General features: G+C 59.5%; 54 protein-coding genes and 1 tRNA gene (2 of these 55 only partly in view). 18 read left to right on the top strand and 37 right to left on the bottom strand.

Annotated elements, in window-relative coordinates; all coding sequences use genetic code 11:
- Together ROSMUC_RS18255 and ROSMUC_RS18250 are read right to left on the bottom strand one after the other, a co-directional pair.
- Positions 1 to 261: the 5' portion of a GFA family protein gene (locus ROSMUC_RS18255; RefSeq protein ID WP_037276039.1), read on the bottom strand. 162 nt of this gene lie to the left of the window's left edge; only the first 261 of its 423 coding nucleotides appear in the window; its start codon is at positions 259 to 261; its stop codon lies beyond the left edge, outside the window.
- A 138-nt stretch (positions 262 to 399) separates the two neighbouring features.
- Positions 400 to 1,833, bottom strand: a complete 1,434-nt coding sequence (locus tag ROSMUC_RS18250) for an NAD(P)-dependent oxidoreductase (RefSeq protein ID WP_206018477.1) — start codon at positions 1,831 to 1,833, stop codon at positions 400 to 402.
- Positions 1,834 to 2,050: 217 nt separating this feature from the next.
- On the opposite strand from ROSMUC_RS18250, the gene ROSMUC_RS18245 reads away from it, so the two are divergent.
- The gene (locus tag ROSMUC_RS18245) at positions 2,051 to 2,854 is read left to right on the top strand and encodes an undecaprenyl-diphosphate phosphatase (protein ID WP_037276033.1); all 804 of its coding nucleotides are present in this window, start codon (positions 2,051 to 2,053) and stop codon (positions 2,852 to 2,854) included.
- Between the two features lie 3 nt (positions 2,855 to 2,857).
- On the opposite strand, the gene ROSMUC_RS18240 is transcribed toward ROSMUC_RS18245, so the two are convergent.
- Positions 2,858 to 3,841, bottom strand: coding sequence for a complex I NDUFA9 subunit family protein (locus tag ROSMUC_RS18240; protein WP_037276029.1), 984 nt, complete (start codon positions 3,839 to 3,841; stop codon positions 2,858 to 2,860).
- A 146-nt stretch (positions 3,842 to 3,987) separates the two neighbouring features.
- On the opposite strand from ROSMUC_RS18240, the gene ROSMUC_RS18235 reads away from it, so the two are divergent.
- A tRNA-Leu gene (locus ROSMUC_RS18235) sits at positions 3,988 to 4,073 on the top strand.
- Between the two features lie 546 nt (positions 4,074 to 4,619).
- Here the strand turns inward: ROSMUC_RS18235 and ROSMUC_RS21140 are convergent.
- From ROSMUC_RS21140 to ROSMUC_RS18210, 5 genes are all read right to left on the bottom strand, one after another.
- On the bottom strand, positions 4,620 to 4,943 hold the full coding sequence (locus ROSMUC_RS21140) for a hypothetical protein (protein WP_037276025.1): 324 nt from the start codon (positions 4,941 to 4,943) through the stop codon (positions 4,620 to 4,622).
- A gap of 26 nt (positions 4,944 to 4,969) precedes the next feature.
- On the bottom strand, positions 4,970 to 8,275 hold the full coding sequence (locus ROSMUC_RS18225) for a glycosyltransferase (protein ID WP_052115446.1): 3,306 nt from the start codon (positions 8,273 to 8,275) through the stop codon (positions 4,970 to 4,972).
- A 53-nt stretch (positions 8,276 to 8,328) separates the two neighbouring features.
- The gene (locus ROSMUC_RS18220; protein WP_037276022.1) at positions 8,329 to 9,066 is read right to left on the bottom strand and encodes a sulfotransferase domain-containing protein; all 738 of its coding nucleotides are present in this window, start codon (positions 9,064 to 9,066) and stop codon (positions 8,329 to 8,331) included.
- Between the two features lie 421 nt (positions 9,067 to 9,487).
- Positions 9,488 to 10,228, bottom strand: coding sequence for a phosphoadenylyl-sulfate reductase (locus ROSMUC_RS18215; protein WP_037276825.1), 741 nt, complete (start codon positions 10,226 to 10,228; stop codon positions 9,488 to 9,490).
- Positions 10,229 to 10,381: 153 nt separating this feature from the next.
- The gene (locus tag ROSMUC_RS18210; protein WP_037276020.1) at positions 10,382 to 11,539 is read right to left on the bottom strand and encodes an NAD-dependent epimerase/dehydratase family protein; all 1,158 of its coding nucleotides are present in this window, start codon (positions 11,537 to 11,539) and stop codon (positions 10,382 to 10,384) included.
- Between the two features lie 232 nt (positions 11,540 to 11,771).
- Here ROSMUC_RS18210 and ROSMUC_RS18205 point away from each other — a divergent pair, with 232 nt between their 5' ends.
- Complete coding sequence (locus ROSMUC_RS18205; RefSeq protein WP_206018476.1) at positions 11,772 to 12,788, top strand: hypothetical protein; 1,017 nt, start codon at positions 11,772 to 11,774, stop codon at positions 12,786 to 12,788.
- Positions 12,789 to 13,080: 292 nt separating this feature from the next.
- Here the strand turns inward: ROSMUC_RS18205 and polA are convergent, their stop codons facing one another.
- Entirely contained in the window at positions 13,081 to 15,885 is a 2,805-nt protein-coding gene (gene polA / locus ROSMUC_RS18200) for a DNA polymerase I (protein WP_037276015.1), read from the bottom strand.
- 79 nt (positions 15,886 to 15,964) lie between these two features.
- A complete protein-coding gene (locus ROSMUC_RS18195; protein WP_037276823.1) occupies positions 15,965 to 16,144 on the bottom strand; it encodes a zinc-finger domain-containing protein in 180 nt (59 codons plus the stop codon).
- A gap of 74 nt (positions 16,145 to 16,218) precedes the next feature.
- Between ROSMUC_RS18195 and ROSMUC_RS18190 the strand changes: the two genes are divergently transcribed.
- Entirely contained in the window at positions 16,219 to 17,148 is a 930-nt protein-coding gene (locus ROSMUC_RS18190) for an ABC transporter ATP-binding protein (RefSeq protein ID WP_037276012.1), read from the top strand.
- A 213-nt stretch (positions 17,149 to 17,361) separates the two neighbouring features.
- Here the strand turns inward: ROSMUC_RS18190 and ROSMUC_RS18185 are convergent, their stop codons facing one another.
- From ROSMUC_RS18185 to ectA, 4 genes are read right to left on the bottom strand one after another with little or no spacing between them, the layout of a single operon-like run.
- Positions 17,362 to 18,798, bottom strand: coding sequence for an aspartate kinase (locus ROSMUC_RS18185; protein WP_037276009.1), 1,437 nt, complete (start codon positions 18,796 to 18,798; stop codon positions 17,362 to 17,364).
- A 36-nt stretch (positions 18,799 to 18,834) separates the two neighbouring features.
- A complete protein-coding gene (locus ROSMUC_RS18180; RefSeq protein ID WP_037276007.1) occupies positions 18,835 to 19,227 on the bottom strand; it encodes an ectoine synthase in 393 nt (130 codons plus the stop codon).
- A gap of 5 nt (positions 19,228 to 19,232) precedes the next feature.
- Positions 19,233 to 20,525, bottom strand: a complete 1,293-nt coding sequence (ectB, locus tag ROSMUC_RS18175; protein WP_425442844.1) for a diaminobutyrate--2-oxoglutarate transaminase — start codon at positions 20,523 to 20,525, stop codon at positions 19,233 to 19,235.
- Between the two features lie 49 nt (positions 20,526 to 20,574).
- Positions 20,575 to 21,093 carry a diaminobutyrate acetyltransferase gene (ectA, locus tag ROSMUC_RS18170; RefSeq protein ID WP_037276821.1) on the bottom strand — a complete coding sequence of 173 codons (519 nt, stop codon included), beginning with the start codon at positions 21,091 to 21,093 and terminating at the stop codon, positions 20,575 to 20,577.
- Positions 21,094 to 21,338: 245 nt separating this feature from the next.
- Between ectA and ROSMUC_RS18165 the strand changes: the two genes are divergently transcribed.
- Positions 21,339 to 21,815, top strand: coding sequence for a MarR family winged helix-turn-helix transcriptional regulator (locus ROSMUC_RS18165; protein ID WP_037276003.1), 477 nt, complete (start codon positions 21,339 to 21,341; stop codon positions 21,813 to 21,815).
- 60 nt (positions 21,816 to 21,875) lie between these two features.
- On the opposite strand, the gene ROSMUC_RS18160 is transcribed toward ROSMUC_RS18165, so the two are convergent.
- The 4 genes from ROSMUC_RS18160 to ROSMUC_RS18145 all read right to left on the bottom strand — a co-directional run bounded on the left by ROSMUC_RS18160 (position 21,876) and on the right by ROSMUC_RS18145 (position 24,572).
- Complete coding sequence (locus tag ROSMUC_RS18160; protein ID WP_037276000.1) at positions 21,876 to 22,217, bottom strand: DUF2853 family protein; 342 nt, start codon at positions 22,215 to 22,217, stop codon at positions 21,876 to 21,878.
- Between the two features lie 170 nt (positions 22,218 to 22,387).
- On the bottom strand, positions 22,388 to 22,882 hold the full coding sequence (locus ROSMUC_RS18155; RefSeq protein WP_037275996.1) for a DUF922 domain-containing protein: 495 nt from the start codon (positions 22,880 to 22,882) through the stop codon (positions 22,388 to 22,390).
- A gap of 27 nt (positions 22,883 to 22,909) precedes the next feature.
- Positions 22,910 to 24,298 (bottom strand): adenosylhomocysteinase, encoded by a 1,389-nt coding sequence (ahcY, locus tag ROSMUC_RS18150; RefSeq protein WP_037275994.1) that lies wholly within the window; start codon positions 24,296 to 24,298, stop codon positions 22,910 to 22,912.
- Positions 24,299 to 24,368: 70 nt separating this feature from the next.
- Positions 24,369 to 24,572: a hypothetical protein gene (locus ROSMUC_RS18145; protein ID WP_052115445.1), complete on the bottom strand. Its 204-nt coding sequence runs from the start codon at positions 24,570 to 24,572 to the stop codon at positions 24,369 to 24,371.
- 262 nt (positions 24,573 to 24,834) lie between these two features.
- On the opposite strand from ROSMUC_RS18145, the gene ROSMUC_RS18140 reads away from it, so the two are divergent.
- On the top strand, positions 24,835 to 25,755 hold the full coding sequence (locus tag ROSMUC_RS18140; protein ID WP_037275992.1) for an FkbM family methyltransferase: 921 nt from the start codon (positions 24,835 to 24,837) through the stop codon (positions 25,753 to 25,755).
- Between the two features lie 30 nt (positions 25,756 to 25,785).
- Positions 25,786 to 26,379, top strand: a complete 594-nt coding sequence (locus ROSMUC_RS18135) for an HD domain-containing protein (RefSeq protein ID WP_037275989.1) — start codon at positions 25,786 to 25,788, stop codon at positions 26,377 to 26,379.
- On the opposite strand, the gene ROSMUC_RS18130 is transcribed toward ROSMUC_RS18135, so the two are convergent.
- The 5 genes from ROSMUC_RS18130 to cysQ form a co-directional block, all read right to left on the bottom strand.
- Positions 26,376 to 27,407, bottom strand: a complete 1,032-nt coding sequence (locus ROSMUC_RS18130) for a glycosyltransferase family 2 protein (RefSeq protein ID WP_037275986.1) — start codon at positions 27,405 to 27,407, stop codon at positions 26,376 to 26,378. The genes ROSMUC_RS18135 and ROSMUC_RS18130 overlap by 4 nt on opposite strands.
- Before the next feature lie 36 nt (positions 27,408 to 27,443).
- Positions 27,444 to 28,427 carry a UDP-glucose 4-epimerase GalE gene (galE, locus tag ROSMUC_RS18125; protein WP_037275983.1) on the bottom strand — a complete coding sequence of 328 codons (984 nt, stop codon included), beginning with the start codon at positions 28,425 to 28,427 and terminating at the stop codon, positions 27,444 to 27,446.
- A gap of 21 nt (positions 28,428 to 28,448) precedes the next feature.
- A complete protein-coding gene (locus tag ROSMUC_RS18120) occupies positions 28,449 to 29,342 on the bottom strand; it encodes a UTP--glucose-1-phosphate uridylyltransferase (protein WP_037275979.1) in 894 nt (297 codons plus the stop codon).
- Positions 29,343 to 29,456: 114 nt separating this feature from the next.
- Complete coding sequence (locus ROSMUC_RS18115) at positions 29,457 to 30,257, bottom strand: 3-deoxy-manno-octulosonate cytidylyltransferase (protein WP_037275977.1); 801 nt, start codon at positions 30,255 to 30,257, stop codon at positions 29,457 to 29,459.
- 1 nt (position 30,258) lies between these two features.
- On the bottom strand, positions 30,259 to 31,056 hold the full coding sequence (gene cysQ, locus ROSMUC_RS18110; RefSeq protein ID WP_037275975.1) for a 3'(2'),5'-bisphosphate nucleotidase CysQ: 798 nt from the start codon (positions 31,054 to 31,056) through the stop codon (positions 30,259 to 30,261).
- 134 nt (positions 31,057 to 31,190) lie between these two features.
- Between cysQ and ROSMUC_RS18105 the strand changes: the two genes are divergently transcribed.
- The gene (locus ROSMUC_RS18105; protein WP_037275972.1) at positions 31,191 to 32,012 is read left to right on the top strand and encodes an ABC transporter permease; all 822 of its coding nucleotides are present in this window, start codon (positions 31,191 to 31,193) and stop codon (positions 32,010 to 32,012) included.
- 10 nt (positions 32,013 to 32,022) lie between these two features.
- Here the strand turns inward: ROSMUC_RS18105 and ROSMUC_RS18100 are convergent, their stop codons facing one another.
- The 12 genes from ROSMUC_RS18100 to ROSMUC_RS18045 form a co-directional block, all read right to left on the bottom strand.
- On the bottom strand, positions 32,023 to 33,642 hold the full coding sequence (locus ROSMUC_RS18100; protein WP_037275969.1) for a DUF4139 domain-containing protein: 1,620 nt from the start codon (positions 33,640 to 33,642) through the stop codon (positions 32,023 to 32,025).
- A gap of 96 nt (positions 33,643 to 33,738) precedes the next feature.
- On the bottom strand, positions 33,739 to 35,016 hold the full coding sequence (locus ROSMUC_RS18095; RefSeq protein WP_037275967.1) for an amidohydrolase family protein: 1,278 nt from the start codon (positions 35,014 to 35,016) through the stop codon (positions 33,739 to 33,741).
- Entirely contained in the window at positions 35,016 to 35,960 is a 945-nt protein-coding gene (locus ROSMUC_RS18090) for an ABC transporter permease (protein WP_037275964.1), read from the bottom strand. Before ROSMUC_RS18090 ends, ROSMUC_RS18095 begins: the two co-directional genes overlap by 1 nt.
- Before the next feature lie 3 nt (positions 35,961 to 35,963).
- Positions 35,964 to 37,013, bottom strand: coding sequence for an ABC transporter permease (locus ROSMUC_RS18085; RefSeq protein ID WP_037275962.1), 1,050 nt, complete (start codon positions 37,011 to 37,013; stop codon positions 35,964 to 35,966).
- On the bottom strand, positions 37,003 to 38,550 hold the full coding sequence (locus ROSMUC_RS18080) for an ABC transporter ATP-binding protein (protein ID WP_037275959.1): 1,548 nt from the start codon (positions 38,548 to 38,550) through the stop codon (positions 37,003 to 37,005). The genes ROSMUC_RS18085 and ROSMUC_RS18080 overlap by 11 nt, the downstream gene beginning before the upstream one ends.
- Entirely contained in the window at positions 38,551 to 39,579 is a 1,029-nt protein-coding gene (locus ROSMUC_RS18075) for a BMP family protein (protein WP_037275958.1), read from the bottom strand. It lies immediately after the preceding gene.
- 148 nt (positions 39,580 to 39,727) lie between these two features.
- Complete coding sequence (locus ROSMUC_RS18070) at positions 39,728 to 40,561, bottom strand: transglutaminase domain-containing protein (protein ID WP_037275955.1); 834 nt, start codon at positions 40,559 to 40,561, stop codon at positions 39,728 to 39,730.
- Entirely contained in the window at positions 40,558 to 41,613 is a 1,056-nt protein-coding gene (locus tag ROSMUC_RS18065; protein ID WP_037275952.1) for a permease, read from the bottom strand. The genes ROSMUC_RS18070 and ROSMUC_RS18065 overlap by 4 nt, the downstream gene beginning before the upstream one ends.
- Positions 41,614 to 41,653: 40 nt before the next feature.
- Positions 41,654 to 41,971: an ArsR/SmtB family transcription factor gene (locus ROSMUC_RS18060; protein ID WP_037275951.1), complete on the bottom strand. Its 318-nt coding sequence runs from the start codon at positions 41,969 to 41,971 to the stop codon at positions 41,654 to 41,656.
- A 40-nt stretch (positions 41,972 to 42,011) separates the two neighbouring features.
- Entirely contained in the window at positions 42,012 to 42,830 is an 819-nt protein-coding gene (locus ROSMUC_RS18055) for an HTD2 family dehydratase (RefSeq protein WP_037275950.1), read from the bottom strand.
- A 9-nt stretch (positions 42,831 to 42,839) separates the two neighbouring features.
- Positions 42,840 to 44,024, bottom strand: coding sequence for an acyl-CoA dehydrogenase family protein (locus tag ROSMUC_RS18050; RefSeq protein WP_037275947.1), 1,185 nt, complete (start codon positions 44,022 to 44,024; stop codon positions 42,840 to 42,842).
- Between the two features lie 88 nt (positions 44,025 to 44,112).
- Positions 44,113 to 45,048: a LysR family transcriptional regulator gene (locus ROSMUC_RS18045; RefSeq protein WP_037275945.1), complete on the bottom strand. Its 936-nt coding sequence runs from the start codon at positions 45,046 to 45,048 to the stop codon at positions 44,113 to 44,115.
- Between the two features lie 153 nt (positions 45,049 to 45,201).
- Here ROSMUC_RS18045 and ROSMUC_RS18040 point away from each other — a divergent pair, with 153 nt between their 5' ends.
- From ROSMUC_RS18040 to ROSMUC_RS18020, 5 genes are all read left to right on the top strand, one after another.
- On the top strand, positions 45,202 to 46,329 hold the full coding sequence (locus ROSMUC_RS18040) for a CaiB/BaiF CoA transferase family protein (RefSeq protein WP_037275943.1): 1,128 nt from the start codon (positions 45,202 to 45,204) through the stop codon (positions 46,327 to 46,329).
- Positions 46,322 to 47,011: a class I SAM-dependent methyltransferase gene (locus tag ROSMUC_RS18035; protein WP_037275941.1), complete on the top strand. Its 690-nt coding sequence runs from the start codon at positions 46,322 to 46,324 to the stop codon at positions 47,009 to 47,011. Before ROSMUC_RS18040 ends, ROSMUC_RS18035 begins: the two co-directional genes overlap by 8 nt.
- A gap of 73 nt (positions 47,012 to 47,084) precedes the next feature.
- Entirely contained in the window at positions 47,085 to 47,792 is a 708-nt protein-coding gene (locus ROSMUC_RS18030) for an ABC transporter permease (protein WP_102106023.1), read from the top strand.
- Positions 47,793 to 47,805: 13 nt separating this feature from the next.
- Complete coding sequence (locus tag ROSMUC_RS18025) at positions 47,806 to 48,555, top strand: ATP-binding cassette domain-containing protein (protein ID WP_052115471.1); 750 nt, start codon at positions 47,806 to 47,808, stop codon at positions 48,553 to 48,555.
- A 24-nt stretch (positions 48,556 to 48,579) separates the two neighbouring features.
- Complete coding sequence (locus ROSMUC_RS18020; RefSeq protein ID WP_037275939.1) at positions 48,580 to 49,407, top strand: ABC transporter substrate-binding protein; 828 nt, start codon at positions 48,580 to 48,582, stop codon at positions 49,405 to 49,407.
- Between the two features lie 87 nt (positions 49,408 to 49,494).
- On the opposite strand, the gene ROSMUC_RS18015 is transcribed toward ROSMUC_RS18020, so the two are convergent.
- Positions 49,495 to 50,364, bottom strand: coding sequence for a helix-turn-helix transcriptional regulator (locus ROSMUC_RS18015; protein WP_037275936.1), 870 nt, complete (start codon positions 50,362 to 50,364; stop codon positions 49,495 to 49,497).
- A gap of 156 nt (positions 50,365 to 50,520) precedes the next feature.
- Between ROSMUC_RS18015 and ROSMUC_RS18010 the strand changes: the two genes are divergently transcribed.
- Positions 50,521 to 51,435, top strand: a complete 915-nt coding sequence (locus ROSMUC_RS18010) for an MBL fold metallo-hydrolase (RefSeq protein ID WP_037275934.1) — start codon at positions 50,521 to 50,523, stop codon at positions 51,433 to 51,435.
- A 1-nt stretch (position 51,436) separates the two neighbouring features.
- Positions 51,437 to 52,387, top strand: a complete 951-nt coding sequence (locus ROSMUC_RS18005) for an MBL fold metallo-hydrolase (RefSeq protein WP_037275932.1) — start codon at positions 51,437 to 51,439, stop codon at positions 52,385 to 52,387.
- A 48-nt stretch (positions 52,388 to 52,435) separates the two neighbouring features.
- On the opposite strand, the gene doeA is transcribed toward ROSMUC_RS18005, so the two are convergent.
- Positions 52,436 to 53,620 (bottom strand): ectoine hydrolase DoeA, encoded by a 1,185-nt coding sequence (gene doeA / locus ROSMUC_RS18000; protein ID WP_037275930.1) that lies wholly within the window; start codon positions 53,618 to 53,620, stop codon positions 52,436 to 52,438.
- Positions 53,621 to 53,787: 167 nt separating this feature from the next.
- Between doeA and eutB the strand changes: the two genes are divergently transcribed.
- The 3 genes in view from eutB to ROSMUC_RS17985 are tightly spaced (each overlapping or abutting the next) and all read left to right on the top strand, a layout consistent with a single transcriptional unit that may run on beyond the window.
- Complete coding sequence (gene eutB / locus ROSMUC_RS17995) at positions 53,788 to 54,789, top strand: hydroxyectoine utilization dehydratase EutB (protein WP_037275928.1); 1,002 nt, start codon at positions 53,788 to 53,790, stop codon at positions 54,787 to 54,789.
- Positions 54,779 to 55,768 carry a cyclodeaminase gene (locus tag ROSMUC_RS17990; protein ID WP_037275925.1) on the top strand — a complete coding sequence of 330 codons (990 nt, stop codon included), beginning with the start codon at positions 54,779 to 54,781 and terminating at the stop codon, positions 55,766 to 55,768. Before eutB ends, ROSMUC_RS17990 begins: the two co-directional genes overlap by 11 nt.
- Positions 55,765 to 56,070 carry the 5' portion of an Lrp/AsnC family transcriptional regulator gene (locus ROSMUC_RS17985; RefSeq protein ID WP_037275922.1) on the top strand. The gene runs 168 nt beyond the window's last position, so the window shows 306 of its 474 coding nt (coding positions 1-306); its start codon is at positions 55,765 to 55,767; its stop codon lies beyond the right edge, outside the window. Before ROSMUC_RS17990 ends, ROSMUC_RS17985 begins: the two co-directional genes overlap by 4 nt.

Below are 56,070 nucleotides of genomic sequence, written 5' to 3'. Positions count from 1 at the left end.
GTAGGGTCCGTCATCGTCTTTGATCCAAAGTTGCGTTCCACAAGCGCCGCACCAGGCCCGCTCGGCAAAAGACGACGAGCGATAGCGCTCCACCGGTCCCGCCACCTCGACCGCGCCTACCGGCGCCTCCAGAACCCACATCGCCGCGCCGCTCCAGCGGCGGCACATGGAACAGTGACAGGCGCTGACAGTCCCGGCATGCGACAGGGCCGAGAGCGTCACAGCGCCGCACAGGCAATGTCCCGTCATGCTTCCCGTCATCGATCTTAGCCCTTCCTTTCGCGGTGGGTCAGGGACGCTGCCCTGCCTGTCATATCGCGCCGTTCTCGTTGCCGGTCATCGTGCGTCGTGTAATCTTGTACAAAATCCACGTAAGTTATGTACGGTTCGTAAGGTCGCTCACTCTGCCGCGACGGCGGTCGCGCCGTTCAGGTAATTCAGAATCGCCGCCGCCGAATCGCGCCCGTCCCGAATCGCCCAGACCACGAGGGAGGCACCGCGTACGATATCGCCCACGGCAAAGACTCCCTCCATCGCGGTCTGCCCGGTGGTGAATTCCGCCTTGATCGTGCCCCAACGAGTGACTTCCAATTCTTTTTGATTCCAAAGGCTTGGCAGGTCCTCAGGCTCAAATCCAAGCGCCTTGATCACCAGATCGGCAGGCGCATCCTCGACTGCGCCCTCAATCGGCTCCGGGCTCTGCCGCCCGGTGGCATCCGGCGCACCAAGACGCATCTTCTGCACCTTCACTGCCGTTACCGGATCACCGACAAAGCCAACAGGCGCGCTAAGCCATTCAAATTTAACGCCTTCTTCCTCGGCATTGGCCACTTCACGCTGGCTGCCGGGCATGTTCTCGCGGTCACGACGATAGAGGCATGTCACCGATTTGGCCCCTTGCCGAATGGCCGTGCGCACACAATCCATAGCGGTATCGCCGCCGCCAACCACAACAATGCGCTTGCCCGCCGCGTTCAACTCGCCGCTTTCATATTCCGGCACCTGATCGCCAAAGCACACCCGGTTGCTCGCCGTGAGGTAATCAATCGCCCGCACGATCCCCTTGGCGCCGGCCCCCGGTCCTCCCAGATCGCGGCTCTTGTAGACCCCGGTGGCAATCAGCAAGGCGTTGTGTTTCTTGCGAATTTCGTCAAAACTGATGTCCGTTCCCACATCGCAATTGAGCACGAATTTCACGCCACCCTGCTCAAGCTGTTCGACCCGGCGCATGACCACGTCCTTTTCCAGCTTGAAGCCGGGGATGCCATAGGTGAGCAAGCCGCCGCCCCGGTCATAGCGGTCATAAACCGTGACCTGCACCCCTGCCCTCCGCAGCACATCAGCCGCCGCAAGACCACCGGGGCCCGCGCCAATAATCCCAACGGATTCAACACGTTCGACGCTCGGCTTGATGGTTTCAACCCAGCCTTCTTCCCAAGCGGTGTCAGTGATGTATTTCTCGACTGCGCCAATCGTGACCGTGCCATGACCTGATTGCTCGATCACGCAGTTGCCTTCGCAGAGCCGGTCCTGAGGGCAGATACGCCCGCAAATCTCGGGGAAAGTATTGGTCAACTGGCTGATTTCGTAGGCTTCCTTCAGCCGCCCCTCGGCCGTCAGGCGCAGCCAGTCGGGGATGTTGTTGTGCAACGGGCAATGGCTTTGGCAATAGGGCACGCCGCATTGGCTGCACCGTCCGGCCTGTTCCTTGGCCTTGGCATCTGCAAATTCGGCGTAGATTTCATGGAAATCCTGCCGCCGATCCTCCGCGCCACGTTTCTCGGGCATGTCCCGCTCAACGGTCACGAATTTCAGCATGGGTTGCTTGGCCACGGCTTTTCCTCCCGAGTCAACTGGTTGCGCAGGTTTACAGCACTCCATTCTGGATTAAAAGTCATAAACTATGACCTATTATGAATTATTCTCAAACCATCCGTCCGCATTACTCGGTATTTTTTCATAAATTAATACCGTTTCGGACCTACAATCAACTTTGCCTTTTTGTGCCAATGCTTTATACGATTTCAAAAACAGACTCGGGACAGGCAACATGGCGCTCTTTCACATTTTTCTTGTCGCCATCGTGCAGGGAATCACCGAGTTCTTGCCGATTTCCTCGTCTGGTCATCTGATCCTGTTGCCGAATCTTTTGCACATCCCAGATCAAGGCCAGATCATCGACGTGGCGGTGCATGTGGGTACGCTCTTTGCCGTGATCTTCTATTTCTGGTCCGACCTGCGCGGTGCGATCCTTGGCCTGCCTCGCCTCATCACGGGCCGCGCTGACACACCCGGCGCGCGGCTTGCGCTGCTTTTGATCGTTTCGGCGGTTCCAGTGATGCTCGCTGGCCTGTTGCTCAAGCTGTCTGGGTTCAATGACGCGCTGCGGTCCATTGCGGTGATCGGGTGGGCCACGCTTGTCTTTGGCGTGCTGCTCTATTGGGCGGATCAGAAAGGCGAAACTGTCAAAACCAGCGAAGGTTGGACCCTGCGCGATGCCATTCTGCTGGGTCTGTGGCAGGTCATCGCGCTCATTCCCGGCACGTCCCGTTCTGGCATCACCATCACCGGGGCGCGGGTGATGGGCTTTGCGCGCGAAGATGCTGCGCGTATCTCGATGCTCATGTCAGTGCCGACGATCATTGCCAGCGGTGTATTGCTGGGCGCAGAGGCGGCGATGCACGCGGATATGGGCGTGATCCACGACGGCGCGATTGCCGCCGTATTGGCGTTTGTCGCCGCGCTCTTGGCGCTCAGCCTCATGATGCGCCTCCTGCGCAGCGTCAGCTTTACGCCCTATGTGATCTATCGCATGGTGCTTGGCGTGGCCCTGCTGGCCATCGCCTATAGCTAAGGATCAGCGCGCACGAAGGTTCTTGGCCGATTCCTTGATTGCCGCATATTGCCCTGCCGGACGGAACCGCCAGAGGTAATCCGGCAACACCGCCCCAACCGCAACCGGCGTGATGCCAAGCGCGTCAAAGCCTTTGGCCCCTTCTGCCACGACATTATCCCGACGCAGGCTGCGCACCTGATCGCGGGTGATTTGCGGCGGCACAAGGCCAAGGGTAACTGTATGAGCCAGTTCCATCGCCCCCGCCATCAGCGCGGCCACTCCAAAGGGAATATTGATGATCAAGCGCCGCCGCCGGATCACCTGCAGCATCTGCTGCATGAGGTCACGAAAGCTGATCGCCTCCGGCCCGCCAAGCTCGTAAATGCCCGGCGCGGTGCGGCCCATGGCCCCCATGACCGCAGCCTGTGCCACGTCATCCACATAAACCGGCTGAAACCGCGTGTCGGCACCCACCACGGGCAGAATGGGGCCAAAGCGCGTCATCCCGGCAAATCGGTTGAAAAACTGATCTTCGGGGCCAAAGATCACCGAGGGCCGAAGGATCACAGCGTCCGGGAAATGCTTGAGAATACCTGCCTCGCCTGCCGCCTTGGAGCGGGCATAGTGGCTGTCCGACGTGGCATCAGCGCCAATCGCCGACAAATGCACCAGATGCGTCACCCCTTCTTCTGTGGCGATCCGAGCGATCCGTGTGGCGCCCTTGTCCTGCACTGCGTCAAAGCTGTTCTTGCCCTTGCGGTCAAAGGTGCCCACGCAGTTTACCACCGCATCGGCCCCCTGCATTACGGCACGTACAGAGGCATCATCGCGGATGTTGCAGAACACCGGTTCGACCTGACCGACAACGCCATAGGGTTTGACATGCATCGCCTCATTGGGGCGCCGCACCGCTACCCGCACCCGCCAACCGGCCTGCGCCATGCGCCGCGCGATATAGCGGCCAACGAACCCAGATCCGCCGTAGATGGTGACAAGCTTTGACATTCGGGCCTCCGAGGCTATGCGCGTATCCTCACGTTCCTATCGCTCTCGCGCGATTTGGACAAGACGATAAGGCAATTCCAGCCAAGCGACAAAATCGCCGTTGACACCATCCGAGCCGAGCGATAAACGCCTGCCTCACGACACCTGCCCAGGTGGCGGAATGGTAGACGCGCTGGCTTCAGGTGCCAGTGGCCGCAAGGCCGTGGAGGTTCGAGTCCTCTCCTGGGCACCATATAAAACAGATAAGTTATTGTTTTATAACAAAAAAATTGATAAGCAAACTTATCGTATCCCCCCAATTATACACCCCTTGTGCATTGGTCATCTCTGAACATTGGCGCGAAACCCAGTTCGCATTTCTGCTGTGATTTCAGCATGGGGCGCGGCTGATCTTCATCGCCTCATCATCGCGAAACGGGCGCAACATCAGCCCCGGCCCATTCGCCCTAGGCTAAACAATTTCTCGCGCAATACCCGAAGTAGGTTTGTAGGCTTGGTTGTTGCCGGTCGAGGCTATCGAGCGCTCTTTCAAGGTCATCAAATCCGGCCCAAGTTACCGAAACTCACTACATCATGGAGTAGGCCGAACACGACGTGCTGGCCTAGCGCAGGCGCGCGATTCCGGGCGGTGTAGGTCAGACGACAGCGGGGTCTTCCTCGGTTATTTTCGACATAGTCAATGGCTCTCTACGAGGTCGCGCAAAGCGCTTACGATGGTCATGCGATGGCGGCGTACGGTTTCCGCGCCACATTCTTGACCTTGGCCAATGAAAGTGGCCTATGGAACCCCTTTGCTATCGAGCGTGCGCTGGCCCATGTCGATGGTAACAAGATCGGTGACGTCCCAAGTCGTGGTGTAGCTATCGGTGGCCATCGGGTTTTTCGGTAGGGTCGGGTTGCTGAGCCAACCTGAACCGAAGGATAATCGCAGCAATCCACCATCAGACAGACGGTTACCAGGATAAGTGAACTGTTTAATCACGCAGGTCCCGAGTGCACCCGTATGTTCGCGGCGCATCACCTCTGCGTAGCCGGTGACCTCGCCAGTGTTGTGTGTTATGGTTTGCGCGCTGACAGACGCGCCAAGAATGGCAATTTTCATAACCACAGTCCTCTTTAGAATAGTGGTCAGGCCCCTGGGGGCTGTTGTGTGCTCTCCAAAATCTCTTGGTAGAGGCGAAGATGACGGGCAACTGCGGTGGCAGGATCGTTGTGCGTACGTGCCACGAGGTGGCTGCGCAAGCCACGCGCAAGCGCCTCCTGCGAGCGCGGGGCTGCAAGTGCCCAGACCAGACCTTTGGCAAAATCTTCGGCATCTTCGTAGCGCGCGATATATCCGGTGTCTTTATGCTTAATTAGTTCGATGACGTTTCCAACCGGGAAGGCTACTGCGGTGGTGCCTGACATCATGGCTTCGATAAGGGTCTGCGGCGCGTTGTCTTCGCGCGATGGGAAAGCAAACACATCTGCTGCAGCATAGATCAGTGATAGGCGGTGTGGATCATTGACATAGCCCATGCTATGAACTGGCATATCAAGGTCTAGCTGGCTACCCCCAAAAAACACGACTTCTACGTCCGCCATTCTAGGCATTACACGCAGATGCTTCAGGCTCGCGCGCAGGATGTCTCCACCCTTGCGTCGGTTGTCCAGACTATCAGCGCCGAAAACGATCAGCTTTTTATTCAGGGGCAGCCCAAGGGTGCGACGTGCGACTATCTTATTAATGGGCTCAAAGTCATCTGACGGGAAAAGGTTAGGAATGACATGGACTTGCCGATTCCCCAACAACGATGATTGCCGCACACATCCTGCCAGCCACTCAGACGGACAGATTACATCCAGCGACTTTATTTTTGCGAATGCCTGCTGTTTTTTCTTCCAAGCCTTATGTGGTAGATCACTGGGTCCCGTCAAAAGTGGACAGTTGTCGCATTCCTTTTCATAGCCCGTACAGCCTTCTGAATAATGACATCCGCCGGTGATCGAGTTCATGTCGTGTAAAGTCCAGACCACGGGTTTGTCCCGTAGCAACTCGGCAATCCGATCATAGTCGAGCATTCCCACTACCCAGTGAAGATGCACGATATCGGCATTGGCGATCACGGCTCCTAGAGCGGTGGGGTCGACGACGCTGCCAGTTTTCGAAAATAGCTCTCGTGCGGAAAGAGCGGGTTCTTCCTGCCGGTTCAATACACCCATGCGTCGCCAAGAACTGCGAAGGGTTTCTTCCTCGATACCCATGGCATGATGAGCACTTTTGATCGGCACACGCCAGATATAAGGCGCATTCTTGCGGGGAAAGACAGTGTATAGCGTCACCTCATGTCCCCTTGCCCGTAGCGCTTCAACGCTGCGCAAACAAGCCAGACCGGCACCGCCATGGTCGCTGGATGAGAGAACGGCGATACGCAAGGTATCATTAATCTGGGCGGTTTTCTTCTGTCGCGCTGGTATCTTAGCAAAATGGTTCAGACGCTCTTTGAAGTATGAGCTAAGGGCTGAGTTGCGGGTTTTCGAAAGGTCTCCATTTCCCGCAGCCTGAAACGTATAGGCGAGGCGGCGGAAGAAATCGCATTTCTGCGTGGCGTCAAACCGGCTATCCAGGGTTTCGAAAAACCTCATGTTCCAATAGTTGCAAAGCAGATGTTCGCCGAGGGATCTGTGTCCCTTATCCACCAGTTCTGTCCAAGCGCGATACCGCCACTCAATCTCGTCAAGGTATTTACGAAAATTGAACACGTTCATCGCACTATTGGGATTTGCACGATACTTATAAACGACATCTGCGATCACGCTGACTTTTCGCGCTCGGCAGAGGGCCTGAACAAGAAAAATACTGTCCTGCCCCATTTTCAAATCTTCAGGGTAGAACACCCGTTTTGCGAAACTGGTGCGGTAAATATACGACCAGTGCCCTTCAGTCGACTTCAGCAGGTCTGGATGAGCGGCCAAGGAAGTGTTGACGATAGGGCTTTCGGATGGATCAATCCCTTTGCGCACGGCTTTGGATGCTTGCCCAAGCAACAGCTGTTCGTGCATGAAAGCACCCCGCACCATGTCGGCGCCATCTTTGTCTGCCTGCTCAACCAGTGACTTTAGCGCATCGGGCGGAATCACATCGTCTGGATCGATATGAAAGATGTACGTTCCACGGGCCAGAGCGATGCCCCGATTGCGTGTCGACCCTAGGCCCACGTTAATTTCGTTGCGGCGGATTCTGATGCGGTTATCCCGACGCGCATAATCGGCGAGGACTGCAGCCGATCCGTCCGGCGAGGCATCATCAATACAGATGATCTCAATATCCGAAAGGGTCTGGGCAAGTAAGCTATTGAGGCAGTCGCTCAACGTCTCTTGAGCGTTGTAGATCGGCAGAATCACACTGACAGTCGGGATGGGTCTTCTGTCAGTGGCGCGGCGCTCGGCGGCCGAGGCTTGATTATTGACCGAGCGGGGCTTCAGCGTAGGGGAGAAGGCATTGAGATCTATGTCCTGCCAGGCTTTGTGGCCCTGTGCCTCGCGATCCAACGCATAGGCAGTGGCGGCGGCGCGAAATTCCGGGTTGCGATAATTGCGCGAAATTTCGCACAGACGCTCGGGCGAAACCCGCTCGAGATCCGTGAGGTCACGCATCGCCATCACCGACATGCTGGGGTAACGGTCGCGCAGTGCCCGCTCGCGCTCTTCATAAAGTTGGTCGAGGTTGACGCTCGACACGCCTTCCATCGAAAAGTTCAGCAGCGGTTCGGATAAGAGAGAGTGGGAGTATCCCTTCCAGAACAATCCCGCTGTATAAACCCGGTCTGCAATCACCCTATAGGATGTGTCATAGGGGCCAAATTCGTCATACAGCCATGCCGGTACCAGCATTGTTTCATGACGCAGGGGCATACGGAAATCCACCCCGGCATCGAAGGGCGATGGTGCTTGCACCCGGATGAAGTGCCCGTTGCCATCAACGTAGTTGGCCAAGGCCGAAACGAAATCGGAACCACTATCCTGATGGGCTTGAACCAGCTTTTCTACGGTTTCCAGTTCATACCAGTCGTCGGAATTCAGAAACAGGATGTAATCGCCCCGGGCCAGCTCCAGCCCTTTGTTCATAGCGAAATATAGGCCTTTGTCCGGTTCTGAGACGTAGTAGTCGATCAGGTCTTCATGGGCTTTCAGAAGAGCGACCGTGCCATCGGATGATCCTCCGTCGACCACTACATACTCGATGTTGGAATAGGTCTGATTGCGGACTGATTGGAAGGCCTGTTCGATCGTCTTAGCCGAATTCCAGCATACGGTGATGATTGTCACCAGCGGCGTGCCTTCCCGCCCTTCTGGGAATTCGCCTTGAAGGCGCTTTCCTCCCTCAGCCTGACGCTTACCAGTCAGGTCAGGATAGCGGGTGTGGCGGCCGACAAATGCTTTTGATGTTGACATCAAGACCTCTGATAAAATCGTTCAAAATCATAAAGAATCCGACTTCGACCGCTTCAAACGTATCCGAAAAACGCCATCTCATCAGCCATCTTGTCAGAAATCTGGCGAATGGTCTTCTCAGATAGCTTGCGTTTGTGATCGCCCGGAGAAACCTGACGCTTGTGTTTGGAGATGTCCTCTTGGTCGACGGCGAAATCGATTTTGCCAGCGAGTTTATCCCGTAATGCAAGTGTTATCGGCTGCCCTACGAATTTCGCGATTTGTTCAAGCCACTGCTCCGTCCGCTCGACCATATCCTCATATTTCAGAACCAATACATCGTCATGCCGCCGCACGAGTTCCCGAAGAATACGCAAGCGAGTCTTGTACCCGCCCGACTCTTGTAGCGCGTACTGGTTTATGTCGAGCGTCTCGAGTTTTTTGCGGCGCTCCATGAACTGCTTAAGTTTTTCAGGGTCTTTCGGAGGAACATGAGATTTCTTGAACGAAAAATACGCTGAGGTCAGGCAATCACGCGGATCACGTACTTGGACAATGACTTTCAACTTGTCCAGAATAGGCATGTCCGACACATATGGCCCACGTGCAATGCCGTAATAGACACCGGTTTCCTTCATCTGAGTTTGGTAGTTCTTGAAAATTTCAGCCTCAGACAATGTCGATGCCGGCACCTGAAGAGCGATACGATCGAGTTCCATGCCCTTTGCGGCGAGGATATCCATGATTATACTGTCGGCGATCGTGCTGCCAGCCTTGTGCATGGACGTGCTGATGATGCTTTTGTCGGCCATATTTCTTCCTGTCTTCAGGTTGCTCTAGATGTCGGCGTTCACAAGCATTAACCGCTTGATCATACAGCGTATTTATTCACGAATGCTTTCGCAAAATGCTGGAATGTCTCGTGTTGTCAACATTCCGTCGCATGATTTTTGGAATCTAGGTTTGAGTGCTAGGCTAGTCACGTTGCTTAACCAAAGCATTGACTGAGTTCAACTATTCAGCTCCAGAAACGGTTATAGATGCCAGTTTTGTTGCCGACGCGGCCTTCAGTATGAGCTGCGCCCCCGCGAGATGCCACACTCTGACTCAGAGTCCGCGTAACCTTGATCAGAACCACAGCCCTGTGCCGCCCGAAGGCAGATTTTTCCGGCTTCTGGCCTGATCCTCGCAAACTGATCCAGTTCGGTACGCTCTGGTGTCAATCGCTGCGGATTATACCGGTCTCCTGACGATTTTGCCATTCTCGAAATGGATGCCGCATTCGGTCTTGTCGCTGTCAGCCCAACGCCCTGAGCGCGCATCCTCGCCGGGACGCACCGCACGGGTGCAGGGCGCACATCCGATCGACGGATAGCCCTGCGCCTTGAGCGGGTGTTCAGGCAGGGAATGGGCCGCGAAATAGGCGGCCACATCGTCGAGCGTCCAGTCGATCAGTGGATTTACCTTGATCCAGCGGTCTTGTGTTTCGAAGAGCTCCATGTCGGAGCGAGTTACGGCCTGTCCCCGCTTGCGCCCAGTGATCCAGCAATCGAGACCGCGCAGCGCCTTAATCATCGGCAGTGTCTTGCGCACATGGCAGCACAGGTCGGCATTGCGCACGTACAATGTGCCATCGGGGTCCTCGGCTCGCAGGCTGTCGGGACGCGGTAGTACAGTCTGGATGTTGCACAGACCTAGATCGGCAATCAGCCGGTCACGATAGTCAAGCGTCTCAGGAAAATGCTTCCAAGTGTTTAGAAATATCACCGGCACATAGGGATCGATCCGCGCCACCATGTGTAAGAGCACTGCTGCCTCTGCGCCGAATGAGGACACAAGCCCGATCCGGCCTGGGAAGTCCCGGCGGATGACCTCCTTCAGAACCTGTTCGGCTCTCAGCCCCTCATGCCTGGTAGTCAACTCTTGCGCACGCTTGCGCATTTCCAGCCTGGCTGTGGTCTCCAAAGGTACCATTGGTTCTCCCTGCCGATGCGGGGACAGATTCCTCATCTGATCGAAATCGTTGATATTGCCGCAGTGCAGCAGGATCAATCTTAAACTGGGTCCACGGTCTTGGTGGGTGTAGATTGCCCAAAAACTGGGCAATCTGGGTCTTCAGTCTATCGGTTAGCGCCAGAGCGACACACAAGGGATCTTAGTCTTGTCGCACCGATCGGCATACTTCTGCGCAATCTCACGTACCTCGTCCATCACGCCTTCGGAGAGTTTGATTGGCTCCAGACCCATACCGAGAAAGCGGTCATTGGCCACATGCAGATCGTTTTCTGCCGCCTCATTACGGGGATTCTCAAGGTATGCGATCTCGGCACCCATCATGTCGTGAATCATCTGCGCCAGATCGCGCACCCTGTGGGTCTCGGTCATCTGGTTGAGGATGTTCACGCGCTCTCCCTTTTGCGGAGGATTCTCCAGCGCAAGTTCGATGCAGCGGCACGTATCCTGAATGTGTATGAACGCACGGGTCTGTCCACCTGTGCCATGTACTGTCATCGGATATTCCACAGCTGCCTGCATAATGAACCGGTTCAAAACAGTGCCATAATCTCCGTCATAATCGAACCGGTTGATCAGCCGCTCATCCATCCGTGTTTCTGCTGTCTGGGTGCCCCAGACAATTCCCTGGTGCAAATCGGTGATTTTGACCTGGTCATTTTTGTTGTAGAAGTGAAAGAACAGTTGATCCTGCGACTTGGTCATGTGGTAAATAGAGCCGGGGTTGGTCGGATACAGTATTTCCTGCTCAGCCTCGCCCTCGGGCGTGTCGATCTTGACCTTGAGATAACCCTCGGGGATCTTCATGCCGGCGGTGCCGTAGCCATAGACGCCCATAGTGCCCAAGTGCACAAGATGAATATCCAGATCGGATTCCACGATTGCGGCCAACACGTCATTGGTGGCATTGAGATTATTGTTGACGGTGTACCGTTTATGATAACTCGATTTCATCGAGTAGGGTGCCGCGCGCTGTTCAGCGAAATGGATTACCGCATCGGGCTGTTCTTCTTTGAATAGCGTCAGGAGTCGATGATAATTCTCGCCTACTGTGAAGTTATGAAATTTGATTTCCTTGCCGGTCAACTCTTTCCAGACACGAATCCGTTCCCCAATAGGGCGAATCGGGGTGAGGCTTTCGACCTCTAGCTCAACATCAATGTTCCGACGCGATAAATTGTCGACAATTATTACATCATGCCCTCGGTTGGAGAGATACAATGCATTGGGCCAGCCACAAAATCCGTCCCCGCCCAGAATGATCACTTTCATGTCAATTTCCCTTTTTGCAACTGCCGTCTTGGACGGGCATTAGCAAGTCGACGCTAAAAGCAAAAGCGATAAATTAAATGCAACTGCCGTACAGGCTGGCGCTAGATTTTATCTACGCAGACCGAATGGCTGCAAAAGTGATCGCAGTTTTGATACTTGCGGTCGACAAGTCCAAGGCACGAGTCGGAGTTCGAGAGGCAACCATCCGAAACGCTCATTGCGCCAGATAGTCTTGCTGCTTCATAAAAGAAAGCAATACACCGAACTAGGCTTTGACACCCAAACGAAGAGAGTAGGCAACACCATGGACAAAAACTGGACATCGTTCCTCAACAACGAAGACACTTTGTCCAGATATGGCTTTTGCATTTTTGCCAGTACTGGAACACCTGATAAGTTAATCGCTTGTACCGTATCCGAAGCGGCTTCTATTCTGCGGGAAAAGCCTGATTCAAACCTGTCAGTACTTTATCGGCCACCGGTTCAGGCTCTGGGGGCAGAGCTAAGCGCCAGTGCAAGCACGGCTGATGCTTTGACTGGTTGGACTAAGGTCGTAGCAAGTTTGCTGCAACTTCAGCGAAAGTACCGCCGCCGGATGAGTTTTTTCGAAGCGCCCGACGAGGAGAATCCCAACCTTGAGGCGAAAGCGGCATTTGGCGAGGCAGTAAAATCTACAGCCCTGCCCAAGTGTCAGAATTGGTCCGCACGAGCCAAGACCTTTGAACCTCTAGCTGCACTTCTACTGGATTTGGATATTACCACTCGGGAGTTGGCCGAAGAGCTAAAGGCTGCAACCCGTGGCGGGTTTATTGACACGCCTGACAATACTGAAGCTCTAGAAGCTCTAGCGTCGGCATTGAGCGCTCAACTCATATCAGAGCGCCAGGCTCAGGAAACCATAATTCGGCTTGAGGCAGACCTTCAAGAATTGGCGACGCTGTCGGAACGGTGCCCGGAGTCGCAAGGCCAAGTAGAAGAACTTCATACCGAACTAGAGAATGAAAAACATATTGGCTCCAAGTTGCAGGAGCAGGTAGTCGATCTCGAAGCTGCCCTTCTTGCCTTAGACCGTGATCACCAGAATGCTGTGTTGGAAATGCGGGTAATCGAGAGCGCGAAACAAGATCTTGAGACGGAGTATCAGCGCCGCGTAGAAGAACTGACTTATGCACTCCAATCAGTCTACACTTCGACCTCATGGCGTATAACCGCTCCCGCGCGCGCTATCATTAGACTTTTTAGGCGGTAGCGTGCTCCTTTGCGTTTGGTGGAGCGTTTCACGCAAATTCAGGAAAAAATCGGAAAACATTCACCCTTTCCGAGTCTTCACGAAAGCGGAAATGGATCGAAACCGGGCACACCAAGTGGCGGTGAATTTATGGCAAACATTGCGACATACAATGGTCATTGCCCCCGGATCGAACATGACGACGAACACCGCCTTTGGGGCATAGAGCAAGCAGCCTCGCCTGAGCTCCGCTATCCTCTTGCGGATTGCTTCTGTCGGAAAATTACCTGATTCTCGGCATTAAAGCGCAGTTTTAATGCGCCTCGGCCCAATTCTTGCCATGGCCCGCATCCACCACTAGGGGCACATCGAGATGCACCGCCGGGTCCGCGGCCCCTTGCATCACGGCACGCGCGACGTCGATCAAGCGATCTACGCTGTCCTCGGCCACTTCGAAAATCAATTCGTCATGAACCTGCAACAGCATCTTGCAAGGCAGCCCCTCGATCGCTTCGGGCATGCGGATCATGGCGCGGCGGATGATGTCCGCCGCCGTTCCCTGAATCGGCGCATTGATCGCGGCGCGGCGGGCGAAGCCGGCGCGCGGGCCCTTGGCGGCAATCTCGGGCGTGTGGATTTTCCGCCCGAACAGAGTCTGGACATAGCCGTGATCCTTGGCAAAGGCGATGGTGGCGTCCATGTAATCCTTGATGCCCGGAAACCGTTCAAAGTAGCGGTCGATGAATCCCTGCGCCTCGCCTCTGGGAATGCGCAGATTGCGCGCAAGACCAAAGCCGGAGATGCCATAGATCACCCCGAAATTGATCGCCTTGGCCTGACGCCTGATCTCGGGCGTCATCTGGTCGAGCGGCACGTTGAACATTTCTGACGCGGTCATCGCGTGAATGTCATGCCCGTCCCGGAACGCTTGCTTGAGTGTCTCTATTCCTGCGATATGCGCCAGAATTCGAAGCTCGATCTGGCTATAGTCGAGACTGACAAGACGGTTACCGGACGCGGCGACAAAAGCCTCTCGGATACGGCGCCCTTCTTCGCTGCGCACGGGGATATTTTGCAGATTGGGATCGGATGAGGAAAACCGTCCCGTGCTGGCCCCGGTTTGCAGATAAGAGGTGTGCACACGGCCCGTGTCCGGGTCGATATGATCCTGAAGCGCGTCTGTGTAGGTGGACTTGAGCTTGCTCAACTGCCGCCAGTCCAGCACGCGCGCCGGCAGATTATGCTCGGTTGCCAGATCCTCCAGCACGTCGGCACCGGTGGCATAGGCGCCTGTCTTGCCCTTCTCTCCGCCCGGTAAACCCATTTCGTCAAAGAGAATCTCACCCAACTGTTTGGGTGATCCGACGTTGAAGCTGCGCCCCGCCAATTCGTGAATCTCGGATTCGAGCGCGGCCATTTTTTGCGCGAACTTGCCTGACATGGCGCGCAGCGTGTCGCGATCGACCAAGACGCCGTGCCTCTCCATCCGCGCTAGCACCGGCACCAACGGACGCTCCAGCGTCTCATAGACAGTGGTGACCTGGGCACGGTGCAATTGCGGCTTGAACGTCAGCCAGAGGCGCAGGGTGATATCCGCATCCTCGGCGGCATAATTGACCGCCTCCGCGACCGGCACGCGGTCAAAGGTGACAGCCAATTTGCCGCTGCCCAGCAGGGATTTGATCGGAATCGGACTATGGCTCAGATAGCGCTCCGAGAGTGTGTCCATGCTATGCCCATGCAGACCGGCATGCAGCGCGTAGGACATCAGCATGGTGTCGTCGATGGGGGCCACGGTGATGCCATGGGCTGCCAGGATCTTGGCGTCATATTTCATGTTCTGCCCGATCTTGAGGATGGCGTCATCCTCGAGCACGGATTTGAGGGCGTTCAGAGCCTCTTCAAGCGACAATTGCCCCTCGGCCCGCTTGTCCGAACCAAAAAGATCATCCGCCGTCCCGTCCTTGTGCGCCAGCGGGATGTAACAGGCGCGGCCCGGTGCCGTGGCCAGTGAAATCCCGACCAGATCGGCCTGCATCTCGTTGAGCGAGGTGGTCTCGGTATCGAAGGCCACATAGCCTTGGGCGCGGATGGTGGCGATCCAGGCGTCCAGCGCGGCACGATCCGAAACACAGTGGTATTTATCGGGCTCTATCGCGGGCCAATCGGCTGTTTGCTCTGGCGTGGCATCCGAGGGCCGCGCGACAGGCTCGGGAATGGTCGGAGCCTCTTTGCCCAAGGCCTCGGCGATACGCTTCGACAGGGTGCGAAACTCCATCTGCGCCAGAAAACCCAGCAAGACCTCGGGATCCGGATCGCGCACCTCGAGATCGTCGAGCGTAAAGTCGAGCGGTGTCTTGCAATCCAGCTGCACCAGGCGCTTGGACATCTCGATCTGCGCGCGCTTCTCAATAAGTGTATCGCGCCGCTTGGGCTGTTTGATTTCTTCGGCGCGGTCGAGCAGCGCCTCGAGCGAGCCGAACTCGTTGATCAAGAGCGCTGCCGTCTTGATCCCGATCCCCGGCGCACCGGGCACATTGTCAACGCTGTCCCCGGCCAAGGCTTGCACATCGACCACCCGGTCCGGGGCCACGCCGAACTTCTCGCGCACGCCCTCGACATCAATGCGCCGGTTCTTCATCGCATCCAGCATCTCGACCCCGTCGCCGACAAGCTGCATCAGATCCTTGTCTGAACTGATGATCGTGACCCGTCCACCCAGGTCGCGCGCCTGACAGGCGAGCGTGGCGATGATGTCATCGGCCTCATAGCCCTCTTTTTCCTCGCAGGCGATGTTGAAGGCGCGCGTGGCCTCGCGCGTCAGCGGAATCTGCGGGCGCAGATCCTCGGGCATCGCCTCTCGGTTGGCCTTGTAGTCGGGGTAGAGATCGTTGCGAAACGTATGGCTGCCCTTGTCAAAGATGACGGCGACATGCGTGGGCGCGTCATGGCCGTTGTTGCCCTCGACATAGCGTTGCAGCATGTTGCAAAAGCCAGACACCGCCCCGATAGGCAGCCCGTCGGATTTGCGGGTGAGCGGTGGCAGCGCATGATAGGCGCGGAAAATGAACGACGATCCGTCGATCAGATGCAGGTGACAGCCTTTTCCGAATGACATGGATTGCCCTCCCGATCAGGCTTCTTCTTGGCGAAAATACTCAAATTCCAACGCCCGATCCGGGCGCTTGGTCGAAGGCTTAGACTTTGCCTTCAAAGTCCTTGTGGACGAGCTTGGCATCACAATAGGGACATTCGACAAAGCCCGTCTCATGCGGGATTTGAAGCCAGACGCGGGGGTGGCCCAAGGCACCCTCGCCCCCGTCGCAGGCGACGCGGTAGCTGTCCACAATGCGGGTTTCCGGTGCCTGCGTTACCATCGGGGCGTTTCCTTTTGCCGTGCTTTCCACTAGGTGCGAATATGAGTGAACACAAGCCGAGGGGCAAGAGCAGCATGGCGTCCAATGCCATTGAAATCCGCGGATTGACCAAGACTTATGGCGGGGGGCGCAACAGCCCGGCCAAACAGGCGCTCAAAGGGATCGACCTTGACGTGCCGCAGGGGTCCGTTTTTGGCCTGTTGGGGCCGAATGGCGCGGGCAAATCGACACTGATCAATATTCTGGCGGGCTTGGTGGTCAAAACCGCGGGGCAGGTGACGATCTGGGGCTTCGATCAGGATCGCAACCCGCGTCAGAGCCGAGCATCCATTGGGGTGATGCCACAGGAATTGAACCTCGATCCGTTCTTTACCCCACGCGGCGCGCTCGAAGTGCAGGCGGGGCTTTACGGCGTGCCCCGGCGCGAACGGCGCAGCGACGAAATTCTGCGCCTTATCGGGCTAGAGGACAAGGCCGAGGCCTATGCGCGCACGCTGTCGGGCGGCATGCGGCGCAGGCTTTTGCTGGGCAAGGCGTTGGTGCATCATCCGCATATCCTCGTGCTGGACGAACCGACCGCCGGCGTTGACATCGAATTGCGTCAGATGCTGTGGGAAAATGTGCGGCGGCTGAACCAGCAGGGCATGACCATCATTCTCACCACCCATTACCTCGAAGAGGCCGAGGAAATGTGTGACGAGATCGCGATCATCAATCTGGGCGAGGTCGTGGCGCGCGACAGCACCGCCAATCTCTTGGGCAGGCTGGATGCCAAGACGATGATCATTCAGCCGGACACGCCAGCCGCAACCCTGCCGCAAGCTGAAGGGTTGAGCGTGACCAAGCGCGGCGACGGGGCGCTGGTCATCACCTATAAATCGGGTGCCACCTCTGCCGAAGAGGTGCTTGCTGCCGTTCATGCAGCCGGAATCACCATCCGCGACGTGAAAACCGAACAGGCGGATTTGCAGGATGTGTTCCTGGAGCTGACGCGGAGCAGATAGCGCCTGTGAAAGACCCAAACGGAGAATGCCAGCAGATGCCGACACCCTCCGTTCCCCACGTGCTCCCTACGCACCACACGTGTAACTTGATCAGGTCTCGGCCATACTGGCCCGAACAATCCCACCATACGCGAAATGCGCGGCCTCTCCAAACAGAGACTGCCGCGCATTCATTTCAAATTGTGCTCAGCGCACCCGGTGAATCGGCCGCGCTCAGGCGGCCTTTCTAGGGAGTTGCGCCACCGTGCTTTCGATCAGAACCCGGTGCAGCGCGGTGATGCCTGCCTCCATCTCATTTGCGGCAAGGACGAATTGGACATCCACGCTGCGCGGAGTCTGATGCGCGGCGATCACCTCGATGCCCGCCTCTTCCAGCGCCGCGAGACCCCGGCTCAGCACGCGCAGTCCGCTCAGATCACGCCCGATGGGCGACACGAGCGATAGCGTGCGGGCCGAGACCTTGGCCGAGGGGTAAATCTCTTCCAAATCCCGCGCCACGCGCCGGACAACCTTGAGCGATGCCTGAACATAGTGGGTGATCGTATTGGCGTTCGAAGTCTTGGACACGATCCAGACATTGTGCCGCTTGAGCGCCTCGAGAATGGCCGCGTCATAGCCTTTGACGCCCACCATATCCTGTTCGAAGAGTTCCAGCGCCACGACTTTGAGGCCAGTCACGATCTCGACACTTGGGGTATCGGTCGGCTGATCGTCGATCAGCGTTCCCGGATCGCCGGGATCAAAGGCATTCGTCACCCGCAGCGCCACATCCGCCTGACGCAGCGTCTTGGCCGCCTTGGGATGGATCGCCTCCATCCCGAGATTCGAGAGCTGATCCGCCACGTCATAATTGGTATGGCCCAGCTTGCGCACCGCCTCTTCGCCCACCAGCTTGGGATCGGCAGAGGACAGGTGGAATTCCTTGTGGATGATCGCCTCTTTCGCGCTCGTGTAGGCAGCGATAGTGGCGAATGTCACCTCGGAATAGCCCCGGTCGAATTCGCGCATGAGCCCTTCGGTGCATTGGGCATAGCCGGTGACAATCGGCATTTCGCTGGACAGGTCCACGTCTTGTAGGCCTGCCGCGATGCGTTCGGACAGGCTGTGCTCGCTCTCGTCGCGCCAACCGCTGAGGTCGATGAACCGCGCATTCACGCCAGCCCGCTGTAACAGGAGCGTGGTGACAAAGGCCGAATGGGATTCGCCCAGACCGGACAACAATTCGCGGATGACCAGCATGTGATCGCTCAGGCGGAAATGACCGTAGGAGCACAGCCGTTGCAGATCGAAGAGGCACGAGCGCGCGCCTTCGATCCGCTCGCGCACGAATTCGTCCGCCATGCTGCGGTCGCCGGGATTGTCGAGGATGTCGCGATGCGCTTCGCGCATCGCCGCGCCCACCTCGGTCAGCGCGTCCAGCCAGCCGTGATCGTCATCCCCGTTGGCAAAGCGCGCATAGACCCCCGGTGTGCCGGATTTCTTGTGCTCCAGCAGCTTGTTGGTGATCCCGCCAAAGGCCGAGACCACGAAGATACGGTGATAGAGCGCGCCGCCCTCGCGGCTCCCGATAAAGAGCGTGTCGAGAAGCTCGTTTACACGGCTCATCGATGTGCCGCCGATCTTTTCGACGGTGTGATCTGGAAAAGTCATATTCCTCTTATCCGGGCTGCTGCCCGGACCCTCTTGTCAGGCGCTTTCCAGCGCGTAAGAGCCATCGGCCTGATGCACCTCTTTGCCTGTCACCGGCGGGTTGAAGCAGCAGGCCATGACCAGCTCTTCTTCGGCGCGCAGAATGTGGCGATCATGCTTGTCGAGCGCATACATCACGCCCGGCTTGATCTCGTGCGTTTCGCCCGTGGCGATATCGGTGATCGAGCCTTTGCCCTGCATGCAATAGACGCTCTCAAAGTGGTTCTTGTATTCGAACGTATGTTCCGAACCCGGCTCAAGGAACGTGATGTGGAAAGAAAACCCCATCCCGTCGTCGGCCAGAAGCATCCGCACGCTCGACCATTGCGCGTCCGACACGACGCGCTCGCGTTCGTCTTTGATGATCTTGTTAAAGTCTCTGACAATCATTGCTGTCACTCCGCTGCAAGTTTATGTGTTTGTGTCACCTCACGCGCCGCCGCTTCGAGGATGTCCAAGCCCTTTTTCAGGGTCGCTTCAGGCGTTGTCAGCGCGGCCAGCACCTTGACCACCTCGTCATGGGCGCCCGAGGTCTCGATGATGAGCCCCTTTTCAAAGGCGCGGGCGCAAATCGCCGCAGCGAGCGTGCCACAGCCCACATCGACCCCCTGCATCATGCCGCGCCCCTTGAGGGAGGAGCCGGGAATAGCATCGGCAATCCGCATGAGTGCGTCGCGCAGGATTTCCGACTTGGCGGCGATGGATTTCTGGAACGCATCATCCGCCCAGAATTTTTCGATCGCCACACGCGCCGTGACAAAGGCATGGGTGTTACCACGGAACGTGCCGTTATGCTCGGCCGGGCCCCAGATGTCATGCTCGGGCTTGATCAGCAGCGCGGCAAACGGCAGGCCCATCCCAGAAAAGCTCTTGGCCATCGGGATAAGATCCGGCTCGATGCCCATCTCTTCAAAGCTGAAGAAAGTGCCAGTGCGCCCGCACCCGGCCTGGATGTCATCGACGATCAGCAGCGCGCCATGCTCTTTGGCGAGCCGGGCGACCCCCTGCATGAAGGCGGTGGAGGCGGCATTCAGCCCGCCCTCGCCCTGCACCGGCTCGATGATGAAGGCGGCCGGCGCATCGACGCCGCTCGACGGATTGCCCAGCATTTCCTCGATGATGCGCAGGCTGTCCACGTCCGGCCCAAAGGCCCCCTCGTAAGGCATGTGCGTGGTGCCGCAGAGCGATCCGCTACCCGCGCCCGCGCGCTTGCCTGCGTTGCCGGTGCAGCTGAGCGCACCCATGGTCATGCCGTGAAACCCGTTGGTAAAGGCAACGATATTGCGCCGCCCCGTGACCTTGCGCGCCAGTTTCATCGCGGCCTCAACCGCGTTGGTGCCTGTGGGCCCGGTCATCATCACCTTGTAATCCATGCCGCGCGGTTTCAGGATGATGTCTTCGAACGCGCGCAGGAAATCGGCCTTGGCGCCTGTGTGCATGTCGAGACCATGGGTGACCCCATCGGCCGTGATGTGCTCGATCAGAGCTGCCTTCATGTCCGGGTCATTGTGCCCGTAGTTGAGCGACGAGCACCCGGCGAGAAAGTCGATATAAGTGTTGCCCTGCGCATCGGTCATCTCGGACCCCTGCGCCTTGACAAAGGCGGTCGGAAAGCTGCGGCAATAACTGCGTGCCTCGCTCTCGCGGCGGGCAAAAATTTCCAGGTCGGCTGACATGTCAGTCGTCATAACGTGTTCCTTCATGTGATTGGGAATTGGACGGGCAGGGGCCTGAGGATCAGGCCGCCTTCTTCATCCGCTCTTTCATGGCGATGGTGACCATGTATTCGGTATCGTGCAGATCGTTGAAATGCAGCGACTTGGAGAAATACGGCGTGCTCGACAATTCGCCGTCGTTCAGGTCGCTGAACTTGCGGAAAAGCGCCCAGCTTGCGGCGTTGTCGCGGGTAATCGTGGTTTGTACCCGGGTCACATCCTTGCAGATGTCACGCGACAGCAGCCCGCGCAGCATCAGCGTACCAAGGCCGGTGCCCCGCGCCTTCTCCGACACGGCCACTTGCCAGACAAAGAACGTCTCGGGGTCATCGGGCAGGATATAGCCTGACACCCAGCCGACAATCTCGCCGTCCAACTCGGCCACGATGCAGGTGTCGCGGAAATGATCGCACTGGATCAGGTTGCAATACATCGAATTCTCATCGAGCGGCTTGCAGGCCTGAATCAGCTCCCAGATAGCCGCGCCATCCTCGGACGAGGGCTTGCGTAGGGTTGGCAGAGCTTTCCGAAACATTTCCATCGCATGTCGCATCGCTGAGTGACCTCTCTATTTGCTTCGCTTAGCTAAATATAACAAGACCGCTCATAAATCAACCTTTCCGATCAAAATAGAGTTTACAGTGGTTTTTTCATAAAAACCCTTAATTTCTTGCCCTAACTGCACTATATATTTAATTAGCGAACTAAATTAGTTTCTCAGGAGGAATGAAATTGCAATTGAGCGACAGCTTTGCGACCATTACAGCCATTACAAGAGGGGCTCGGATGGACCGCACAGACCAAAGCTTGATCGCCCTGCGTCGCATCCTGCGCGCAACTGAAATTTATGGGCGCAAGCTCGCTACCGCTGCGGGGCTGACGGCGGTGCAATTCCGCGTGCTACAGATCGTGGCTGAACGGGGCAGTTGCACCGCAACCCACATCGCGCACCAGATGCGCGTGTCTCAGGCGACCATTACGGCCCTGGTGGACAAACTGGTGAAACACGGGATGGTGACGCGGGAAAAGTCGCAGACCGACCGCCGCCAGACCAATATCGTGATCACCGATGCAGGTCATGAGACCATCCGCCGTGCGCCTGACGCGCTTCAGCAGCGTTATGTGCGCAAGTTCGAGGCGCTTGCGGATTGGGAACAGGCGCAGCTTGTGGCGTCTCTTGAGCGGGTCGCCACCCTGCTTGACGCTGAGGATATAGATGCGGCCCCGGTGCTTGATACTGGCGATTTCCGCACCCATTCCTGAACCAGAAACAAGAACACCCGCCGGGGGGCGGGCGCTCTGATATCTGGTTGGATCATCGTCTTAGCGATACGCGGCTTCCTTGCCGAAATGCTTGGTCAGCATGTAATAGATCACAGCACGATATTTGTTGCGCTCGGATTTGCCATACGTCTCGATCACCTGATTGATCGCATCCATCAGCGCCGGGCTGTCGGCCAGCCCCAGTTTCTTGACGAGAAAATTCGTCTTGACCGTCTCAAGCTCTGCCGGTTGGCTGCCCGCAACTGTCGAGGCATCGGCATTGTAAATCGCCGGACCGCAGCCAATCGTCACCTTGGTCAGCAGATCCATATCCGGTTCCATCCCGCATTTATTCCGCAGATCATCCGCGTATTTCGCGATCAGGTCGTCACGCTTTCCCATCACTTCTCTCCCATTTTCCGGCAAAAGACCGGCCCATCGTTTTACCAAGCCCCACAAATGACGCTTCGGGCACGATAGCCGGGGATTTTTCGAAGACAAAGGGAAATCTTCCCTAATCCTCCCCTTGGGCGAAAACCCTGTCAAAGCAGCGATCGACCACGAAGAAGACCCTAGTTGAGCGTTACACCCTTCTTTCGGCCATGGTCGGTGGTCTTGTCGAATTTTATGTCGACGGCGTTGTATTTCTTGATGATTGCGTCGCCGCCCGCGCACCCGGCGCGCTCGATCTCTTCGGCGGCCGCAATACCATGACGCCCGTGCTGCCGTTCATGCTCGGTCAGTGCTGCCAGCATGCTATCGAATTTCTTACGAACGTCTGCGGGCATTTTAGAGGGGTTTTTGTGCTTTGGCAGGATGATGTCGACCGTGACGCTCAATTTACAGTCGCCAGTCCACTTCACATACCACGTGGTATAGGCCCAATAGCTCTTGGGGCCTTTTTTATCCATTTCCTGCGCCAATCCTGCAAGCGAGGTGGCCGAAACCGGGTAGGTTTTGATTGTTTCGGTGACTTTCGGCTTGGCGTGCGCCGCCGAGATGCCACCCAAGCCGAGTGTCAGGCCAAGGGCCAGGACACCGACATTAAAAAAGCTCTTCTTCAACATCGGTCTCCTGTCCAATAGCTGATTTGGTTAATATCGGTAATGCTCCGGCTTGAACGGGCCATCAGTGCCAACGCCGATGTAATCCGCCTGATCTTGCCGCAACTGCGTAAGCTTGACGCCAATGCGATCAAGATGCAAACGCGCGACTTTCTCGTCAAGATGTTTCGGCAGGACATAGACCTCGTTGCCGTATTGGTCGCCCTTGGTCCAAAGCTCGATCTGCGCCAGCACCTGATTGGTGAAGGAAGCCGACATCACGAACGACGGGTGGCCGGTGGCATTGCCGAGGTTCAACAGGCGGCCTTCGGACAGAAGGATGATCCGGTTGCCAGAAGGCATCTCGATCATGTCCACCTGGTCCTTGATATTGGTCCACTTGTGGTTCTTGAGGGCAGCAACCTGGATTTCGTTGTCGAAATGGCCGATGTTGCCGACGATCGCCATATCCTTCATCGCGCGCATATGCTCGATGCGGATCACGTCCTTGTTGCCGGTGGTGGTGATGAAGATGTCGGCAGTGTCGATCACGTCTTCAAGCACGACCACTTCGAACCCGTCCATCGCCGCCTGAAGGGCGCAAATCGGGTCTACTTCGGTGACTTTCACACGCGCACCGGCGCCGCGCAGTGACGCGGCAGAGCCTTTGCCGACATCGCCATAGCCACAGACGACGGCAACCTTGCCTGCCATCATGGTGTCGGTGGCGCGGCGGATACCGTCCACAAGGCTTTCCTTGCAGCCGTATTTGTTGTCGAATTTCGACTTGGTCACAGAGTCGTTGACGTTGATCGCCGGGAAGGGCAGTTGCCCCTTCTTGTGCAGGTCATAGAGACGATGAACGCCGGTTGTGGTTTCCTCGGATACGCCTTTGATCTGATCGCGCACCTTTGTGAACCAACCGGGGCTGGCCTTCATCCGCTTGGCGATTTGCGCCTTGATCACTTCTTCCTCTTCCGAGGCGGGGACCGGGATGATGTCTTCGCCCGCTTCTGCGCGCGCGCCAAGCAGGACATAGAGCGTCGCATCGCCGCCATCGTCGAGGATCATGTTCGGGCCGTCCTCGAACATGAAGGATTTGTCGAGATAATCCCAGTGCTCCTCAAGGCTCTGCCCCTTGATCGCAAAAACCGGGGTTCCCCCTGCGGCAATCGCCGCCGCCGCGTGATCCTGTGTCGAAAAAATGTTGCAAGACGCCCAACGAACATCTGCGCCCAGATCCACCAGCGTTTCGATCAACACGGCCGTCTGAATGGTCATGTGCAGGCTTCCGACGATCCGTGCACCCTTGAGCGGTTTGACTTCGCCGTATTCCTTGCGCAGAGCCATCAAGCCCGGCATTTCGGTTTCCGCAATGTCCAGTTCCTTGCGCCCATAAGCGGCGAGGTTGATGTCCTTGACGATGTAATCTTTTGCCATCTGGAGTGGCTCCTTGCATGATGAATTTGCAAGGCAGATAGCACTCGCATCCCCTCTGGACAATGCGCGATTAGCCCGCCACCCCCTCTGGGTGGGTTGGTGCGGCGTCCTGCCAATTCTGGCCCGTGGCGATCACACAACTCAACCCATCAGGCCGGATCACAAAGACGGTGAAGCCGCCTGTCTGATCCGACGCCCAGATTTCAAGCAACTGTTGCGCACTTTGCAGGCCGCCGCCTGCCAGATGCTCGCAATAGCGCTTCGAGGTGTTCAATCAGATCGGCGCGCGGCAGGCAGGTCATCGTTTGCACGTGGGTGAGCGGTACGAGCGCTGCGGCACCAAAGATGACAGCGGTGGAACAGAGACGTTTGAACATGGCCTTTCTCCTCAACTCTGGCGCATGACTGCGCCGGGTGTCCATGCCATCAATCTGGGTGGTCGAGGATCGCGTGACACTAAAACTCCGAGCACAAGCGCGTGTTACCCCTGTGTTTAGGGTTTGCACCCGGATCGACCATTGCCTAGGTCTGTCGCCATGATCGCCTCACCTCGCCTCACCTTCTCCAGCCCTGCCGCGCGGCTGCAATACACGCTCTTGATGGGGCTCTTTCGCGTTGCCGTGACACGCGGGCTCTATGGCCGGTTTGCGCGTGGGCTTGGGCGGCTTTTCGACCCCGAGAATGCGGTGATCCTGCATGACGAGGAGGCGGCACCCTATCGTATCCTCCTCAACGATGGCTATTGGACTCGCTTCGCGCTTTATCTTGCGCCCTATGAGCCCGAGGTTGACGCGGTGTTGCGCGCTGCCGCCGGGGCGACGCCGCTCTTTTGCGATCTCGGCGCAAATATGGGGTATTGGACCACCCGCGCCGTGCCGCTCTTTGAGCGCGTGATCGCGGTCGAGGCTTCAGCGCGGACATTCGATCGGTTGCGGGGCAATGCCTCCGCGCTGCCGGGTGTCACGCTTCACCGTGCGGCGATCCATGCGCTGTCTGGTCAGGTTCTGACTTTTGTGAATACCCATCTCAGCCATGCCTCTGCCCGCTTGATGGGCGACATCCCAGCGAGTGCGCAGGACCGGACCGAGACCGTGACGACGCTTGCCATCGACGATCTTGTCCCCCCCGGCACTGCCGCGCTGATCAAGCTTGATGTCGAAGGAGCAGAAATTGCGGCCATTTCGGGTGCCGCCCGCGCCATCGCCGAAGGATCGGTTCTGATCTACGAGGATCATGGCAGCGATCCGGACTGCACGGTGAGCGCGCATTTGCTGGCACAGCCTGGGCTTAGTGTCTACTCCAGCGAAAATGGCCTGACTGCCATGCCCGACATTGCCACAATCCGGGCTCTCAAGAGCGATCCATTCAAGGGTTACAACTTTGTTGCCGCGCGCGCTGACTCGCCTCTTCTGGCGGGGATCATGCAGGGCTTTGCAAAATCGGCCGTGCCGCGCTAGGCAGGATCGTCCAACATTTCCGGAGGCCGCATGCCCAAACCCCGCGCCTGGCAAAAGATGCTCTCGGGCCGTAGGCTCGATTTACTCGATCCCACTCCGGTGGATATCGAGATTGAGGATATTGCTCATGGGCTCAGCTTTGTTGCCCGTTGGAATGGGCAGACCTTGGGTGACTTTGCCTATTCCGTGGCCGAGCACTCCTTGTTGGTAGAAAGGCTCTATTCCCGCCTGACGCCTGCTGCGCCCGCCAAATGGCGACTGGCCGCGCTCTTGCATGATGCGCCGGAATACGTGATCGGCGACATGATTTCCCCGGTCAAGAACGCGGTCGGGCCGGGATATGATGAACTTGACAAACGGCTTGCGGCGGCGATCCACATCCGCTTTGGCCTGCCTGCCACGATCCCGCCTGCGATCAAGAAACAGATCAAGCAGGCCGATAAAATAAGCGCCTGGATGGAAGCGACGGAGATCGCGGGGTTCACAGTGGCTGAGGCGGATCGTTTTTTTGGCAAACCTGATCCTGCGCTGCTGCAGGGGCTTTGCATCGCTCTTCGTCCCCCGGTCGAGACGCGGCAGGACTACACTGCGCGATATCAGGCCCTTATCGCCGAGATGGGCTAGATCCAACCGCCGCGCGACATGAGGCCCATTGCCTCGAGTTGGCGCCAGCCAACCAGCCGGGTCGAACCTTCGCACCATAGATCCGGGTCTGCCTGCAAGGCGTCATAGTAGCCGTCATAGAGACTACTATTGGCAAAATGCTCTTGTCGGGCCTTTTCTTCGGCAGAGCGTTCGACCACGGTGTTGAGGAACTTGCTGTGCAACAGGATGCCGGACGTCAACTCGCCCCCAGCCGTGTCATAGACATGATTTAGCCGTCGGGGCAGGAGTGCATGCGCGGAACTCACGTAGGCATAACGCCGGTTCCATTTGACCAAAGGCACCTTGCCCATGGTCGGTGCGCGGCGTGGATCGCTGGCAAAGAACATTCGGGCGCGTGGGCCGCCTTGAATCCAAAGGTTCTGCAAATCCCGTTTTTGCCGCATTCCATAATTACCGCCATCGAACCAGCACAGCGCCGCGAACGGGTATGATCCGGCCTCATAGGGATGTTGCGATAGCGGGCCTTGGGGGTACATATCCAGCATCAGCGCGCCGAAAGAGCGGCGCTTTTGCCCCTCCAGCCATTCACAAAGCGCGGGAAGGGGGCGGGTGTCGTGATAGGGATAGATCAGGCATTCATCGGCATCCAAGGTCAGGCACCAGTGGCCGTGGCCGTGTTTCATCTGCAACCAAGTCAGCCAATCGACGCCAAAGCGCGACAGCTTGTAGCTATGGTCCGTGCTCCAGAGCGAGACATCGGGTTGCGCGGCCAGATAGTCACGTGTGCCATCGTCGCTGGCATTTTCGACAATCAGGAAATGCCGCACACCCAAGCGACGGTGATGGTCAAGAAAATAGGGTAGTCGCACCACCTCGTTTCGGACTGTGCTGAAGCAGAGGATATCACCGGGTTTGATCTGGGCTGTTTTGTCACGAACACTGCGCAATTGCCGCCTTTTGCGAAAGCTACGCCACAGCAGGCGCCGCCGCTTCCACCGTAGGCGATAGGTCATCGCCAGATCGCTGATCCTCTCGCCTGTGGCCATGCGGTCCCCGTGATCCCCCAAGCGGCAGAGTCAGCGCTATTTGTCGTAATGTCCAGTCTGATGCCAGCGCCACGCATCCCCGATCATCTGTATGAGCGTGGAGCGTTTCGGTTGCCAGCCCAGCTCTGCCGCGGCGCGGGTCGATCCCGAAACAAGCCGCGTGCAATCGCCTGGCCGCCGTGCGCCTTCGACCACGGGCACAGCCCGGTTGGTCACGGCCGCAGATTGGTCGATCACCTCGCGCACGGAAAATCCGGTGCCGGTGCCAAGGTTGAAAATGCGGCTGCCCTTGCCTGCCTCCAGCCATTTGAGGCCAAGAACATGTGCATCAACCAGGTCACTGACATGCACATAATCGCGGATGCAGGTGCCGTCGGGCGTGTCGTAATCCGTGCCAAAGATCGTCAGCGCATCACGCTTGCCGTCGATTGCATCCAGCATCAGCGGGATAAGGTGGGTTTCGGGTTGGTGGAATTCACCGATCTCTGCCTCTGGGTCGGCACCCGCGACGTTGAAATAGCGGAAAATCACATGGCGCAGGCCATATGCGGCCCCGAAATCGTGGAGCATATCCTCGATGGCGCGCTTGGAGGCACCATAGGCATTGATCGGATACTGCGCGCACCCCTCGTCAAGCAGCACGTTGTCCTGATCGCCATAGGTGGCGCAGGTCGAGGAGAACACAAAGTCGAGACAGTTCGCTGCCACCGCCGCCTGAATTAGCGACAGCGACCCGGCGACGTTGTTGTGCCAATAGAGACCCGGATCGCGCATGCTCTCGCCCACTTGGCTGAGTGCTGCAAAATGCATCACGGCTGCGGGCCGATAGGTGGCAAACACCTCGTCAAGTCGCGCACGGTCCGTCAGATTGCCCTTCTCGAAGGGGCCGAATTTCACCGCGTCCTGCCACCCGGTGCACAGATTATCGTAGGTGACGGGCGTATAGCCCGCAGCCGCCAATGTCTTGCAGGCGTGGCTGCCGATATAGCCCGCCCCGCCTGTGACCAGAATATGCGTCACCAGTAGTCCTTTCGTGGTGTCTTACTGAGCCGCTTTTTCAGAGTGAACCACGTCCGAAATATAATTCCAAAGTTCATCCCGCAACTCGTCGCGCGCCAGCGCAAAAGCCACGGTTGCCTGCAAGAACCCTGCTTTAGAGCCGCAATCGAACCGCTGGCCCTGAAAGCGGAAACCGTAAACCTCCTCGCCATCTTCGCGCGCGGCATCAATGGCATCGGTCAGTTGGATTTCGCCACCTGCGCCAGCCTGCTTGCGGTTGAGTTTCTGCAAGACGGTAGGGGTCAGGATATAGCGCCCGATCACCGCGAGGTTCGAGGGGGCCGTGCCTGCGGCTGGTTTTTCCACCATGCCTTTGGTCGACACGATGCTTCCCATATCCTCTTTGATATCGAGAATACCGTAAGAGCTCGTCATGGAATCTGGCACTTCCATCGCCGCCACGATATTGCCCTGCGTTTCCTCAAAGGCCTCGACCATCTGTGCAAGACAGGGTTTTTCCGCGGCAATCACGTCATCCGGCAGGATCACGGCAAAGGGTTCGTTCGAGATGAGCCGCCGCGCGCACCACACGGCATGGCCCAGACCTAGCGGCTTGTGCTGGCGCATATATGCCACTTCGCCGCTGTCCATGTTGGTGGATTTCAAGATCTCGAGCAGGTCATCCTTACCTTTGCGGCGCAGCTCGGCCTCAAGCTGAGGGGCGTAGTCGAAATAATCCTCAAGCGCACCTTTGCCGCGCGAGGTGATGAAGATGAATTCCTTGATCCCGGCGGCGCGCGCCTCATCTATGGCGTATTGCACCAAGGGACGATCAACCAGCGTCATGATTTCCTTGGGCACCGATTTCGTGGCTGGCAGGAACCGTGTTCCAAGCCCGGCGACTGGAAAGATTGCCTTGGTTACTTTGCTACGCATGGAATGCTCCTGGAAAACTTTTGGTCACCTTACACAACAGCGACGTCTTTTGCATCGTGTTAAGGGGAAAATTCGCGAAATGTTGCGATTTGGCAGGGTATTGATGAGCGGCCTTTAGCCCATGCCCATTTCTTGCATCATCGCCTCGATCCGGGGCACATCCTCGGGGTTGTTCAGCTCCCAGAATTGTCGTCCCTGCGCTGCGACCTCGACGCATAGCACGGCGCGACCGCGTTCGAGAAACCGCAACTGCTCTAGCCCTTCGAGCTTTTCCAGCGGCCCCATGGGCCAGGTGGCATAGTCGCGCAGCGCTTGCGGGCGGTAGGCGTAGACACCGACATGGTGAAAGACGGGCGTCTCCTCCTCGGCCTCATAGCGACGAGGGGTGTAGGGAATCACCTCCTTGGAGAAATAGAGCGCGCGCGCGCCCTCGCCAAAGACCGCCGTTGTGCCGCCGACCCGGCCATTTGCGCGGTCGTCGAGAAAGCCGTTGAGGGCGCGGCCGTCGCATCGCAGAACGGGCGTCGCCACCTCTGCCCCGGAATCTGAGCGCAGGCCCGCGATCAGATCCTCGACGAACCAATGCGGGGTGAGCGGTGCGTCGCCTTGCAGGTTGACGATGATGTCATAGCTGCCGCCCATGACCTCCAGTGCCTCGGCACAGCGTTCGGTGCCATTGCCGCAACTTTCAGAGGTCATGACGACCTCTGCACCGAATGCCTCGGAGGCTGCGCGGATACGGTCGTCATCGGTGGCCACAACAACCCGGTCGACACCCTGCACCTGACAGGCGGCCTCCCATGAGCGTTGGATCAGGCTCTTGGCCTCGCCCGTGGCCCCGGTCAGGGCCACCAGCGGTTTGCCGGGATAGCGGGTCGAGGCATAGCGCGCAGGAATGACGATGACGACGCTCATCTTATGCTCCTTTCAGAACCACGCCGGGGGCGAGGGCGATAAAGAACGGATTGGCAAAATCTGCCTTGCCATAAGTGAACGGCTGGTGATCCTCGAAGCGCACCACCTGCCCACCTGCCCCATTCAGCACAGCATGCCCGGCGGCGGTATCCCATTCCATCGTGCGCCCCAAACGGGGATAGAGATCGGCCTCGCCGGTCGCGACAAGGCAGAACTTGAGCGAGGAGCCCGCGCTCGTCATGTCCTTGACCGAGTATTTGCTGATATAGTCGTCGGTAGCCTGATCGCGGTGCGATTTGCTCGCCACGACCATGAGCGCGGTATTGTCCGGTTGCGTCACCCGAACGGGGTGCAGAGAGCCGGGCGCATCCTTGGAAAACGGGCCTTCTTCCTCGACGGATGTTCCATCGGCCAGCGTGTAGAACATGCGCCCTTTGGCCGGGGCATAGACCACGCCTCTGGTCGGCACGCCTGCCTCGACATAGGCGATATTGACTGTGAAATCACCGCGCCGGTTGATGAATTCCTTGGTGCCATCCAAGGGGTCAACGATCAAAAAGGTCTTGGCCGTCTCGCCATGGGACGTCGCCTGTTCCTCTGTGACCAGTGGAACCTCGGGGAAAGCGGCGCGCAGCCCGGCAGAGATGATCGCATCCGCCGCCTCATCCGCCTCTGTGACGGGGCTTGCGTCGGATTTTACTTTGACCGCGAAATCATCCGCCTCGTAGATGTCCATGATTTTCGTCCCGGCCTCGAGCGCCAATGTGCGCATCACCGAAATCAGCTTGTCATACTCCAAATCGCCGCTCCTTTGCCGCCAAGACGCCACTTTGCGCCGTTAACCGATGGATTATACCTGCGCCCTTATGATACGCTCTCGCAAGGACAGCAAGAAACCCGGACCACAAAATCAGAGACCAGCGGCACCGCGCCATGTTCAAGACCACCCGCCCCAGATCAAATCTGCACTCGGCAATCACCATTGCAGAGCTGATTTATCATGCCGCCGTGCGGGATGTCCGCAAGAGCGATGGCAATGCGGTAGTGGCATTGGTCAAGAATATCATGACCGTGGTCATCATGGTGCTCGCGTTTTACTTCATGTTCTCGGTGCTTGGCCTCAAAGGCATGAAAATTCGTGGTGATTTCCTACTGTTCATGATGTCCGGCATCTTTGTTTACATCACCCATATCAAGGCGATGAGCGCGGTCATGGGGGCCGAGGGGCCAGCATCTCCCATGATGCAACACGCGCCGATGAACACGGTCATCGCGATCTGTTCGGCGGCGCTCAGCTCGCTCTACATTCAAGTTCTATCGCTTTTTGTGGTGCTTTTCGTTTACCATGTGGGTTTCGTGCCGATCACCATCTACCAGCCCATTCAGGCCTTTGGCATGATCCTGACCGCGTGGTTCATAGGTGTTGCTGTAGGTCTCGTGCTCTTGGCGATCAAGCCATGGGCACCGGGCTTCGTGACGATCTTTGCCATGATCTATCAGCGGGCCAATATGATCGCCTCAGGCAAGATGTTCGTGGTGAACACCTTGCCCACATTCATGATGAACATGTTTGACTGGAACCCACTGTTTCACATCATCGACCAGACGCGCGGTTTCGTGTTCATCAACTATTTTCCGCACCGGACCTCGCTTGAGTATCCGTATTACGTCGGTATTGCACTTCTGATGATCGGGCTGATGGCGGAATTCTACACCCGCCAGTATGCGTCGAGCAGTTGGGAAGCGCGGCGCTAAACCGCCAGTATCATTGCAGCACCTTGCCTTCGGGCCATGTCATCCGCGTTTTTACCGTGATTGTCTGCGTTTCTCGGGCAGGTAGATCAAATGTCCACGCCAAAATCCCGCGCGCGCCCTCAATGTCCCGCTCGGCGGGCATCGGCTCGGCAGTCCAGGTTATCTCCAGATCCTCTTGTTCGGACACTGGCACGCGGTCGATCAGGCGCAGCGGCCATACCTCTCCTGTCAGGTTCTCGACGGTGATCTCGACTGTCTCTGTCTGCTCATTGGATTTCGTGAGGATGCCCCGGTCGCCTTCGTTGCGGTCGCGCACCAGACGGGTCAGGCGCAGCCCCTCGATCGGGCCAAAGGACACGTCGGCCTTGTCCCCGTCCGCGATCAGGTTGAGCCAGCGTTGCCCGACATAGCGCCCATCGAGGTAGAACCGCGCCTCGGATGTGGGCAAGAGTATCTCGCCGGTGTCATTCGTCAGGCGCGCCATAAGATAGGCGGTCTGATCCAGCATCGGCACCGCCTGTGCCACGACCTCGGCCTTGGTTTCCATCGGGGCCAGCATGAGGCGCACATTATCGGCCCCGGTGGTGACACTGACAGGGGCGGGATAGCTATAGCTGACCGATAGCCCATTAAAGCTGGCAACGGCCATGTCAGAGGTTGCGGCCTCTGCCACGGGTGCGGCCATGAACACCGCTTCGGCCTTGCCGCGCGCCATCGGTTGAATCGCCTTGGGATCATCAATCCGCACGATCCAAGGCCAGATTTGTCCCGGTTCGGTCTGTTCCGACGGTCGCAGGGTCGAGAGGGTGAGCGCGATGTCTTGCCAATTCTCACCGGTGGATTGCTGCACAAACGCACCGCGTTCGATCCTGAGTGCGCCGCTGTCGCGCGCCAGGTGCAGATCATAGAGCGGCTGCCAACCGGCATCGGGGATGGTGTAGGTTACGGTCAGCGTGCCTTGGGTGTCTGCATCCGAGGTGATCGCCACGGCGAGCATGGCGCGGGCCTCGTCCTCGGGCACGAGTGCGTTCAACGCTTGTCGCGCGGCATCGCGCGCCTTGATCTGGTCCTTGAGGGCACGTTTGGCGGCCTCGGCGCGGCGGGTGGCGGCGGCTTCGGTCTGACGGGCCAGCAAGGTCTCGCTGCCGATCATGGCGCTCAGGTCGCGCAGTTGATCTGGCGTCAGGGTTGCGGTCCCGTCCCCTTGACCGATCTGCGCCAGAAAGGCGATGCGCGCGCGTGCAGCCTCAGCCTCGATCTCTATGTCGGCGATGCCCTCGCGGGCAAGGCGCAATGCCTCTTCTAGCCGCTCGACCTCGGCACGGGCCGCGATCAGGGCCGCACTGTCGGGGGCATCGCGGGGCGGTACGTAATCGTTGCGCGTGGTGAGGCCTCCCATACGCGCGCCCTCAACAGCTACCCGCACAGAGGCGAGGGGCGTGCCTTTTGGCAAATCGGCCAATATCAGGTCATGCTGACCCGCCGGGGCGCTAAAGGCCACTTCGCGGGTCACGGTTGCGCCTTGCGGATAGAGGGTCACGGCGCTGACGCGGCTGGAGAGGGCGATATCCTCGGCCATTGCGGGCAGGGCGAGCGACGCCAGAGGCAGAACAAGACAAAGGGCACGCATGCTAAAGCTCCTGAACAGTTTGCCTGATGTTCCCGACTTGTCGCCCGAGGTGCAAGCCTGTCGCGTGGTCATCCGAGGCGATAGGCCGGGATACGCCTATGCGACCGGGTGCCGCCGTCGTACCATACCGGGCCGCCCCGCGATCTCTAGTGTGGCATCTCCGCGTGGATTGCGCGCAATCACCCGCCCCTTGGACACGACCGCAAGGCGCGCGGCGCGCAGGCGGACCGCTTCGATCGGATCACCCGCGTCGAGTACGACGAGCGAAGCCACGGCACCCACATGCAGGCCATAATCCGTAAGCCCCAGAATGCGCGCGTTCTCAATCGTCACCATGTCGAAACAGCGCCGCATCTCTTCGGGGCTACTCATCTGCGCCACATGCAGCCCCATGAAGGCGACATCGAGCATGTCTGCGGTGCCGAGGCTGTACCACGGGTCGCGCACGCAATCCTGCCCCCAACCCACGGTGATGCCCTGCGCCTGCATTTCCTTGACCCGCGTCAGACCGCGCCGTTTGGGAAAGGTGTCGTGCCGCCCCTGCAACATGATGTTGATCAGCGGGTTGGGGATTGCGGCGACGCCAGCCTCGGCCATCAGCGGCAAGAGTTTCGACACATAGTAATTGTCCATCGAATGCATCGAGGTGAGATGCGATCCCGCGACCCGGCCCTGAAGCCTGAGGCGCTGGGCCTCATAGGCCAGCGTTTCGATATGGCGGCTCATCGGGTCATCGCTCTCGTCGCAATGCATGTCCACGCGCAGGCCGCGCGCCGCCGCAATCTCGCACAATTCCCGCACAGACGCCGCACCATCCGCCATCGTGCGTTCGAAATGCGGGATGCCGCCCACCACGTCGACACCCATGTCGAGGGCGCGGAGCGTGTTGTCGCGCGCGGTTGGGTCGCGGTAGAACCCGTCCTGCGGAAAGGCCACGAGTTGCAGGTCGATATAGCCTTTGACCTTGTCGCGCACCTCTAGCATCGCCGCCACGCCCTTGAGGCTGTCGTCGCAGGTATCGACATGGCTGCGGATCGCCAAGAGACCCATCGAGGCGGCCCAGTCGCAATACTCGAGCGCGCGAGCGACCATCTCTTCCTCGGTGACGATCTGCTTCAATTCACCCCAGAGACCGATCCCCTCCAACAGCGTGCCAGAGGCGTTGATGCGCGGAAGACCATAGCTCAGCGTTGCATCTAGGTGAAAATGCGGATCGACAAAGGGTGGGCTCACGAGATCGCCGGTGGCGTCGATCACTTGGCCAGCCTCGGCCCCTTCAAGCCGCCCCATCGCTGTTATCCGGTCGCCGGTGATGCCAATATCGGCCACGGTGCCATCGGGCAGCGTGCCCCCCTTGATGATCAGATCGAACATCAGCGTTCTCCCTTGTTGAAGGCTACCATCAGGGCGGCGGGCACCTCGGCACGTCGCGACATGACGATGAGCGCGAGGATCGAGAGGACATAGGGCGTCATCAGGAAGATTTGATAGGGAATGTCTGCGCCAAGCGGTGTTTGCTGAACCCGGATTTGCAGCGCGTCGAAGGCAGCAAAGAGCACCGCGCCCAACAGCGCCTTGCCCGGTTTCCAAGCGCCAAACACCACCAGCGCGATGCAGATCCAGCCGCGCCCGTTGACCATCTCGAAGAAAAAGGAGTCAAAGGCCGACATGGTCAGAAATGCGCCCCCCATGGCCATCAGCCCCGATCCGACGATGACCGCGCCCATGCGCAGCCCCGTGACAGACAGGCCCTGTGCTGCCACCGCCGCCGGATTCTCGCCCGCCGCGCGCAGCGCAAGGCCAAGCGGCGTGCGATAGAGCACGAGGCTGACCACGCCCACAAGGAGGAAGGCCAGATAGGTCAGCGGGGTTTGTGAAAAGAACGCTGGGCCGATCAGCGGAATGTCGGACAGCAGCGGGATCTCCCATGGCTGAAAGGCCGTGATTTTCGGCGGGCTTGTCACCTCTGGCAGAGCGAGGCGATAGGCGTAATAGGTCGAGGAGGTAGCAAGTAGCGTGACGCCAAGCCCCACCACATGCTGCGAGAGGCCGAAAGGCACGGTCAAGAGGCTATGCACCGCGCCAAAGCCCATGCCGACGACCATCGCCACCGCAACACCCGGCCAGAGACCCAGACCGGAATAGACTGCCATCCATCCGGCAAAGGCACCTGCGACCATGATCCCCTCGATGCCAAGATTGAGCACGCCCGCGCGCTCGCAGATCAGCTCGCCCAAGGTGGCAAAGATCAGCGGGCTCGCAATGCGGATCGCGGCGGCCCAGAAACTGGCGGAGAGGAGGATATCAAGTATGTCCATGCGCTATTCCCTCACCACCCGGAACCGCGTGAGCAAAATCGCCAGCACCATGAGCAAGAGGGCTGTCGCCAGCATGATATCGGCCAGATAGGTCGGCACGCCCACGGCGCGGCTCATGCTGTCGGCACCCACGAAGATACCCGCCACGAAGAGGGCGGCAGCGATGACACCGAGCGGATTGAGCAGCGCCAGCATCGCCACAATGATCCCGGTATAGCCAAAGCCGGGGCTGAGATCGAGCGTGAGGCTGCCCTTGACGCCTGCCACCTCCGAGAAACCGGCGAGCGCCGCAAGGCCACCCGACAGAAGCGCCGTCTTGATCAGCACCGCGTTGACCGGGATACCCGCAAAGCGCGCTGCCTCACGATTGAGGCCAACGGCGCGCATTTCATAGCCCAGGGTTGTTCGTCGCTGGATCACCCAAACGAGCGCGGCCGAGATGAGAGCCAGCGCAAAGCCCCAATGCAGGCGCAGACCCTCGACGATACGCGGCAGGCGTGCCTCGGCGATCAGGCGTTCGGATTTGGGCCACCCCATGCCCATCGGGTCTTTGAGCGGTCCTTCAAGCAGGAGTGAGATGAAGAGGAGAAAGATGAAATTGAAGAGGAGCGTCGTGACCACCTCATCAACGCCGAACCGCACCTTGAGCAGCGCGGGGACGAGCAGAACAGCCGCGCCCGCCAACATCGACACGAGGACCAGCGTTGGCAAGAGCGCCGTGGCAGACCATGGCAACGCGCCAGTCCCAAGAACCACCGTCATCAGTGCCCCTGCATAAAGCTGCGCCTCCGCGCCGATGTTCCAGAGCCGGGCACGGAATGCCACCGCCACGGCAAGCCCGGTGAAAATGAGCGGCGTGGCGCGATTGAGTGTCTCTAACACGGCGAATTTTGATCCTGCCGCGCCTTTGAGGATCAATCCCAATACGGCAAAGGGATCGGCCCCCGCCAGCATCGCCAAGAGCGAGGCCACGATCACCGTTGCGGCAATCGCCAGAACGGGCGGCAGGGTGCTGCGCGCGAGGCTCGGGTTGGCGATGGGTTCAAGACGCATGTGCCAACCCCGCATCAAACCCATGACCCGCCATCCAAACGCCCAGTTCGGCAGGGGTCATCGTGCCGCGCGCAAACTCGGGCGAGAGGCGACCTTCGGACATCACATGGATCACGTCCGAGAGCGCCATGATCTCGTCCAGATCCTCGGAAATCAGCAGCACCGCCGCGCCCCGGTCGCGGGCCTTGAGCAACTGTTCATGCACATAGTTGACGGCACCGATGTCCAGTCCGCGTACGGGCTGGTTGGCGAGGATGATACGCGGATTGGCCTCGAGCACGCGGCCAAGGATCAGTTTCTGCATATTGCCGCCCGAGAGCAGGCGGATGCGTGTATCTGGCCCTGGGCAGCGAATGTCGTAGCCTTTGATGATCGCCTGTGTTTCGGCCTCGGCGCGGGGCCAGCTCATCCAACCCGCGCGACTCATCGGGGGTTTGTGATAGCTCTCCAGAATGGCATTCTCGGTGAGGGAGAAATCGGCGATTGTGCCGGTTTTGTGCCTGTCTTCGGGGATGCGCGCAATCCCATGCTCGACCGCAGCGCGCGGGCTCCATTGCGCCATTTCCGCGCCGCCCAGATCAAGCCGCCCTGAAGCGGGCGCGCCAAGACCGGCGATAAGATCGGCCAGCGCCGCTTGCCCGTTACCGGAAACTCCGGCAAGGCCGGTGATCTGGCCAGCGCGCAGGGCGAGGTTCAGGGATTTCAACCCCGGCGCGCTGCCCCGGTCTGCCGTGGTGACGGCGTGCAATTGCAAGAGTGGCGCGCCAGCCGTGCCGGGGGCCACCCGTGGTGCGCTGACGTCACTGCCGACCATAGCAGCGGCTAGCGCGTGACGGTCTGTATTGGCGGTGTCCATCTCGGCCACCACCTTGCCATGGCGCAGGATCACGACCCTGTGGGCAATATCCATCACCTCATGCAGCTTGTGGCTGATGAACACGATCGAGAGGCCTTTGGCCACCGCCTCGCGCAGCGTGGCAAAGAGATCGTCGGTTTCTTGTGGAGTCAGAACGGCGGTCGGCTCATCGAGAATGAGAATACGCGCTTCGCGGTAGAGCGCCTTTAGGATCTCGACCCGCTGCCGTTCCCCCACGGTGAGGCTGCCGACACGCGCGTCAGGGTCAACCGCCAGATGAAAATCGGCAGAGAGTTTGGCAATCTTGTCGCGCGCGGCGGCACGATCAGACCGCCAACGCCAGAGCGGCTCGGTGCCGAGTGTCACGTTCTCCAGCACAGTCAGATTGTCGGCCAGCGTGAAATGCTGATGCACCATGCCTACGCCCGCCTCGAGTGCGGCGCGCGGATTGCCGGGGGGCAGCGCCCGCCCCATCACCATCACCTGTCCCTCATCGGCAGTATACTGGCCGAACAGGATGTTCATCAGCGTGGTCTTGCCCGCACCGTTTTCACCCAAGAGGGCCACGACCTCGCCCCGGTGCAGGCTGAGGCTCACCGCGTCATTCGCGGTGAGCGCGCCGAAACGCTTGGTAATCCTGTCAAGGCGCAGAACGACCTGCGCCGTGTCTGCGCCTGTCATTTACGAGGATTTCGGCTCTTCGTCGTTGATCTCGACGGTAAAGGTGCCCGCCTTGATCGCCGCCTCGCGTTCTGCCACCAGCGCCAAGGCTGCCTCGGGCACTTTGCCCTCAAAGGTCCCAAGCGGCGCCAAAGAGCATCCGCCTGCCTTCATGAAGGAATAGACGCCGTAATCGGCAGCGGTGAACGTGCCCGCGTTAACAGCGGCAATCGCGGCATCAAGCGTCGGCTCGAAATGCCAGATGGCCGAGGCCACGACCGTTTCGGGATAGTCGGCTTGGGTGTCGATCACGTTGCCGATGGCCAGCACCCCCTTTTCCTTTGCCGCGTCCGAGACGCCAAAGCGTTCGGCATAGAGCATGTCCGCGCCCCCCTCGATCATGGCAAAGGCGGTTTCCTTGGCCTTGGGGGGATCGAACCAAGACCCGATAAAGCTCACTTGAAACTTGATCTCGGGGTTCATTTCACGGGCACCTGCCATGAAGGCGTGCATCAGGCGGTTGACCTCGGGGATCGGGAAGCCGCCGACCATGCCGATATTGGCGGTCTTGGTCATCGCACCTGCAATGATTCCCGAGAGGTAAGAGGCGTCCTGAATATAGTTGTCGAACACCGCGAAATTCGCCAGCGCCGGGTCCTCCTTGAAGCTCGACCCCATCAGGAAGGCGATGTCGGGATAGTCGGCGGCCACTTCGCGCGCTTCTTGCTCGACTGCGAACACCTCACCGATGATGAGCTTGTAGCCCTGTTCGGCATATTCGCGCATGACGCGCGCATAATCGGTATTCGAGACATTCTCGGAATAGACATACTCGACATCGCCCCGCTCTTGCGCGGTCATGGCGGCTTTGTGAATCCGGCTGACCCATTGTTGTTCGACGGGCACCGTGTAGATACCGGCGGTCTTGATCGGTTCGGCGGCGCGCAGCGGCGAGCGCAGGCCAGAGGCCCCGGCGATGAGCGCGGCGCCGGCCGTGGTGGCCATAAAGCGACGTCGGGAAAGTGGCAGGCGTGTCATGTTGCTCTCCATGTTGTCAGTGGGCAGTCTTTTTGGTTTTACCAATTGGTAAAATTTATCCGGTCAATTTTCTACAGAAATTTACCATTGGGCAAAACTAAACCGCTGAGAGGCAGACTCCCAGCGGTTTATGCTCAAATTGCGGGCAGCTCTGCAAGGGTCAGGTCGCGGGCAGCCGCGCAATGATGGGCAGTTTCTGCCATGTGCCGCCCGGCCCCCTTTTCATCGGTTCGGCCAGAAGCTTTAGTTGGGCCAGTGTCTCACCCATACGATAGGTATGCCCCATCGAATGCCCGAGTGCGACCCGCCAACCCGGACGCGGATTGAGACCGGGTTTTGTCGGGCCAAGCCCCGCCTTCATGTGATGCGCGATGTCCCAGTCGAGCACCTCGCCGTCATGGCGGGTGACAACCCAGCAATGCATGTCATGGGTGACGCCCCCCTTTTCCGCCGGAAAGAAGTAGCCATAGACATAGCCCGCCTCATAGCCTGCCGCGCGCAGGCTGGCGACGAGATAGGTGTTGATATCCACGCAAGAGCCGGGCGTTGTGCCGCATGAGAGGTAGGGCACTGCTTCGGCCCCATCATTGAACCGCGCCTCAGGATGATCGTAGGTGAAACGCGCCTCAGCCTCGGCGACCAATGCGTCGATGCCCGCGCGCCCGCCGCCTGCCTTGGCCGCAATGGTGCGGCTGGCCTCGGTCAGATCATCGGCAGCGACGGTATAGCGGTTGATGCGCGAAGTATAAACCGCCTCGGGATAGCCTTGGTCTTTGGGCGCGGGGGTGATGGTATGGGTGAGTGTGACAGTTTCGTTCGCCGCCTCGATCCAGAGCGCGGTAAGACCCAATTCAGGCTCGAGCGCTACGGTAACGATGTCTCCGCCAGTCACGGTTGTGGCCGAAACGGCGTCTTCGGGGCTGCACATGCCGGCCGGGGCCAGCAGGCGCGCGCCGGGCTCAAGGCCGCTCACTTCGATCTGCAACTGTCTCATGCCATGTTCCAGAGTTGAAAGATCAGCCCCGCCGCAAACGCCCCGGTGAGCGACAGGGCGATGTAGAGCGCGAAAACCCGTGGTTTGACCAAGGCCCAGACGGCGATGGCCGCAGGCAAGGACGTGACGCCACCGGCCACGAGAAAGGCCAGACCGGCACCGGGGGCCATGCCCTGACCAATCAACCCACCGACCAGCGGGAGGGCGGCGTAACCATTCAGATAGGCAGGCACGCCGATCAGAGTGCCCAACAGGATCGGGATAATGCCGGTGCCCCCAAGCGCCTGCGTGATGGTCTCCGCCGGGATAAAGGCGAGCATGAGGCTCTCGAGTATAAAGGCCAGAGTGAGCCATTTCAGCAGAAACAGGGTCACATTCAGCGCTTCACGGCCAAACTTGGCCCTGCGCGCCGGATCGGTCCAAAAGCGCCAGACGACAGGTTTGGGTGCGCGCAGTTTGCTGCCGCCACAACCTCCGTTGCCGATTCCATCGCGCAGCGGATCACTCAGCCCCCCGGCGCGACCCAACAGATGCACGACCCATCCCCCCATAAGCCCCAGGCCGATTGCGGCGAGTGTTTTGGCAATGGCAAACTCCAACCCCAGAACGCCGGTGGTCAGCACGAACATCGACGGGTCCATCACCGGCGATGCAAGCCAGAAGGCCATGACCGCCGAGAGTGGTACGCCCATTGCCAACAAGGCGGCGATCAGCGGAATAACCCCACACGAGCAAAAGGGCGAAAGGCCCCCCGCCAAGGCCGCAAGAAGGATCATCACGGCGGGCGCGCCGGTAAAGGCGCGGGCGATCAGATTATCCGCACCGGTTGCAGTGGCCCAGGCGGCGATGCCGATGGAGAGCAAGAGAAACGGCGCGGTGCCGAGTAGCGCCTCGGCCGTAAAGGCGAGCGTGGCGCGCGCCTGTGTCGTGTCGAAAATCGCAAGCAGGATCAGGATCAATGCCGAGATGATCCAGATGCGATGGTCTTTCCAAATGAGCCGTAGCAATACGGCAGCGCGGGGGTGAGGCTGGCTCGAGTCTGTCATGTCCATATCCCTAGAAAAGTCGTTTAATTGAGGTAAAAAATTGAAGTCAGGCAGCGTTTTCAGTCTTGGTCAGTTTTACCCCGGTGCAGCATTCCGATGTCAGGAAACTCAGTGTTCGCCTCATGGCAGCATAGTCCACGCGATTGATCACCGTACGCCCCTGCCGCTCTTGCATCACCAAACCAGAGTCGACCAAGGCCGACAGGTGATGCGCGAGGGTCGAGGGCGCCTGATCCAGATGCTGCCCAATCTCGCCCACGTTCAGCCCTTCTTCGCCCGCGCGCACCAACAGTCGAAAGACTGCAAGGCGCGTGTCATGGCCAAGAGCGGCAAGGGCGCGGGCGGTGGGGCTTGTCGTGCTCATGGATCTAATATAACTAATTTTCTAGTTATGTCAATCTATCTCATTCGGCCCGCGCGGCCATGGTCGCCACCCCATCGCCGATGCGCCGCACCCGCAGATCAAGACCACCCTCAGCCTCGCGCGCCTCGATCGCCACGGGCAGGTTGCAGATGAGCGGGGTGAGGCCGCGATAGGTGAACCGCGTGGGTAGGCGGCCCAAGATATGCGTCGCCAGATTCATCATCCAGACCGCCTGCATCGGACCATGCACAACCAGCCCCTCGTATCCCTCAACCCCGGTTGCATAGGGGTGGTCGTAATGAATGCGGTGGCCATTGAAAGTGAGCGACGAGAACCGGAAAAGCAGGGTCGAATCCGGCGTAATCTGCCACGCGGTTGCGTTGGTCCATTCCTCGGCGGGCTCTGGCGCCTTGGCCTGTCCCGGCTTGGGGTCCTCGCGATAGACGATATCCTGCCGCTCCGTCAGGCGCGCCGCGCCGGCCACTGTATAAACGTGCCGCTGCGTGACAAAGCCCAGCTTGCCGCTGCGCCCCTCCTTGAACGTCACATCGTCAATCGTCGTCTCTCGTGTCACCAGATCACCGGGGGCAAAAGGCGCGTGAAACTCGATCTCTCCCCCAGCCCACATTCGGCGGGGCAGGGGCAGGGCAGGTAGGAAAATCCCCGTTTTGGGATGACAATCGCGTCCCAGCTGATCCGGCGTGACCGTATCGGGAACCAGACACCAATGCAGCCCAACCGGCATCTCTGCCTCGGCCAAAGTGCCCGCCAGCGTGGCACGGTATTCCCGTACCAAGCGCTCGGAAATTGGTTCTGACCGGCTATAGCTGCGCCCGATCCAATCCGCGTAATCGTTCATTCCGTTCCCCTATTGCCCGCGTCCCGGTCCGTAGGACTTTGGCAGGCCCAGTACCTGCTCTGCAATATGGCACAGGATCAGATTGGTCGAAATCGGCGCAATCTGATAGAGCCGCGCCTCGCGCCACTTGCGCTCGACATCATATTCCTCGGCAAAGGCAAAGCCGCCATGGGTCTGCATGCAGGCCTCGCCCGCCTCCCAGCTTGCCTCAGACGCAAGAAGCTTTGCAGTATTGGCCTCGACACCGGGATTCAGCCCTGCATCATACATTGCGGCAGCGCGATAAACGATCGCTTCGGCGGCCATCAGATGCGCATGTGCGCGGGCCAGCGGAAACTGCACGCCCTGATTGACCCCGATGGGCGCGCCAAACACCACCCGCTCGCGGGCATAGTCTGCGCCGGTCTTGAGGAACCACTTGGCATCCCCGATACATTCGGCGGCAATGAGAATACGCTCGGAATTCATGCCCGAGAGGATGTAGCGAAACCCTTTGCCCTCCTCGCCGACCAGGCAGTCCGCCGGAATACGCAGGTTGTCAAAAAACACTTCGGTGGTGGCGTGGTTGATCATGGTTCGAATGGGGCGGATGTCGATTCCGTTCCCGACTTGGCCGCGCAGGTCGATCAGGAATACCGACAGGCCATCGGTTTTCGATTTCGCCTCTTCGCGCGGGGTCGTGCGCGCCAAGAGGACCATCAGATCGGAATGTTCCACCCGGGAGGTCCAGATTTTCTGGCCGTTGATCACGTAGTCATCGCCGTCCCGCCGCGCCGTGGTTTTTAGCGCCAGAGTGTCGGTGCCGCTTGTCGGCTCGGTCACGCCAAAGGCCTGAAGCCGCAAGGAACCATCGGCGATGCCGGGTAAATAGGCGGCCTTCTGTGCCTCTGACCCGTGGCGCAGCACGGTGCCCATCGTATACATCTGCGCATGGCAGGCGGCGGCGTTGCAGCCCGAGCGATGAATTTCCTCGAGAATGACCGCCGCCGCTGTCAGGTTAAGACCAGATCCACCGAACTTCTCGGGAATCATCGCCGCCAGATACCCCTCGCGGATCAGCGCATCGACAAAGTCCTTGGGGTAGGCGCGTCGCGCATCCAGATCGCGCCAGTAGGCGCCGGGAAACTCGGCGCAAACGCGGGCTACACCTGCGCGGATGTCGGCATAGTCTGCTGTTGGATCAAAAGATGTCATGTCCGTCTCTCACAATACTCGGCCCCTAGGTGACAGGTTTTTGATGCCAGCGGAAATATCAATGCCCGCTTGCGGCCATTGAGCGGGCCTATAGCCGCAGCTCACCTTGCCAGATGCCTCGCCGCACCAGATCGCGCAGCACGTCGAGTGTGATCGCCTCGACCGCGCGGCTGGCGCGGCTGGTTGGAAAGGCGGGATTCGAGACAAGATAGACGGGCCGCACCATGTCAGGGGCCGTGATCGGTGCTCCGACAAGTTCGCCCCGTGCGACCGCGTCATGCACCGCCGAGGGGGAAAAGATCGCATGACCCGAGCCGCGCGCCACGAGTTCCTTGATTTGTGTCATCGCGTCCATCTCAACGGGCACGTTGAGGTGCAGGCCAAGCGGGGCGGCATAGCTCTCGATCGTCTTGCGCAGGCCGTGGGCGGCCTGAGGCAGGATCATGTCAAGCGGTTCCAGTGCAAGGAGCGGCACGGGGGTGCCGGGGGGCGTGCCGAAGGGCCAGTTGTCCGGGGCGGAATAGACATGCAGACGCTCATCCAGAACATGCGTGATCCGGAAATGATCCGCGTCCTGAAGGTCATAGATCAGGCCCATGTCAACGGTGCCATCACTGACCCATGCCTTGATATAGCCGCTCATGGCCTCGACCACGCGCAGGCGAATATCGGGTAGCTCCACCCGCACGGTTTCGGCCAGGGGCACGGACAGCACCATCGACACCGAGGGCGGCAAACCGAAACCAACCTTGCCGCGCGGTGCGCCCGAAGCATCGCGCATTTCGTCCACGCAGCGTGACATCGCGGCGCTGATCTCGCGCGCGTGGCGCAAGAGAACCTGTCCTTCGGCGGTCAGCATCGAGCCGCGCGGCGAGCGGTCGATCAGGCGCACGCCAAGCTCAGTTTCCATCCGTGCGACATGCTGCGAGAGCGAGGGTTGCGCCACACCCAGCCGATGCGCCGCCGCCGAGAGCGAGGGGGCTTCGGCGATGGCAATGAAGTAGCGGAGTTGGCGAATATCCATAGGCAAAAAGCCTATCAAAGCCGAATGCTAGAACGCAAGGCTATGGTTGCCCATAGTCGGGCCTTATACCCGTTCAAAAAGACGGGTATTTCCCACAGCCGATGCAATAATGCATGGTCCGGCCAGACTGCCCCCAAAGGAGAAGAGACCGCGATGCGCACTGACCTTGCCGGATTATTGGTTGTTTCCGTCGAACAGGCGGTCGCCGCGCCCTATGCGTCAGGCCGTCTGGCAGAGGCCGGTGCGCGGGTGATCAAGGTCGAGCGACCCGAAGGCGATTTCGCGCGGGGTTATGACGCCTTGGTTCATGGCGAAAGCGCCTATTTCGTCTGGCTCAACCGAGGCAAGGAATCGCTCTGCCTCGACCTGCGGCAAGAGGCGGACCGCGCGTTGATGGAGCGGATGCTCAGCAAGGCCGATGTGTTCATCCAGAATCTCGCGCCGGGGGCGATTGATCGGCTGGGATTTGCGCCCGCCCGCTTGCGTGCCGATTACCCGCGTCTGATCACGGTCTCGATTTCGGGCTATGGCGAAGAGGGGCCGCTGGCGGATCTCAAGGCCTACGATCTCTTGGTGCAGGCCGAAACCGGTCTCTCGTCGATTACTGGAAATGAGCATGGCCCGGCGCGTACCGGGGTTTCAGTATGCGACATCGCTGCGGGAATGACCGCTTATCAGGCCATTCTGGAGGCCTTGGTCGGGCGTGCGACAACGGGCGAGGGCAGGCACATCGCGGTGTCACTGTTCCATGCGCTGAGCGACTGGATGAATGTGCCCTATCTGCAATATGCTTACGGCGGCAAGGTGCCACCGCGCGCCGGTCTCAATCACCCCACGATCGCCCCCTATGGCGTCTATCAGGGCAGCGATGGCAAGGCGGTTTTGATCTCGATCCAGAACGAGCGCGAATGGGCCACGTTCTGCGACACAATCCTGGGCGATGCGACGCTCGCCCGCGATCCGCGCTTCGACAGCAATTCGAACCGCGTTGCCAATCGCGAGGCCCTCGATGCGATTCTGCGCCCAGTCTTTGCCGCGATTTCCCGCGATGCCATGGCGGACCGGCTGCGCGCCGCGCGCATTGCCTATGGCCGCGTGAGCGAAATGGAGGATCTGGTGGGCCATCCGCAGAACCGGTATGTGACGGTCGAGACCCCCACAGGCCCGGTTCGGATGCTGGCCCCTGGCGCGCAGATTGACGGAGTTGAGGCGGAATTGGGGGCCGTGCCTGGTCTGGGCGCGCAAAGCGATGCACTGCGTGCAGAGTTTGGCGATGGCTGAGCCTCAGGATACGCCTGCGCGGATACGCGCGATCCTCTCCGAGATCGGGGCGCATAGGGTGCTCGACATCGGGTGTGGTCATGGAGCGCTTGCGCGCAATCTGGTGCAGGCGGGTTATGACGTATCCGGCATTGATCCGGCATCCGAGGCCGTGGATGCCGCACGTCTGGCTGTGCCCGAGGCCCGTTTCGAGGTTGGCGGGGCAGAGCAATTGCCCTTTGCCGCAGAATCCTTTGACGCCTGTATTTTCCTGAACGCGCTGCATCATGTGCCCTTGCCACTGATGCGGGGCGCCCTGCTTGAGGCGTTGCGTGTTCTGCGCCCCGGCGGAGAAGTCGTCATTGTAGAGCCCTTGGCAGAGGGTGCTTTCTTCGAGGTCATGCGCCCGGTCGAGGATGAGACCGAGATGCGTCACGCGGCGATTCGGGCGATTGATGCCGTTCTGGCAGCGGGCGCGGCGACTGGACCTGCGCCGGTCACGTATCATCGTCCCACGCCGGTGGCCGATTTGGACGCCTTCGTCGAGTATCTGGCCCGCGTCGATCCCACGCGTCGCGTATTGGCCGAAGCGCAGCGCGAGACGCTGGCGCGGCTCTATGCGGCGCATATCACCGTTGGGCCAAACGGCCCAGAGTTGAGCCAACCGCTCCGCCTTTGGCGTTTGCGGGCCGCAAAACTCTGAGCCGCTGTCGCGTTCAGGGCTGGCTTTCCATGTATTTTTGTGTTTTTTTTCCTGTCGAGGGGAGAAATCGCACGTGTTCAGCTTTGGCGACATCATGTCAGAGGCCTTTGTCCTGATCCTCAATTGGGATCGGAACCTGAGCGAGATTGTCGGACTGTCTCTCTATGTAACGCTTTCCGCAGTGCTTTTGTCCTGCCTGATTGGCCTGCCCTTGGGGGCCATGGTGGGTGCGTTCCGTTTTCCGGGGCGCGGGGTGATGACGGTTATCCTTAATGCCTTGATGGGATTGCCGCCGGTGGTGGTTGGGCTGTTTGTCTACCTCATGCTGTCCGCCTCCGGCCCTTTTGGGCCCCTTCAGTTGCTCTATACCCCTGCGGCGATGATCATCGCACAGACGATACTTGTAACACCGATCGTGGCGGCGCTCACGAAGCAGGTGGTCGAGGATTTGCACGGCGAATATGCCGAGCAGTTCGCCTCTATGGGCCTGCGTCCTCAAGAGCGTATTGCGGCCCTGCTCTGGGATGCGCGCTATAGCCTGATGACCGTGGCGCTGGCGGGGTTTGGCCGCGCCGTGGCCGAGGTAGGCGCGGTGCTGATCGTGGGCGGCAATATCAATCATGTGACCCGCGTGATGACCACGACCATTGCCCTCGAGACGTCCAAAGGGAACCTGGAGCTGGCGCTGGCCCTAGGCGTGGTCTTGCTGGTTCTTGCGGTGCTCGTGAACGCGGTTGTGATGGCGCTCCGGGCCTCTGCGGTGCGGGCGGCCTATGCGTGACACGGTGATGGATATGACCCCCGCTGAGGTCGCTACGCGCATCCCGCTGCTAGAGGCGCGCGGCCTGTCATTCGACGCAGGAGGCACGCGGCTGATCCATGATCTGTCTCTCTCGATTCCCGAGGGTCGGCGCCTCTTGATCATGGGCGCGAATGGCGCTGGCAAGAGCCTGATTTTGCGTTTGCTGCATGGTCTCTTGACGCCTTCCGCCGGGCAAGTGCTCTGGCAGGGGCAAGCCCCTGACGAGAAAGCGCGCCGCGCGCAGGCGATGGTGTTTCAGCGCCCTGTGATGCTGCGGCGGTCGGTGCTGGCCAATCTCAACTTTGCGCTTTCGGTACATGGCGTGCGCGGGGCAGAGCGTGCGGCAGAGGCGGCGCATGCACTCGAACTGGCCGGGCTCAGCGAGCTGGCGCGACATCCCGCGCGTGTCCTCTCGGGCGGCGAGCAACAGCGCCTTGCCTTGGCGCGCGCTCTGGTCTGCAAGCCGCGCCTCTTGTTCCTGGATGAACCGACCAGCAGCCTCGACCCGGCCTCGACCCAACGGATAGAGGATCTGATCAACGCGGCCCACATGCGGGGTGTCACAATCGTCATGGTCACGCATGACATGGGGCAGGCGCGGCGCATGGGGGACGAGGTGATTTTCCTGCATGCTGGACAAGTGGCCGAATGCGGCCCGATTGATCAGGTTCTCGGCAAACCCCGGTCCGAAGCCGCGCGCGCCTGGACCCAAGGGCGGCTCTACACAGGCACAACTTTCTGACATCCAAAAGACAGGGACAATTTCATGCTCAGACGTCATCTTTTCTCGCTTGCCGCAGGTGCGGCTCTTGCCTTGGGCCTGTCTGGGGCCGCGCAGGCGCAGGATCAGTTCATCGTGGTGCAGTCCACCACATCGACCCAGAATTCGGGTCTCTTTGACCATATTCTTCCGATCTTTCAGGACAAGACCGGCATAGAGGTGCGCGTGGTGGCGGTGGGCACCGGGCAGGCGATCAAGAATGCCGAGAATGGTGATGGCGACGTGCTCTTTGTCCATGCCAAGGCGGCAGAGGAAAAATTCGTGGCCGAGGGACATGGGCTGCAACGGTCGGACGTGATGTATAACGATTTCATCCTCGTCGGCCCGCCCAACGATCCGGCCGGTATTGCGGGGACCACGGACATCGTCGCGGCCCTCACCAAGATTGCGGAAACCGGCGCGACCTTTGCGTCGCGCGGGGATGACAGCGGCACCCACAAGGCAGAATTGAAACTGTGGAAAGAGGCGGGCATTGATGCCGCCGCCGCGTCTGGCGATTGGTATCGCGAAACCGGCTCCGGCATGGGGGCCACGCTCAACACAGGCACCGCAATGGGGGCCTACGTGTTGACCGACCGTGCCACATGGATTTCCTTTGGCAATAAGGGTGACTACCAGATCGCAGTCGAGGGTGATGATCGCCTGTTCAACCAGTATGGGATCATCCTCGTGAACCCGGAAAAGCACGAGAACGTCAAGGCCGAAGCCGGTCAGGCGTTCATCGATTGGGTATTGTCCGCCGAAGGTCAACAGGCCATCGCGGATTACAAGATCGACGGTCAGCAATTGTTCTTCCCGAACGCGAACGGCTGAGCTTGTTTTCCAAGCGTTTCTGAAACTGGGCGGAACTTCGAGAGAGTTCCGCCCAATGCATTTGTAACCTGTCTGAAAAAGGCCGGTTCAGGCGGAGATCCAGCGCACCTCGCCCAGTCCCTTCAGATCATAACCGCCGAGCGCTGAGGCTTTGGCAACCATCGTTTCGGAACGCATGAAGGCGACCAGGCGTTGCACGGGGTCGGTGAAATAGGCGCGACGGTCGATCAAGAGGTCAAAGCGCTCTTGCACCAAGGGACGGAACACCAGCCGAAATTGCCGCGCCATGGACTCTATCCCGAGGGTCGCTTCGGCCTCGCCTGCGGCGACGGCGGCGGCGGCATCGCTCTCGGTATGGGCGGGGCTAGCTGGCGTCAGGATGTCATCCGTTGTCATACCCGCTTCGGCCATCATGCTTGCAAAGAGCGCCGTGGTGCCTGCCCCCTCCTGTCGCAAGATCACACGACGTCCGCGCAGATCGCCGATCCCCTGGACCATATCCGCCACGGCAGGTGTCAGGATCAGTCCGCGCCTCCGCTCTGCCCAGCCAATCAGAACGGCGTCGCGCAGTCCGCGCGCCTCAAGCGCGGGGATGTTCCAATCTGTATCGCCGGGGATGTGCAGCCCCGCCAAAACCGCACGACTCTCGGCAAATACCTCTAGCCCGTCGCAGCTTCCGTTCCAGAGGGTTGCAAGCCCTGCGCCGCTCTCGCGCAGCGCCCAATCCAGGAGCGGATCGTGCGAGCCGGTCACAAGCGCCGGGCGCTCGGAGGGCAGGGTGACGCCTGTTCCCTCAATCCAGCACATTAACTCGTTGTGGGGAAACAAGAGCTTGCCGGTGATCTTGCGATGCGGAATCTCGCCAGTGGCGACCATGTCGTAAACCTTGCGCTCCTTCACCCGAAGCAGGTCTGCGACCTCCTTGGTTGTCAGATAGGCGGGAAGTTCACTGTCCATGGGCTTTGATGATCACGCATTAAGAGGTTCGATGCAGCGTTCCTACCGCATCTCTGCGTGGAAATCAGCATCAAACGCAGCCTTGTTTTGACTTGTGTTTTGACACATGTCAGAGCATCATATTCACAAATGCGAATAAATAAGGGGGAGGAAATCATGAATTTGCACCGACGCCAGATTCTGGCGGCTATGGGGGCCAGCGCCCTTGTCGGGCTGCCGCGCCCCAGCTTTGCCGCTACTGAGTTGACCCTCGGGAACTTCAGGATCACCACGCTTAGCGACGGTAATCTCGTGTTGCCAATGGATTTTTTGTTGGGCAACCTGCCCGCTGCTGATGCCGCGCCTGTTCTGGCGCAATACGGCATCACTGGCGACACGGTCGAGCCGCCCTGCAATCTGACGCTGTTTCAGGATGCTGAGCGCACGGTGCTCTTCGATGCGGGGTCAGGGTCTGGGTTCATGCCGAGTGCTGGGAAAATCCTCGAGGCACTTGACGCCATCGGAGTCAGCGCCGATGACATCACCCATGTCCTCTTTACCCATGCGCACCCGGATCACCTTTGGGGCGTACTGGATGACTTTGACGATCCCGTGTTCGCCAATGCCAGCTACATGATCGGGCAGGCGGAATGGGAGTATTGGACAGACCCCGCCACGGTCGAGAGCATCGGTGCAGAGCGGGCAAGTTTTGCCGTGGGGGCTGCCCGGCGTCTGGCGGCGATTGAGGATCGGATGGAATTCATCGATGGCGGGCAAGAGGTTCTGCCGGGTATCCTCGCACATGATACGCCCGGCCATACGCCCGGCCACATGGCGTTTGAAATCCGTCAGGGGACAGAGGCGGCATTGGTCGTGGGTGATGCCATCGGCAACGGTCATTTGGCCTTTGCGCGGCCTGATTGGGCTAGCGGCTCGGATCAGGATGCCGAGACAGGGATCGCGACGCGCACGCGACTCCTCGACCAGTTGGCGACCGATCAGATGGCGATGGTCGGCTTTCATCTGCCCGGGGGCGGGTTGGGTCGGGTCGAACGCAATGGCGATGCCTACCGCTTCGTGGCGGAGGTCTGAGATGATGCGTGTGACCCTCGGCACTCTCTTGCTCTGCGCCGCCAGCGCCGCCGTCGCGAGCGAGGATATCCCCGATCAATACCCGGCCTCGCTGCTCTATTCCAAACCGGTCGAGGTGATCCCGCAGGTCTGGTCCGCCATCGGGGCGACCGCACCCCCGACCTATGAAAATGCAGGACACAACAACAACCTCAGTTTCATCGTCACGGGCGATGGCGTGGTAGTGATCAACGGTGGCGCATCCTACGGGCTGGCCAAGGCCCTGCACGATGAAATCAAGATCGTTACCGATCAGCCCGTCAAGCTGGTGTTCAATGAAAACGGTCAGGGCCACGCCATGTTGGGCAATTCCTATTGGGCGGAACAGGGCGTGCCCATCGTGGCACATAGCGATGCGGCGGCCGAGTTCGAAAATCATGGCGGCGGTGATCTCGAGGCGGCGCAGCGCGTGACCAAGGAGCGCGCCGAAGGCACCAGCGTGGTGCTGCCGACCGAGACCTTCAGCGAGGAGTATATCGTCGAGATGGGCGATGTTCGGATCGAGGCACGCTATCTTGGGCCAGCCCATAGCCCCGGAGATATTGTCGTATGGCTGCCGGAGCAAAGCCTCGTGATTTCCGGTGACATGGCGTTTCACGAACGCATGTTACCGATCTTCCCCGATACGATCACGGCGGATTGGCTGGAAACTTGGGATGCTGAATTCGAGCCGCTGGGTGCCACCTATGTGATCCCCGGTCACGGCCACCCGACCAACATGGATCAGGTGCGCCGCTACACCAAGGGCTATTTGGAACACCTGCGCGCCCAAATCCGCGCGCATATCGACGCCGGCGGTGATCTGGCCGGGGCTTATTACGTCGACCAATCCGCCTATACCCACCTTGATACGTTCGAAGAACTGGCCACCAAGAACGCGGGCCGTGTCTATGAACAGATGGAATGGGAATAGAGCCGGGTTGCAATAGGCCCCCACAGTCGATGTGGGGGCCTTGTCTGCTCAATCCTTGACGAACATCTTGCGCGGGCGGTTGCAGAATGTTTCCGCCGGGCCGCTTTCCTTGATCAGAATGGACTCGGTGATTTCCAATCCCCAGTCTGACATCCAAAGACCGGGCATGAAATGGAATGTCATCCCTGGCTCCAGCACGGTTTCATCCTCGGAGCGCAGCGAAATCGTGCGCTCGCCCCAGTCGGGCGGATAGCTCAGACCGATGGGATAGCCACAGCGCGCGCCACGTTCGATCCCGGCGCGTTCTAGCGGGGCGGCCAACGCATTGGCAATGTCGCAGGCGCGGTTGCCCGCCTTCGCGGCCTCAAGTCCTGCCTCTAACCCCTCGACCAGCGCCTTTTCCGCATCGAGCAGGAATTGCGGCGGCTTGCCCAGAAAGAGCGTGCGGCAGAAAGGTGCGTGATAGCGCCGGTAACAGCCCGAGATTTCAAAGAACGTCGCCTCGCCTGTCGCGAATGCGCGCCCATTCCACGTCAGGTGCGGTGCTGCGGCGTCAGAGCCTGACGGCAAGAGCGGCACGATGGCGGGATAGTCACCCCACGCACCCTCGACCCCTCGGATGGCATCGCGGAAAATCTCGGCCACGATCTCGTTCTTGGGGATGCCCGGTTCGACCCGTTCCATCAGCCCGTCGGTGATCTTTTCCGAAATCAGCGCAGCCTTGCGCATGAAACCCAGTTCTTCCTCGGATTTCACCGTACGCTGCCAGTTCACCAGCGCGGTGGCGTCGAGGAATGTGGCCTCTGGCAGTTCCTCGCGCAGGGTCTGCATTGCCTTGGCGGAGAAATAGTAATTGTCCATTTCCACGCCGATCCGCTTGTCGGCAAGGCCCATGCCCTTGAGCCGCTCCGCCAGATCCTGCATCGGGTGGCGCTCGGTCGATTGCACGTAGTTGTCGGCATAGCCGATCACGCGGTCGTCCGTCATCCAGACAGTGCGCACGCCGCCATTGGCATCCTGATTGCGGCCCCACCAGATCGGATCTGCCTCGGGAAAGACCAGAACGCCCTGATGCACATAGAACGACCAGCCATCATAGCCTGTCAGCCAATGCTGGTTGGACGGGTCGGTGACAAAGAGCGCGTCAAGGTCAAGCCGGGCCATGGCGGCGCGGGTCTTGTCCAGCCGTCGCTGGTATTCCTGTGCCGAAAAGGGCAGGTCTTTTTCGATCATGTCGAGAGTCCGTAGTTAAAATGTCCTGACTATAGTTGTGGCTTTGGCCGCCGCCCGCCCCAAGAAAAACGCCCCATCCTGTCGTTTTCAGACCATCTCGCGGCGCGGAGTTGACGCTAGGCTCGCCGCGACGCAAGCTGCGCGCAATCTGACGGAGGAATACCAAGATGCGCCCTGTTCTGGCCGATGTCCTCGCTGCGGCACAGGTGATTGCCGGGGTGGCGGATCACACACCGCTGGTGCCTTCGCCCTATATGAGCGGGATTGTGGGCGGTGAGTTCCTACTCAAGCTGGAGAATATGCAGCCCATCGGCGCGTTCAAGCTGCGTGGCGCGCTCAATGCCGTGGCGGGGGCGCAGGACGCGGCTGGCGTTACCTGTTGCTCGACCGGCAACCATGGCCGTGGCGTGGCCTATGCGGCGCGGGCACGTGGCTTGCGGGCGGTGATCTGCATGTCGGAATTGGTGCCGCAGGCCAAGGTTGATGGTATTCGGGCGTTGGGGGCCGAGGTGCGGATCATCGGCCGCTCTCAGGACGCTGCCCAGGCCGAGGCAGAGCGTCTGGTTGCCAAGGACGGGCTGACCGAAATCTCGCCCTTTGACGACCCGCTGGTGATTGCGGGCCAGGGCACCATCGGGCTGGAACTCATGGCGGCGCGCCCTGATCTGGAAACGCTGCTCATACCCCTGTCGGGTGGCGGTCTGGCGGCAGGCGTTGCGCTGGCTGCCAAGACGATCAAACCCGACCTGCGCGTCATCGGCATCAGCATGGACCGAGGCGCCGCGATGTATGAGAGCCTGCGCGCCGGCCATCCTGTCGAGGTTGAAGAGGTGCCAAGCCTTGCCGATAGTCTGGGCGGCGGCATCGGCATGGCAAATCGTCTGAGTTTTGCCATGTGTCGCGATTTGCTGGATGATGTGATCCTCGTTACTGAAGAAGAGATTTATACCGCGATGCAGGTGCTCTATTACGAGGACCGGATCGTGGCAGAAGGGGCCTGTGTTGTGGGCATCGCTGCGGTGCTGAGTGGCAAGGTGGCACCCAAAGGGCCGACCGCCACCATCATCACCGGCCGCAATCTCGATATGGCGATGTTCACCAGGGTTGTGACCGGGCAGGATGTGATTTTGGGCGACAAGGTAATTAAGGGTAAGACATATGGCACATGATATTCGGATCGTGACAGAGGCGGAATTGCGCGGCGCGGTGAAGCTGGACCGTGAAACCGTCAACGTGATCGAGAAAGCCTTTGGGGCGCTCTCGGATGGCGGCGTTGTCATGCCGCCGGTGATGTCGATGGACCTCGCGGATGTGCATGGCGAGGTGGATGTAAAGACCGCCTATATCCCCGGCTTTGACGGATTCGCGATCAAGGTCAGCCCGGGGTTCTTTGACAACCCCAAGCTGGGACTGCCCAGTCTCAACGGGCTGATGATTCTGTTTTCCGCCAAGACCGGTCTGGTCGAGGCGGTATTCCTCGACAATGGCTATCTGACCGATTTGCGCACGGCTGCCGCCGGTGCGGTCGCGGCGCAGCATCTCGCTCCCGAGACTGTGCATACCGTAGGTATCATCGGCACGGGTGTTCAGGCACGGCTTCAGGCGCGGGCGGCGCGGCTGGTGCGTCCGTTTGACCGGCTGCTCATCTGGGGGCGGGATGCCGAGCGCGCGCGCGCCTGCGCGGCCGATCTGGCGGACCTCAAATGCGTTATCCGCGTGGTAGACTCTCCTGCCGATCTGGTGCTTGCCAGCCAGTTGGTCATTACCACCACCCCGGCACAGTCCCCGGTGATCGAGGCGAAATGGCTACATCCCGAATTGCATATCACCGCCATGGGGTCAGATCAGGCGGGCAAGAACGAAATTGATCCGCAGGCCTTGATCAAGGCCGATCTCTACGTTGCCGATCGCGCGACGCAGGTGGAACACTTGGGCGAGTTGCGCAGCGCGATCGAGGCCGGGATATGGACCAAAGGCGCGCCGGTCGAACTCGGGGATGTGATTCGGGGGCGCGCGCGCGGGCGCACGAGCGAGTCCGAGATCACCATTTGCGATCTGACCGGCACCGGCGTGCAGGATACGGCGATTGCCACGCATGTGATGGCGCGGCTCAAGGGGCGCGATCTGGGCACGGTCATCACCGCATGAAACTTGATGCGCGCGATCTCGATATTCTGCGGGTGCTGGCTGATGAGGGCCGCATCACCAAGGCTGATCTGGCGGAGCGGGTGGGTCTTTCGGCCAGCCCGTGCTGGGAGCGGCTCAAACGGCTGGAAGAGGCTGGCCTGATCGAAGGGTATCATGCGCGTATCAATCTCAGGAAACTGGGGTCGCATGTGACCGTCTTTGTTGCGGTGGAATTGGCGGATCATACGCCCGCCTCATTCCGCGCCTTCGAGGACAGTATGCAGCGCTACGGCGAGGTGACGGCCTGTTGGGCGCTGGGGGGC

The sequence above is a fragment of the Roseovarius mucosus DSM 17069 genome (genome assembly GCF_000768555.3).
Classification (GTDB): Bacteria; Pseudomonadota; Alphaproteobacteria; order Rhodobacterales; family Rhodobacteraceae; genus Roseovarius; species Roseovarius mucosus.
Note: the sequence above shows the minus strand (reverse complement) of the source record. Positions and strands in the feature narration are given on the sequence as shown.

Coding starts and splice junctions, on each gene's coding strand:
- ROSMUC_RS18245 (WP_037276033.1), top strand. CDS start 2,051: ATGGCGCTCTTTCACATTTTTCTTGTCGCCATCGTGCAGGGAATCACC.
- ROSMUC_RS18240 (WP_037276029.1), bottom strand. CDS start 3,841: ATGTCAAAGCTTGTCACCATCTACGGCGGATCTGGGTTCGTTGGCCGC.
- ROSMUC_RS21140 (WP_037276025.1), bottom strand. CDS start 4,943: ATGAAAATTGCCATTCTTGGCGCGTCTGTCAGCGCGCAAACCATAACA.
- ROSMUC_RS18225 (WP_052115446.1), bottom strand. CDS start 8,275: ATGTCAACATCAAAAGCATTTGTCGGCCGCCACACCCGCTATCCTGAC.
- ROSMUC_RS18220 (WP_037276022.1), bottom strand. CDS start 9,066: ATGGCCGACAAAAGCATCATCAGCACGTCCATGCACAAGGCTGGCAGC.
- ROSMUC_RS18215 (WP_037276825.1), bottom strand. CDS start 10,228: ATGGTACCTTTGGAGACCACAGCCAGGCTGGAAATGCGCAAGCGTGCG.
- ROSMUC_RS18210 (WP_037276020.1), bottom strand. CDS start 11,539: ATGAAAGTGATCATTCTGGGCGGGGACGGATTTTGTGGCTGGCCCAAT.
- polA (WP_037276015.1), bottom strand. CDS start 15,885: ATGTCATTCGGAAAAGGCTGTCACCTGCATCTGATCGACGGATCGTCG.
- ROSMUC_RS18195 (WP_037276823.1), bottom strand. CDS start 16,144: ATGGTAACGCAGGCACCGGAAACCCGCATTGTGGACAGCTACCGCGTC.
- ROSMUC_RS18190 (WP_037276012.1), top strand. CDS start 16,219: ATGGCGTCCAATGCCATTGAAATCCGCGGATTGACCAAGACTTATGGC.
- ROSMUC_RS18185 (WP_037276009.1), bottom strand. CDS start 18,798: ATGACTTTTCCAGATCACACCGTCGAAAAGATCGGCGGCACATCGATG.
- ROSMUC_RS18180 (WP_037276007.1), bottom strand. CDS start 19,227: ATGATTGTCAGAGACTTTAACAAGATCATCAAAGACGAACGCGAGCGC.
- ectB (WP_425442844.1), bottom strand. CDS start 20,525: ATGACGACTGACATGTCAGCCGACCTGGAAATTTTTGCCCGCCGCGAG.
- ectA (WP_037276821.1), bottom strand. CDS start 21,093: ATGGAAATGTTTCGGAAAGCTCTGCCAACCCTACGCAAGCCCTCGTCC.
- ROSMUC_RS18165 (WP_037276003.1), top strand. CDS start 21,339: ATGGACCGCACAGACCAAAGCTTGATCGCCCTGCGTCGCATCCTGCGC.
- ROSMUC_RS18160 (WP_037276000.1), bottom strand. CDS start 22,217: ATGGGAAAGCGTGACGACCTGATCGCGAAATACGCGGATGATCTGCGG.
- ROSMUC_RS18155 (WP_037275996.1), bottom strand. CDS start 22,882: ATGTTGAAGAAGAGCTTTTTTAATGTCGGTGTCCTGGCCCTTGGCCTG.
- ahcY (WP_037275994.1), bottom strand. CDS start 24,298: ATGGCAAAAGATTACATCGTCAAGGACATCAACCTCGCCGCTTATGGG.
- ROSMUC_RS18140 (WP_037275992.1), top strand. CDS start 24,835: ATGATCGCCTCACCTCGCCTCACCTTCTCCAGCCCTGCCGCGCGGCTG.
- ROSMUC_RS18135 (WP_037275989.1), top strand. CDS start 25,786: ATGCCCAAACCCCGCGCCTGGCAAAAGATGCTCTCGGGCCGTAGGCTC.
- ROSMUC_RS18130 (WP_037275986.1), bottom strand. CDS start 27,407: ATGGCCACAGGCGAGAGGATCAGCGATCTGGCGATGACCTATCGCCTA.
- ROSMUC_RS18120 (WP_037275979.1), bottom strand. CDS start 29,342: ATGCGTAGCAAAGTAACCAAGGCAATCTTTCCAGTCGCCGGGCTTGGA.
- ROSMUC_RS18115 (WP_037275977.1), bottom strand. CDS start 30,257: ATGAGCGTCGTCATCGTCATTCCTGCGCGCTATGCCTCGACCCGCTAT.
- ROSMUC_RS18105 (WP_037275972.1), top strand. CDS start 31,191: ATGTTCAAGACCACCCGCCCCAGATCAAATCTGCACTCGGCAATCACC.
- ROSMUC_RS18100 (WP_037275969.1), bottom strand. CDS start 33,642: ATGCGTGCCCTTTGTCTTGTTCTGCCTCTGGCGTCGCTCGCCCTGCCC.
- ROSMUC_RS18095 (WP_037275967.1), bottom strand. CDS start 35,016: ATGTTCGATCTGATCATCAAGGGGGGCACGCTGCCCGATGGCACCGTG.
- ROSMUC_RS18090 (WP_037275964.1), bottom strand. CDS start 35,960: ATGGACATACTTGATATCCTCCTCTCCGCCAGTTTCTGGGCCGCCGCG.
- ROSMUC_RS18085 (WP_037275962.1), bottom strand. CDS start 37,013: ATGCGTCTTGAACCCATCGCCAACCCGAGCCTCGCGCGCAGCACCCTG.
- ROSMUC_RS18080 (WP_037275959.1), bottom strand. CDS start 38,550: ATGACAGGCGCAGACACGGCGCAGGTCGTTCTGCGCCTTGACAGGATT.
- ROSMUC_RS18075 (WP_037275958.1), bottom strand. CDS start 39,579: ATGGAGAGCAACATGACACGCCTGCCACTTTCCCGACGTCGCTTTATG.
- ROSMUC_RS18070 (WP_037275955.1), bottom strand. CDS start 40,561: ATGAGACAGTTGCAGATCGAAGTGAGCGGCCTTGAGCCCGGCGCGCGC.
- ROSMUC_RS18065 (WP_037275952.1), bottom strand. CDS start 41,613: ATGGACATGACAGACTCGAGCCAGCCTCACCCCCGCGCTGCCGTATTG.
- ROSMUC_RS18060 (WP_037275951.1), bottom strand. CDS start 41,971: ATGAGCACGACAAGCCCCACCGCCCGCGCCCTTGCCGCTCTTGGCCAT.
- ROSMUC_RS18055 (WP_037275950.1), bottom strand. CDS start 42,830: ATGAACGATTACGCGGATTGGATCGGGCGCAGCTATAGCCGGTCAGAA.
- ROSMUC_RS18050 (WP_037275947.1), bottom strand. CDS start 44,024: ATGACATCTTTTGATCCAACAGCAGACTATGCCGACATCCGCGCAGGT.
- ROSMUC_RS18045 (WP_037275945.1), bottom strand. CDS start 45,048: ATGGATATTCGCCAACTCCGCTACTTCATTGCCATCGCCGAAGCCCCC.
- ROSMUC_RS18040 (WP_037275943.1), top strand. CDS start 45,202: ATGCGCACTGACCTTGCCGGATTATTGGTTGTTTCCGTCGAACAGGCG.
- ROSMUC_RS18035 (WP_037275941.1), top strand. CDS start 46,322: ATGGCTGAGCCTCAGGATACGCCTGCGCGGATACGCGCGATCCTCTCC.
- ROSMUC_RS18025 (WP_052115471.1), top strand. CDS start 47,806: ATGACCCCCGCTGAGGTCGCTACGCGCATCCCGCTGCTAGAGGCGCGC.
- ROSMUC_RS18020 (WP_037275939.1), top strand. CDS start 48,580: ATGCTCAGACGTCATCTTTTCTCGCTTGCCGCAGGTGCGGCTCTTGCC.
- ROSMUC_RS18015 (WP_037275936.1), bottom strand. CDS start 50,364: ATGGACAGTGAACTTCCCGCCTATCTGACAACCAAGGAGGTCGCAGAC.
- ROSMUC_RS18010 (WP_037275934.1), top strand. CDS start 50,521: ATGAATTTGCACCGACGCCAGATTCTGGCGGCTATGGGGGCCAGCGCC.
- ROSMUC_RS18005 (WP_037275932.1), top strand. CDS start 51,437: ATGATGCGTGTGACCCTCGGCACTCTCTTGCTCTGCGCCGCCAGCGCC.
- doeA (WP_037275930.1), bottom strand. CDS start 53,620: ATGATCGAAAAAGACCTGCCCTTTTCGGCACAGGAATACCAGCGACGG.
- eutB (WP_037275928.1), top strand. CDS start 53,788: ATGCGCCCTGTTCTGGCCGATGTCCTCGCTGCGGCACAGGTGATTGCC.
- ROSMUC_RS17990 (WP_037275925.1), top strand. CDS start 54,779: ATGGCACATGATATTCGGATCGTGACAGAGGCGGAATTGCGCGGCGCG.